The organism is Paenibacillus harenae (assembly GCF_030812415.1).
GTDB classification, from domain to species: Bacteria; Bacillota; Bacilli; order Paenibacillales; family Paenibacillaceae; genus Pristimantibacillus; species Pristimantibacillus harenae_A.
The window spans coordinates 807,400-865,070 of sequence record NZ_JAUSST010000003.1; the positions used below are offsets into that span (position 1 = coordinate 807,400).

General features: G+C 51.1%; 56 protein-coding genes, 2 pseudogenes and 1 other annotated feature (2 of these 59 only partly in view). Of the genes and pseudogenes, 42 read left to right on the plus strand and 16 right to left on the minus strand.

What is annotated here, in order from left to right; all coding sequences use genetic code 11:
• The 13 genes from J2T14_RS13740 to J2T14_RS13800 form a co-directional block, all read left to right on the plus strand.
• Positions 1–631: the final stretch of a GAF domain-containing sensor histidine kinase gene (locus J2T14_RS13740; RefSeq protein WP_307471599.1), read on the plus strand. The gene continues 1,010 nt to the left of window position 1, outside the view; 631 of the gene's 1,641 nt are visible here — the last part of the coding sequence; its start codon lies off the left edge, out of view; it ends in the stop codon at positions 629–631.
• A gap of 41 nt (positions 632–672) precedes the next feature.
• On the plus strand, positions 673–1,383 hold the full coding sequence (locus J2T14_RS13745; protein ID WP_307206750.1) for a response regulator: 711 nt from the start codon (positions 673–675) through the stop codon (positions 1,381–1,383).
• Between the two features lie 181 nt (positions 1,384–1,564).
• Positions 1,565–2,191, plus strand: a complete 627-nt coding sequence (locus J2T14_RS13750; RefSeq protein WP_307206752.1) for an FMN-dependent NADH-azoreductase — start codon at positions 1,565–1,567, stop codon at positions 2,189–2,191.
• A gap of 147 nt (positions 2,192–2,338) precedes the next feature.
• Positions 2,339–2,992: an SGNH/GDSL hydrolase family protein gene (locus tag J2T14_RS13755; protein ID WP_307471601.1), complete on the plus strand. Its 654-nt coding sequence runs from the start codon at positions 2,339–2,341 to the stop codon at positions 2,990–2,992.
• Positions 2,993–3,077: 85 nt separating this feature from the next.
• Positions 3,078–4,130 (plus strand): FtsH protease activity modulator HflK, encoded by a 1,053-nt coding sequence (gene hflK, locus J2T14_RS13760; protein WP_307471603.1) that lies wholly within the window; start codon positions 3,078–3,080, stop codon positions 4,128–4,130.
• The gene (gene hflC / locus J2T14_RS13765; RefSeq protein ID WP_307206758.1) at positions 4,127–4,993 is read left to right on the plus strand and encodes a protease modulator HflC; all 867 of its coding nucleotides are present in this window, start codon (positions 4,127–4,129) and stop codon (positions 4,991–4,993) included. Before hflK ends, hflC begins: the two co-directional genes overlap by 4 nt.
• Before the next feature lie 210 nt (positions 4,994–5,203).
• Complete coding sequence (locus tag J2T14_RS13770; protein ID WP_307471606.1) at positions 5,204–6,946, plus strand: sensor histidine kinase; 1,743 nt, start codon at positions 5,204–5,206, stop codon at positions 6,944–6,946.
• A gap of 41 nt (positions 6,947–6,987) precedes the next feature.
• Positions 6,988–8,544 (plus strand): response regulator, encoded by a 1,557-nt coding sequence (locus tag J2T14_RS13775; protein ID WP_307471608.1) that lies wholly within the window; start codon positions 6,988–6,990, stop codon positions 8,542–8,544.
• A gap of 199 nt (positions 8,545–8,743) precedes the next feature.
• Entirely contained in the window at positions 8,744–9,664 is a 921-nt protein-coding gene (locus J2T14_RS13780) for an ABC transporter permease (RefSeq protein ID WP_307206764.1), read from the plus strand.
• A 14-nt stretch (positions 9,665–9,678) separates the two neighbouring features.
• Positions 9,679–10,617 (plus strand): carbohydrate ABC transporter permease, encoded by a 939-nt coding sequence (locus J2T14_RS13785; RefSeq protein WP_307206766.1) that lies wholly within the window; start codon positions 9,679–9,681, stop codon positions 10,615–10,617.
• Positions 10,618–10,673: 56 nt separating this feature from the next.
• Positions 10,674–12,251 (plus strand): ABC transporter substrate-binding protein, encoded by a 1,578-nt coding sequence (locus J2T14_RS13790; RefSeq protein ID WP_307471610.1) that lies wholly within the window; start codon positions 10,674–10,676, stop codon positions 12,249–12,251.
• A gap of 350 nt (positions 12,252–12,601) precedes the next feature.
• The gene (locus J2T14_RS13795; RefSeq protein ID WP_307471612.1) at positions 12,602–16,060 is read left to right on the plus strand and encodes a glycosyl hydrolase 53 family protein; all 3,459 of its coding nucleotides are present in this window, start codon (positions 12,602–12,604) and stop codon (positions 16,058–16,060) included.
• 102 nt (positions 16,061–16,162) lie between these two features.
• Positions 16,163–16,939: a YheC/YheD family protein gene (locus tag J2T14_RS13800; RefSeq protein ID WP_307471614.1), complete on the plus strand. Its 777-nt coding sequence runs from the start codon at positions 16,163–16,165 to the stop codon at positions 16,937–16,939.
• A gap of 90 nt (positions 16,940–17,029) precedes the next feature.
• Here J2T14_RS13800 and J2T14_RS13805 read toward each other — a convergent pair whose 3' ends face one another.
• Entirely contained in the window at positions 17,030–17,383 is a 354-nt protein-coding gene (locus J2T14_RS13805) for a winged helix-turn-helix transcriptional regulator (RefSeq protein ID WP_307471617.1), read from the minus strand.
• Between the two features lie 155 nt (positions 17,384–17,538).
• On the opposite strand from J2T14_RS13805, the gene J2T14_RS13810 reads away from it, so the two are divergent.
• The 3 genes from J2T14_RS13810 (at position 17,539) to J2T14_RS13820 (ending at position 20,256) form a co-directional block, all read left to right on the plus strand.
• A complete protein-coding gene (locus J2T14_RS13810) occupies positions 17,539–17,907 on the plus strand; it encodes a DoxX family protein (protein WP_307206777.1) in 369 nt (122 codons plus the stop codon).
• Between the two features lie 161 nt (positions 17,908–18,068).
• Complete coding sequence (locus J2T14_RS13815; RefSeq protein ID WP_307471619.1) at positions 18,069–18,593, plus strand: RNA polymerase sigma factor; 525 nt, start codon at positions 18,069–18,071, stop codon at positions 18,591–18,593.
• A complete protein-coding gene (locus tag J2T14_RS13820; protein ID WP_307471621.1) occupies positions 18,586–20,256 on the plus strand; it encodes a hypothetical protein in 1,671 nt (556 codons plus the stop codon). Before J2T14_RS13815 ends, J2T14_RS13820 begins: the two co-directional genes overlap by 8 nt.
• A gap of 240 nt (positions 20,257–20,496) precedes the next feature.
• On the opposite strand, the gene J2T14_RS13825 is transcribed toward J2T14_RS13820, so the two are convergent.
• The gene (locus J2T14_RS13825) at positions 20,497–21,042 is read right to left on the minus strand and encodes a hypothetical protein (protein WP_307206783.1); all 546 of its coding nucleotides are present in this window, start codon (positions 21,040–21,042) and stop codon (positions 20,497–20,499) included.
• A gap of 110 nt (positions 21,043–21,152) precedes the next feature.
• Between J2T14_RS13825 and J2T14_RS13830 the strand changes: the two are divergent.
• Positions 21,153–21,936 (plus strand): annotated as a pseudogene (locus J2T14_RS13830) (ribokinase).
• Between the two features lie 175 nt (positions 21,937–22,111).
• Here J2T14_RS13830 and J2T14_RS13835 read toward each other — a convergent pair.
• The gene (locus J2T14_RS13835) at positions 22,112–23,026 is read right to left on the minus strand and encodes an ROK family protein (RefSeq protein WP_307471624.1); all 915 of its coding nucleotides are present in this window, start codon (positions 23,024–23,026) and stop codon (positions 22,112–22,114) included.
• Positions 23,027–23,254: 228 nt separating this feature from the next.
• On the opposite strand from J2T14_RS13835, the gene J2T14_RS13840 reads away from it, so the two are divergent.
• Together J2T14_RS13840 and J2T14_RS13845 are read left to right on the plus strand one after the other, a co-directional pair.
• Positions 23,255–24,523 (plus strand): MFS transporter, encoded by a 1,269-nt coding sequence (locus tag J2T14_RS13840; RefSeq protein WP_307471626.1) that lies wholly within the window; start codon positions 23,255–23,257, stop codon positions 24,521–24,523.
• An 86-nt stretch (positions 24,524–24,609) separates the two neighbouring features.
• Positions 24,610–25,215: a hypothetical protein gene (locus J2T14_RS13845; protein WP_307471628.1), complete on the plus strand. Its 606-nt coding sequence runs from the start codon at positions 24,610–24,612 to the stop codon at positions 25,213–25,215.
• 170 nt (positions 25,216–25,385) lie between these two features.
• Here J2T14_RS13845 and J2T14_RS13850 read toward each other — a convergent pair whose 3' ends face one another.
• Positions 25,386–25,613 (minus strand): 3-dehydroquinate dehydratase, encoded by a 228-nt coding sequence (locus J2T14_RS13850; protein WP_307206793.1) that lies wholly within the window; start codon positions 25,611–25,613, stop codon positions 25,386–25,388.
• A gap of 119 nt (positions 25,614–25,732) precedes the next feature.
• Entirely contained in the window at positions 25,733–26,635 is a 903-nt protein-coding gene (locus tag J2T14_RS13855) for an AraC family transcriptional regulator (protein WP_307471630.1), read from the minus strand.
• Between the two features lie 179 nt (positions 26,636–26,814).
• Here J2T14_RS13855 and yicI point away from each other — a divergent pair, with 179 nt between their 5' ends.
• The 8 genes from yicI to J2T14_RS13895 all read left to right on the plus strand — a co-directional run bounded on the left by yicI (position 26,815) and on the right by J2T14_RS13895 (position 35,260).
• Entirely contained in the window at positions 26,815–29,139 is a 2,325-nt protein-coding gene (yicI, locus tag J2T14_RS13860) for an alpha-xylosidase (RefSeq protein ID WP_307471632.1), read from the plus strand.
• A 227-nt stretch (positions 29,140–29,366) separates the two neighbouring features.
• Positions 29,367–30,137 carry a sugar phosphate isomerase/epimerase family protein gene (locus tag J2T14_RS13865; protein ID WP_307206799.1) on the plus strand — a complete coding sequence of 257 codons (771 nt, stop codon included), beginning with the start codon at positions 29,367–29,369 and terminating at the stop codon, positions 30,135–30,137.
• 46 nt (positions 30,138–30,183) lie between these two features.
• Positions 30,184–31,203, plus strand: a complete 1,020-nt coding sequence (locus tag J2T14_RS13870; RefSeq protein WP_307471635.1) for a Gfo/Idh/MocA family protein — start codon at positions 30,184–30,186, stop codon at positions 31,201–31,203.
• A 212-nt stretch (positions 31,204–31,415) separates the two neighbouring features.
• Positions 31,416–31,736, plus strand: coding sequence for a PadR family transcriptional regulator (locus tag J2T14_RS13875; protein ID WP_307206803.1), 321 nt, complete (start codon positions 31,416–31,418; stop codon positions 31,734–31,736).
• Positions 31,733–32,290: an HAAS signaling domain-containing protein gene (locus J2T14_RS13880; protein ID WP_307206806.1), complete on the plus strand. Its 558-nt coding sequence runs from the start codon at positions 31,733–31,735 to the stop codon at positions 32,288–32,290. Before J2T14_RS13875 ends, J2T14_RS13880 begins: the two co-directional genes overlap by 4 nt.
• Positions 32,287–33,237, plus strand: coding sequence for a DUF4097 family beta strand repeat-containing protein (locus tag J2T14_RS13885; protein WP_307471638.1), 951 nt, complete (start codon positions 32,287–32,289; stop codon positions 33,235–33,237). Before J2T14_RS13880 ends, J2T14_RS13885 begins: the two co-directional genes overlap by 4 nt.
• Positions 33,238–33,646: 409 nt before the next feature.
• On the plus strand, positions 33,647–34,465 hold the full coding sequence (locus J2T14_RS13890) for a CAP domain-containing protein (RefSeq protein ID WP_307471639.1): 819 nt from the start codon (positions 33,647–33,649) through the stop codon (positions 34,463–34,465).
• 144 nt (positions 34,466–34,609) lie between these two features.
• Positions 34,610–35,260: a 3D domain-containing protein gene (locus J2T14_RS13895; RefSeq protein WP_307471641.1), complete on the plus strand. Its 651-nt coding sequence runs from the start codon at positions 34,610–34,612 to the stop codon at positions 35,258–35,260.
• 63 nt (positions 35,261–35,323) lie between these two features.
• Here the strand turns inward: J2T14_RS13895 and J2T14_RS13900 are convergent, their stop codons facing one another.
• Complete coding sequence (locus J2T14_RS13900) at positions 35,324–36,151, minus strand: polysaccharide deacetylase family protein (protein ID WP_307471643.1); 828 nt, start codon at positions 36,149–36,151, stop codon at positions 35,324–35,326.
• A gap of 181 nt (positions 36,152–36,332) precedes the next feature.
• On the opposite strand from J2T14_RS13900, the gene J2T14_RS13905 reads away from it, so the two are divergent.
• The gene (locus J2T14_RS13905) at positions 36,333–37,151 is read left to right on the plus strand and encodes a hypothetical protein (RefSeq protein WP_307471645.1); all 819 of its coding nucleotides are present in this window, start codon (positions 36,333–36,335) and stop codon (positions 37,149–37,151) included.
• Between the two features lie 74 nt (positions 37,152–37,225).
• Here the strand turns inward: J2T14_RS13905 and J2T14_RS13910 are convergent, their stop codons facing one another.
• Positions 37,226–38,491 (minus strand): methyl-accepting chemotaxis protein, encoded by a 1,266-nt coding sequence (locus tag J2T14_RS13910; protein WP_307471647.1) that lies wholly within the window; start codon positions 38,489–38,491, stop codon positions 37,226–37,228.
• Positions 38,492–38,951: 460 nt separating this feature from the next.
• On the opposite strand from J2T14_RS13910, the gene J2T14_RS13915 reads away from it, so the two are divergent.
• The 6 genes from J2T14_RS13915 (at position 38,952) to J2T14_RS13940 (ending at position 44,075) form a co-directional block, all read left to right on the plus strand.
• Positions 38,952–39,356, plus strand: coding sequence for an O-methyltransferase (locus J2T14_RS13915; protein ID WP_307471649.1), 405 nt, complete (start codon positions 38,952–38,954; stop codon positions 39,354–39,356).
• 133 nt (positions 39,357–39,489) lie between these two features.
• A complete protein-coding gene (locus tag J2T14_RS13920; protein ID WP_307471651.1) occupies positions 39,490–40,161 on the plus strand; it encodes a response regulator transcription factor in 672 nt (223 codons plus the stop codon).
• A gap of 26 nt (positions 40,162–40,187) precedes the next feature.
• Positions 40,188–41,549, plus strand: a complete 1,362-nt coding sequence (locus tag J2T14_RS13925; RefSeq protein WP_307471653.1) for a HAMP domain-containing sensor histidine kinase — start codon at positions 40,188–40,190, stop codon at positions 41,547–41,549.
• 160 nt (positions 41,550–41,709) lie between these two features.
• On the plus strand, positions 41,710–42,633 hold the full coding sequence (locus J2T14_RS13930; protein WP_307471655.1) for an ABC transporter ATP-binding protein: 924 nt from the start codon (positions 41,710–41,712) through the stop codon (positions 42,631–42,633).
• Positions 42,630–43,346 (plus strand): ABC transporter permease, encoded by a 717-nt coding sequence (locus J2T14_RS13935; RefSeq protein ID WP_307471657.1) that lies wholly within the window; start codon positions 42,630–42,632, stop codon positions 43,344–43,346. The genes J2T14_RS13930 and J2T14_RS13935 overlap by 4 nt, the downstream gene beginning before the upstream one ends.
• Positions 43,347–43,349: 3 nt before the next feature.
• Positions 43,350–44,075 (plus strand): ABC transporter permease, encoded by a 726-nt coding sequence (locus J2T14_RS13940; RefSeq protein WP_307471659.1) that lies wholly within the window; start codon positions 43,350–43,352, stop codon positions 44,073–44,075.
• On the opposite strand, the gene J2T14_RS13945 is transcribed toward J2T14_RS13940, so the two are convergent.
• Both J2T14_RS13945 and J2T14_RS13950 read right to left on the minus strand, forming a co-directional pair.
• Positions 44,072–44,938: a TIGR03943 family putative permease subunit gene (locus J2T14_RS13945; protein WP_307471661.1), complete on the minus strand. Its 867-nt coding sequence runs from the start codon at positions 44,936–44,938 to the stop codon at positions 44,072–44,074. The two genes, J2T14_RS13940 and J2T14_RS13945, sit on opposite strands and share 4 nt — an antisense overlap.
• Entirely contained in the window at positions 44,935–45,993 is a 1,059-nt protein-coding gene (locus J2T14_RS13950) for a permease (protein WP_307206831.1), read from the minus strand. The genes J2T14_RS13945 and J2T14_RS13950 overlap by 4 nt, the downstream gene beginning before the upstream one ends.
• Before the next feature lie 165 nt (positions 45,994–46,158).
• Positions 46,159–46,419, plus strand: a binding site (T-box leader).
• A gap of 75 nt (positions 46,420–46,494) precedes the next feature.
• On the opposite strand from J2T14_RS13950, the gene trpS reads away from it, so the two are divergent.
• Positions 46,495–47,484: a tryptophan--tRNA ligase gene (gene trpS / locus J2T14_RS13955; RefSeq protein WP_307471664.1), complete on the plus strand. Its 990-nt coding sequence runs from the start codon at positions 46,495–46,497 to the stop codon at positions 47,482–47,484.
• A gap of 48 nt (positions 47,485–47,532) precedes the next feature.
• Here trpS and J2T14_RS13960 read toward each other — a convergent pair whose 3' ends face one another.
• Positions 47,533–47,712: a hypothetical protein gene (locus J2T14_RS13960; protein WP_307206835.1), complete on the minus strand. Its 180-nt coding sequence runs from the start codon at positions 47,710–47,712 to the stop codon at positions 47,533–47,535.
• Between the two features lie 125 nt (positions 47,713–47,837).
• On the opposite strand from J2T14_RS13960, the gene J2T14_RS13965 reads away from it, so the two are divergent.
• Entirely contained in the window at positions 47,838–48,053 is a 216-nt protein-coding gene (locus J2T14_RS13965; protein ID WP_307471666.1) for an alpha/beta-type small acid-soluble spore protein, read from the plus strand.
• A 131-nt stretch (positions 48,054–48,184) separates the two neighbouring features.
• Here J2T14_RS13965 and J2T14_RS13970 read toward each other — a convergent pair whose 3' ends face one another.
• Complete coding sequence (locus J2T14_RS13970) at positions 48,185–49,171, minus strand: metal-dependent hydrolase (protein ID WP_307206839.1); 987 nt, start codon at positions 49,169–49,171, stop codon at positions 48,185–48,187.
• Positions 49,172–49,250: 79 nt separating this feature from the next.
• Between J2T14_RS13970 and J2T14_RS13975 the strand changes: the two genes are divergently transcribed.
• Positions 49,251–49,550, plus strand: a complete 300-nt coding sequence (locus J2T14_RS13975) for a hypothetical protein (RefSeq protein ID WP_307471668.1) — start codon at positions 49,251–49,253, stop codon at positions 49,548–49,550.
• Here J2T14_RS13975 and gerQ read toward each other — a convergent pair.
• Positions 49,547–50,164 (minus strand): spore coat protein GerQ, encoded by a 618-nt coding sequence (gene gerQ, locus J2T14_RS13980; protein ID WP_307471670.1) that lies wholly within the window; start codon positions 50,162–50,164, stop codon positions 49,547–49,549. The genes J2T14_RS13975 and gerQ overlap by 4 nt on opposite strands.
• Before the next feature lie 167 nt (positions 50,165–50,331).
• Positions 50,332–50,754: a cell wall hydrolase gene (locus tag J2T14_RS13985; RefSeq protein WP_307206845.1), complete on the minus strand. Its 423-nt coding sequence runs from the start codon at positions 50,752–50,754 to the stop codon at positions 50,332–50,334.
• Between the two features lie 267 nt (positions 50,755–51,021).
• On the opposite strand from J2T14_RS13985, the gene cyoE reads away from it, so the two are divergent.
• Both cyoE and J2T14_RS13995 read left to right on the plus strand, forming a co-directional pair.
• Positions 51,022–51,888 (plus strand): heme o synthase, encoded by an 867-nt coding sequence (cyoE, locus tag J2T14_RS13990; protein ID WP_307206847.1) that lies wholly within the window; start codon positions 51,022–51,024, stop codon positions 51,886–51,888.
• Positions 51,889–51,911: 23 nt separating this feature from the next.
• Positions 51,912–52,523, plus strand: a complete 612-nt coding sequence (locus J2T14_RS13995; RefSeq protein ID WP_307206849.1) for an SCO family protein — start codon at positions 51,912–51,914, stop codon at positions 52,521–52,523.
• 17 nt (positions 52,524–52,540) lie between these two features.
• On the opposite strand, the pseudogene J2T14_RS14000 reads toward J2T14_RS13995, so the two are convergent.
• From J2T14_RS14000 to J2T14_RS14010, 3 genes and pseudogenes are all read right to left on the minus strand, one after another.
• Positions 52,541–52,911: pseudogene (locus J2T14_RS14000) on the minus strand (toprim domain-containing protein).
• Between the two features lie 153 nt (positions 52,912–53,064).
• On the minus strand, positions 53,065–53,187 hold the full coding sequence (gene yjcZ, locus J2T14_RS14005) for a sporulation protein YjcZ (protein WP_307206850.1): 123 nt from the start codon (positions 53,185–53,187) through the stop codon (positions 53,065–53,067).
• 153 nt (positions 53,188–53,340) lie between these two features.
• Positions 53,341–54,519 (minus strand): MFS transporter, encoded by a 1,179-nt coding sequence (locus tag J2T14_RS14010; RefSeq protein ID WP_307206852.1) that lies wholly within the window; start codon positions 54,517–54,519, stop codon positions 53,341–53,343.
• A gap of 159 nt (positions 54,520–54,678) precedes the next feature.
• Here J2T14_RS14010 and J2T14_RS14015 point away from each other — a divergent pair, with 159 nt between their 5' ends.
• From J2T14_RS14015 to J2T14_RS14025, 3 genes are all read left to right on the plus strand, one after another.
• On the plus strand, positions 54,679–55,128 hold the full coding sequence (locus tag J2T14_RS14015; RefSeq protein ID WP_307206853.1) for a hypothetical protein: 450 nt from the start codon (positions 54,679–54,681) through the stop codon (positions 55,126–55,128).
• Positions 55,129–55,199: 71 nt separating this feature from the next.
• Positions 55,200–56,366 (plus strand): transglutaminase domain-containing protein, encoded by a 1,167-nt coding sequence (locus J2T14_RS14020; RefSeq protein ID WP_307471672.1) that lies wholly within the window; start codon positions 55,200–55,202, stop codon positions 56,364–56,366.
• A gap of 38 nt (positions 56,367–56,404) precedes the next feature.
• On the plus strand, positions 56,405–57,671 hold the 5' portion of the coding sequence (locus J2T14_RS14025) for a peptidoglycan D,D-transpeptidase FtsI family protein (protein ID WP_307471674.1). It continues 824 nt past the right edge of the window; the window shows 1,267 of its 2,091 coding nt (coding positions 1–1,267); its start codon is at positions 56,405–56,407; its stop codon lies beyond the right edge, outside the window.

Sequence of the window (57,671 nt, forward strand, 5' to 3'; positions counted from 1 at the left end):
CGTCTATGAGCAGAGGCGCGAGCTGGCGCGGATGGAGGAAAGAAATCGGATGGCCAGAGATTTGCATGATTCGGTCATTCAGAAGGTGTTCTCCCTGTCGTTCATTGCCAAAGGGGCGGAGACGCTGCTTAAGGATCGGGAGGCGGTCGTTCGCGAGTCGCTGAAGGAAATCCAGCAGTTGTCGCAAGAAACGCTGAAGGAGATGCGGACGCTCATCTGGCAGCTTCATCCGGCGGGCTTGGAGAACGGGCTGCTGAGCGCGTTGAAGCAATACGGACAGAGCATGGACTTAACTGTCTACGAGCAGATCAGGGGGCTTAAGCAGCTGCCACGGGCGATCGAGGAGGCGTTATGGCGCATCGGCCAAGAGGCGCTGAACAATGTCCGCAAGCATGCGGAGACCGATAGCGTATACGTTAAGCTGGTACGTACGGAGAACGAGGCGATGCTTGAGGTCATGGACAAGGGCAAAGGCTTCGCGGTCGAAAATAGGAAAAGCGGGCTGACGCTCGGGATGCTGTCGATGCGCGAGCGCGCAGAGCAGCTTGGCGGGCAATTCAGCTTGAAGAGCGGAGTGGGACAGCCGACGGTCATTACGGTTCAAATCCCGCTCGAGCCGTATGAGACTTAACTTATTTGGTTTAGAATAGTCACCGGGAATGAGGAACGATCGTGAAGATCAAACTATTGTTAGTGGACGATCATCAAATTGTATTGAAAGGCATCTCCTTCTTTCTGACGATGCAGCCCGACTTCGAGATTGTCGGGGAAGCGCAGAACGGTCAGGAGGCCGTGAAGAAGGCCGCCGAGCTCCAGCCGGACGTCATCTTGATGGATCTCAACATGCCGGTCATGGACGGCATCGAAGCGAGCAGCCTCATTACGAGCCAGCATCCCCATATGAAGGTGCTTGTCCTGACAAGCTTCTCCGACCAGAGCCACATTGTGCCTGCGCTCCAATCGGGAGCTGCCGGATATATGTTAAAGGATGTCGAGCCGGAGCAGCTGGCCGAGGCGATCCGCAGCGCGCATAAGGGCAACATTCAGCTGCATCCGGATATAGCGGGGGCGTTATTGACGCAGTTGATGCCGCAGCCCGAGACAACGGCAAAGACTGGAGAGGACACGGCGGTTACGGAAGCGGCGAATAGGCCGGAGCAAAAAGGAAGAGGGGCGATTGAATCGCTTACCCCTCGCGAGAAGGAAGTACTGCTGCTTATTGCCCAAGGGCTTAGCAATAAAGAAATCGCACATGCGCTTATTGTCGCCGAGAAGACGGTCAAGACGCATGTCAGCAATATACTCGGCAAGCTGCATCTTGCCGATCGGACGCAAGCCGCGTTATATGCGGTTCAGCACCAACGAACGAGTCCATCGCAATAATTAGCCATGCAGTAGTCCTAAGACTATAGGCGTAGGACTAGATCTCAGCCTATGAGAGGCTTAGAGGCCGGATTATCGGTCTTATTACCGATGTATTCCTCCATTCGACTATATAAAATATAGATAGTACTAAAAAGTACGAAGCTATTAAAAAATAGAAAATTTAATGGAGGTTAATTACATGAGCACTATACTGTTCGTTAAAGCAAACGACCGTTCGATCGAGCAAGCCGTCAGCGTGAAGTTATACCATGCGTTCCTGGACGCCTATAAGGAAAGCCATCCCGAGGACACGATCATTGAGCTGGATCTGTTCCAAGAAGAGCTTCCGTACATGAACGCCGACATGATCAACGGCAACTATAAGGCTGCCAACGGTTATGACCTTACGCCAGCCGAGAAAGCCGCTTCCGACGTTGCGGCGAAATATATCGATCAATTCCTTGCTGCCGACAAAGTCGTATTCGGCTTCCCGCTTTGGAACTTTACGATCCCTGCGGTGCTTCACACGTACATCGACTACATCGTCCAAGCAGGCAAAACGTTCAAATATACGGAGCAAGGTCCAGTAGGCCTCATTCCCGACAAAAAAGTGGCATTGATCAACGCGCGCGGCGGCATCTATTCGGAAGGCCCTGCTGCGGCTGCCGAAATGTCCTTGAACCTCGTTCGCAACGTTCTAAGTTTCCTAGGCGTAACGAACCTCACGACGATTATCGCCGAAGGCCACAATCAACTGTCCGATCAAGCGGCCTCGATTATCGAGCAAGGCATTAACAAAGCTAAACAAGAAGCGCTTGTATTCTAAATTAGTAATCGTTATGAGAAATGCGAGTCCCGAGTCGAAGCGACGAGGGGCTCGCATTTTTTTGCGATTATGCTCTATTTTGAATAGGGATGCTAGTATATAATGATCTGGGAAAAATACATATGGACGATAAGGAGACGGATGAAAATGGGCAAAAGCAAAGTGATATTGTTCCAAGGCGATTCCATTACGGACGGAGCAAGGGGGAGAAACGACGATCCCAATCATATTCTCGGACATAGCTATGCGTACATCGCGGCTGCCGAGCTGGGCAGGGAGTTCGCGGAGGCGCAGCCCGTATTCTACAACAGAGGCATTAGCGGCAACCGGGTCTCCGACTTGTACGCGCGTTGGAACGAGGATGCGTTCAGCTTGAAGCCGGACGTTATCAGCATTATGATCGGCGTTAACGACGCATGGCGCATCGTTAACGAAGAACCGACGGGCGTTACCGACCGGTTCGAGCGGGCTTACCGTCATTTGCTGGAAGAAACGAAGGAAGTGCTGCCGAACGTGCAGCTTGTATTGTGCGAGCCTTTTATCTTGAAGACGGGCGCTACGGAAGAACGCTGGGATGCCTGGACGGAACTGCTCGGCCGTTACCAAGCGGTCATTCGCGATCTGGCGATCGAGTTCGGCGCTATATTCGTACCGCTTCAGCAGACGTTTAATGATGCCTGCGAGCGCGCGGAAGCGAAATATTGGATCTGGGACGGCGTCCATCCAACAACTGCCGGCCATGATCTTATCGCACGGGAATGGCTGAAGGCTGCCAGAGACGGCGGCATCGCTTTTGATTAGAAAAATGAGTCTTGCGGGCATCTAAATTCGTATTACCCCTCATAAACTTAGCGTGACAGAGGGGAGAGATGTTATTCTGAGTATCATGGACGGAAATCCAAACGTACAACGAAATGACCGCAAGCCGCAGCCATTGAAGCCGGGTACGGCTAAGAAGGCCATTCTTATCGCAGTTGCTGCAATCGTCGTCATTTACCTCGGCTTCTCATCATTTTACACGGTCCAAGAGCAGGAGCGGGCAGCCATCCTAACGTTTGGGAAGTATACAAGCGAGGAAACGGCCGGCCTCCACTTTAAGTGGCCGTATCCGATCCAAGAGGTCATCATGGTTAAAGCCGAATTGACGCAGCGTATTCATATTGGCTATCGCCAGAATGGCGATACGGTCGTACCGGTGGAAGAAGAGGCGCTAATGATTACCGGGGACGAAAATATCGTTTCCGCAGACGCAGTCGTCCAGTGGAAGATCAGCAATATTCACGATTACCTGTATAACATTGACGATCCGGAGCAGTTTCTGCGAAATGCGGCAAGCTCTTCGATCCGCTCCGTAATCGGTTCGGAGAAGCTCGATTATGCGATAACGGACGGCAAGACCGTCATCCAGGATAAAGTGCGCGAGAAGCTGCTGGAGCTGCAGACGAAATACAAAACCGGCATCCAGATCATCGACATTAAATTCCAGGATATCGAGCCGCCGAGCGGACAGGTTGAGGAAGCGTTTCGCGAAGTGACGAACGCTCGCGAGGAGAAGAATACGAAGATCAACAATGCCGTGAAGTACGAGAATGACCGGATTCCCAAGGCCCGCGGCGAAGCGCAGGCGCTCCTCGAGAACGCGGAGGGCGAGAAGAAGTCGCGAGTGTTGAATGCGGAAGGCGACGTGGCCAAGTTCAACGCGATCTACAACGAATACAAGAACAATCCGAACGTCACGCAGAGTCGCTTGATTCTGGAGACGCTCGAGAAAATATTGCCGAATGCACAAATCTTCATAACGAATTCGAACAGCGATACGGTTAACTATTTACCGCTTAACGAATTGCTCAAAGGCGGCAACGGAACGGCCAAACAGACTGAAACGACGAGCCCTGTGACGGTACCGCAGCAAGAGCCGCAAGGAGGTGACGCACAGTGAAACGAAATCAGTGGATCATGATCATCTCGGCGGTCGTGCTGGTTATACTGGCGTCCGGATCCATGTTCATCGTCAAGGAAGGCGAATATAAGGTCGTATTAAAGTTCGGAGAAGCCGTCAGGGCGGTGAGTAACCCGGGGTTGAAGTTCAAGCTGCCATTTATCGAGAACGTCTCCACTCTGCCGAAGTATCAGATGTCGTATGAGAGCAATCCTACTTCAATACTGACGAAGGACAAAAAACCGATCATCGTCGATAATTATACGGTATGGCGCATTACGAACGCCGAGCAGTTTCTTCGTACCGTCCAGTCGGTTAGCGGCGGCGTTCAGCGTATTGACGAGGCTGTATACAATTCCGTTCGCCGTAAGCTGTCGGAGGTCAACTATGATAACATCATTAGCGAAAATACGGAGCGCGGCAACATTAACGACGAGATTACGAAGGACGTAACTGCTGCGCTAACGAGAGACAATTACGGCATCGAGATTATCGATGTCCGGATTAAGCGCACCGACCTGCCGGAGGGGAACAAGCAAAGCGTCTACAATCGGATGATATCCGACCGGCAATCGATCGCGGCCCGTTATCTATCCGAAGGCGACGAGGAATCGCGCAAAATTACGTCGAAAGCCGATCGCACCGCAACGGAGCTCCTGGCGCAAGCGGAGGCCGACGCGAAGAAGATTATTGCCGAAGGCGAAGGGGCGGCAGCCAAAATTTATAACGAAGCTTACGGCAAAGATCCGCAATTTTACAGTTTGTATCGAACGTTGGAGAGCTATGTGACGACTTTGCAAAACGAGCCGGTCATTATGCTGCCGATTGATTCGCCTTATGCCAGGATTTTGCTCGGTGAATAATTAGGAAAAATAAATAATAATATATCATTTTATATGAAATGAATGCCAAGCAAAGGAACCCTCTTTGCTTGGTTTTTCCTTGTTTGCCATTGAAATCGCGATTATATGTGTCATGCTACAAAAAAAAGCGGCTATTTATTTCTTGCGAAAGATCGTATATTATGTGAGCAATATAAGGCGATGTTAAGAAGCAAGGGAGAGGCTGCTAAGATGAAGATGCGCATTAGAACGTTTATGCCCTTCACGTACAAAATGATGATTCCTTACCTCGTACTCGTTTTGTTTACGGATATTATTATCGGTTATTTTTCTTACTCGCTCCTGATCGAATCCCGTACGGAAATGGCGGAGACGAACATACGGACGGCGATGGAGCAGACAAGGAACAACCTGGAATACCAGATGGACGAGATACAGCGCATGTCCGACACGCTGTTCGGAAGCTTGTCTTTCCAGCGCGCTCTTCAGAAGAAAGGCGATCCATGGGAGACGTATCTCACCATGCTCGACGAGATCGTTCCGCAAATTCAGGCCCCGCTTAAGCTGTATGGCAACAAGATACGGCTTATCATCTATACGACGAACGGGTATTTGAACGAGGTGGACGGAGATAACTTGAATCAACAGATTGATGACAGCGATTACTATGTGCTCCCGTACAGCCTAATCGCGGATCGCGAATGGTTTAAGACGCTTAAAGATTCCGAGCTGGACAATCTATGGATGCAGGTCGATACGGACGTTAAGCTGGAAAATATTTCGCATGTGCGCAGACTCGTATCCTTTAACGATTACAAAACCGGAATCGGCTACGTCCGCATCACGACGAGACTAACCGATCTGCTCGGCGACTTCGGGACATTTCCGATTGAAGACGGCATCGTTCTTCGCTTGCTCGACGAGAGCACGAATACGACGATGTATCAACGCGGGGAAACAGACCAGTCGATAAACGATAAATCTTTCCTCATTCTGAGAGAAACCATTCCGGATACAGGCCTTTATATCGAGACGCTTGTCCCTTACAGCTATCTGGAGAAGGATGCGAGCAGGCTGCAATCGGTTATTTTTGCCATATGCTCCATTAGCTTTCTCGTGATGGCTTTGATCGGCTATATGGTCGCGCGTCTCTCGGGGCGCAAGATGAAGCGGATCGTCACGCAGCTTCGTTCGTTCCAGGAAGGCAACTTCCAGAAGCGGATCCGGTTCAGCGGCAATGATGAATTCGTTCATATCGCCGATGCGTTCAACATTATGGCGGGCAACATCCAAGAGCTGATCAAGAGCGTCTACGTCCACGGCATCCAGAAGAAGCAAGCCGAGCTTGAGGCGCTGCAGGCGCAGATCAATCCGCATTTTCTGTACAATACGCTGTCGACGATCAGCAGCCTTGCCAATCTGGGGGAAGCGCAGAAGGTGACGGGGATGGTCAGCGGGCTGGCGAAGTTCTACAGGCTGTCGCTGAATCAAGGGAATGTGTACATTCCGCTTGAGAAGGAGCTGGAGCAGATCGAGGCATATTTGGACATCCAACGGATCAAGTATGCCGATGCGTTCGACGTTTATTTCGATCTTGACCCGGAGCTGTCCGATTGCAAGGTCATTAAGCTCATCCTTCAGCCGTTCGTGGAGAATGTGTTCAAGCACGCCTGGTTCGGCGAGCGCATCTCGATTCGCATTTCGGCGAAGCGGATCGGCGAACGAATGGAGCTCAAGGTCATCGACGACGGAATCGGAATGAAGCCCGAGGTTGCCCGACAGTTGCTGCTCGGACCGAGCCAGTCCGGCGGCGGCTACGGTCTCAAGAACGTCGACGATCGCATCAAACTCCGGTACGGCGATGAATTCGGGATCCAGATCGGCAGCATATACGGCGGCGGCACGACGATTCGAATCGTACTGCCGATCGATACGGAGGAGAAGCAGGAAGCGGATGAAGGCTATATGCCTTGAAACGAATAGACAGGGATTCGGCATGAGGAGGTACGGTAGGCATGAATGTGCTGCTAGTGGATGATGAAGCGGTTGATTTGGAGTGGCTGCGGCGCAGAGTCGCAGGAAGTACGCTTCCGCTTAAGGTGATCGGAACGGCCAACAGCGGCTTCGCCGCGCTTAAGATTATGGAATCGGAGCAGGTTGATATTATATTATCGGATATTCGGATGCCGATTATGTCGGGTATCGATTTCGCCCGCAAGGCGAAGTCGATTAATCCGCAGGTACAGCTCGTATTTATTAGCGGACATGAAGATTTCAGCTATGCCAAGGAAGCGCTGCATCTGAACGCATCCGGTTATTTGCTCAAACCGGTGGACGACGGGGAGCTTTACGACATGCTGGCCTCGTTGTGCAGCAAGGTCGAGCAGGAGCGGGAGCGTCATCGCAGCGTAGCCGAAGCGCTGTCGCTCGTGAATCAGGAGCTGCTGCTGCGATGGCTGAACGACTCCGATCAGGACGAGCCGCAGGAGCATATCAAGCCGTTCGTGGAGCAGCTGCTTCTCATGGGGACTTCCGTTGCCATTATCGAAAGCGACGATGTGGAATGGAAGCTTCCGGACGAAGAACGAAGATCGCAGCTCGCCCAGCTTGCGCAGTTCGTTATGCGTTATGTGCTGGATCATCATATCGGGACGCTCATTGTGGCGCATAATTCCCGAATTGTTTTGCTGTCCGGCATGCATGAGGATCCGCTTGGCGGCCTGCTCGATGAGCTCATCCAAGCGGTTCGGGCCGCTTTCCCGATTACGATTACGATCGGCATCGGCATGCATGCGGCGAATATCGGTCAGCTCCGCGAATCGTACCGACAGGCAGAGGCGGCTCTGAGCGCGAAGTGGCTGCTTGGCAAAAACCGGCTGATCAAGGAGGGCTCGAAGTCGTCGGCCCGCGGCGCGCTCGCTCCGAACGTGGAGGAGAGCGTCAGTCAGATGCTCCAAGCGATTCTGGAATACGATCTGGTGCTCATCGACGACTGTTTGCAGCGGCTGTTCAACGATAACGTATCCATTGCGCAGAAGAACGATATTTACGATCTCATTATTCGGATCACGTCCAAGCTGCATGCAGACTTGCTCCAGCGGAACGAGAATCTGTACGATCTGCTCAAGTGGGAATCGCATCAGCCTGCCGTGTTGTTCCAATTCGAGACGATGGATGACATTTTGTCGTGGCTGCGCAGAAGGTTCTTCGAGCTCTCGGAGCTGCTGTACGTCAAGGGGCAGAAGCAGAAGCGCAAGCTGTTCGAGGAAATCGCGCATTACGTGGACGAGCAGCTTGAGCATCGCGTGACATTGAAGGAAGTCGCGGCTCAATTCGACTTCACGCCCAATTACCTTGGTCATCTGTTCAAGGAGGAAACGGGGACGCTGTTCAGCGACTTTCTTAACGAGCGCAGGATGAACCGGGTATGCACGCTGCTAGCCGATCCGACGCTGAAGATATACGAGATAGCCGAGAGGGTCGGCTACAAAAACATCATTTATTTCAACCGTCAATTCAAGCAATCGACGGGGATGACGCCCGGCGAGTTCCGTAAGAAAAACAAAATATAAGGTTAACAGAGCCGCCGGCGGGGGAAAGATTCCCTTGCCGGCGCTTTTTTTATAGTCGGACGAGTTCTTCCCTATAAACCAATGAAAATACAAAATCGTAGATTTAGTATTAGTTTTAGTTGATTGGCTAAATTATTCGCAGGTGCATTCTCTTTATATAATGGGTACACACAGAGAGTTACACGGAAGGAGAGTACACATGAACCGACGGGGATTTATAGGTTACGTCATCAAACAAAGAACGCTGCTCCTGATGCTCACGCCTGCGGTATTGTTTTTTCTGCTGTTCGCGTATGTGCCGATGGCTGGCATTGTACTTGCCTTCAAGCAGTTCAACTACACGGGCGGCGTATTCGGAAGCCCATGGAACGGATGGGACAACTTCCGATTTTTCTTCGAATCGGGCAATGCGTGGATGGTAACGAGGAACACCGCGCTCTACAATATCGCATTCATCATCGTCAACAACGTTCTTCAAATAGCGGCAGCGATTCTGTTGTTCGAGGCGGTTGGCAAATGGTTTCGCAAAATATCGCAAACGGTTATGTTCCTGCCTTATTTTATATCATGGGTCGTAGTCGGAGCGATTGCTTATAACCTGTTCAATTACGATGTCGGAACGCTTAATTCGATCCTGACGGCGGTCGGTCTGGAACCGGTCGATGTCTACAACACACCTGCTTATTGGCCTTACATTCTCGTGCTCGTATCGGCTTGGAAAACGCTCGGTTACGGCTCGGTCATGTATTTGGCGGCGATCATCGGCATCGACAAGGAAATGTACGAGGCGGCCGAGATCGACGGAGCAAATATTTTCCAGCGGATCTATCGCATCACGATCCCGAATTTGTTCCCGACGATCATCATCCTGGTGCTGCTGGCCATCGGCAATATTTTCAGAGGCGACTTCGGGATGTTCTACAACATGGTGGGCACGAACGGGCTGCTGTTCTCCTACACCGACGTCATCGATACATTCGTATTCCGTACGCTAACGACGAGCAACGAGGTCGGGCTATCGGCTGCGGTCGGCTTCTATCAATCCGTTCTTGGTTTTGCGACGATCTTGCTGGCGAACTATGCGGTACGTAAATATGACAAAGATCACGCTTTGTTCTAAACGGAGGGATTACAATGAGTGCTACCGTTAATCAAATTGAAAAATCCGATAAAGCGCCAAAGAGCGCGGGCAAGATGCAGATGGATCGCTTGGCGCTTAACCTTATCGGCTATACCTTTATTACGCTGCTGGCGGTTATATGTATATTCCCTTTCCTGCTCGTCGTTTCATCATCGCTGACGGAGGAGAGCAAGATCATCGAGGACGGCTTCCAGCTCTTCCCGACCGCTTTCTCGGTGGAAGCGTACAGCTTGCTCTTCAAATATCCGACGCAAATGCTGAAGGCCTATGGCGTAACGATTGCCGTTACGGTACTCGGAACAGCTCTGGGATTGTTCGTAACCGCCATGACCGCTTATGTCCTGCAGCGCAAAGACTTCAAATGGCGCAATCAGTTCTCGTTCTTCTTCTTCTTCACGACGCTGTTCAGCGGCGGCCTCGTGCCGTGGTACTTGATGATCGTCAACTACCTCGATCTGAAGGACAGATTAATCGTTCTTATTCTGCCGATGCTGCTTAACGTATTTTACATCATCGTCATGAAGTCGTTCATGAGCAGCATTCCCGAAGCAATAACCGAATCGGCCAAAATTGACGGCGCAGGCGACTTCCGAATTTTCCTGCAGCTCATTATTCCGTTGTCGAAGCCGGCGCTTGCTACGATCGGTTTGTTCATCGCATTAGCATATTGGAATGATTGGTATAACGCGCTGCTCTTCGTTAGCAGCGAGAACTTGATGCCTCTACAATATTATTTGTACAAAATGCTAGGCAATATGGACGGCATGCGGCGGGCGATGGTAAGCTCAGGTGCGGTCGTCACGATGAATATTCCGACCGAGAGCCTGAAGATGGCGATGACGATTGTCGCTACCGGCCCGATTCTGCTCGCATATCCGTTCATCCAACGTTATTTTGTGCAAGGACTTACGATTGGCGCAGTGAAAGGATGACCTCAGGGCAACCTGGTTATCATATATCAAACTACCTTCTAGGGGGAAAAAGGGTCATGCAGAAGAAAAAATCATTTATGCTATTATTCGCAATCATTATGGTTTTGACGACAGTATTAAGCGCTTGCGGAAGCAAAAATAACGAGAATCCAGGCAACAGTTCCGAAACGACGAACAAGCCCGCGACGGACGCTACCGAGCAACCAGCGGGAGACGGCAAAGCGGATACGTCCGAAGAGGTTAAGATCAAAATGCTGCTCGTTGGCGGCAAACCGATCGATTACGATCTCGTATTCGGCGAATTGAACAAAAAGCTGAAAGAAAAAGCGAATGCAACGGTAGAAGCCGAGTTTCTGGATTGGTCCGACTGGACGCAGAAATACCCACTGAAATTCGCTGCTAACGAAGATTTCGATATCGCCTACACGGCTAACTGGGCGTTCTATAGCGACCAAGCGATCAAAGGCGGCTTCATGGAGCTGACGGACGAGCTGATTAAAGCGAATATGCCTTTGTCGCTTGCGGCAATGCCGGCCGTAGCTTGGGAACAATCCAAAGTGAACGGCATGCAATACATGGTGCCGAACAACAACCCGGAAGTAACCGACAAGGCGGTACTGATCCGCGAAGATTTGCGCAAGAAGCATAACCTTCCGGAAGTGAACAGCCCTGAATCGTTCGCGAACTATGTGAAGACGATTGCAGCGAACGAGAAAGGCATTAACGCTTACAATGCGAAAGCAGCTGATGGCTGGAAATGGCATGAGCTTGACCAAATCCTTCTTGAGCAGCAAAACGAATGGAACCTTGTAGACTACAGCATGCCGCTTGCTTACAAGCTGGACGACGCTACGGGCAAAATCTTCAACGTATACGATACGCCTGAGTTCAAAGCGCTTGTGACTTACTACAAAGATCTTGCCGACAACAACGCTTGGTCCAAAAACGTAGTCAGCAACAAAAACGACGTATGGCAAGACATGAAGGCAGGCAAAACGGCTTCTTACGCTCATACCTTGGGCACGGTAGCGATGAACCTGGCCGAGATGCGCAGAGAGCAACCAGACGTAGAGCTTGCGATTGCCGATCTGACGCCTGACAAGAAAAAAATCGCGGCGATCTCGACGCAAAACGGCTTTGCGATCCATGCCACTTCGAAGAAAGCAGAACGTTCGCTTATGGTTATCGATCTGCTCCAAAACGATAAAGAAATCCACGATCTGTTCATGTACGGAATCGCTGGTACGCACTATGAAGCAGTAGGCGACGACAAGTTTAGCGCTACGGCCGGAACGCCTAACTATACGGGCTTCTCCAACTGGGGGGCGAACTCGCCTATGAACCGCAAAGATGCTGCATACCCGGTCGAAGCGGATGCAATTGCCTCTGCTTGGCAGTCGAAAGTGTACAACTTCGACCTTGAGACGTTCGTATTCAACGACGCTAACGTGAAGAACGAAGTTGCTAACGTAGGCAACGTGATGCTCCGTTATGCCATTCCGCTCGAATACGGCCTGATCAAGGACGTAGAAAAAGGCGTGGCCGATCTGAACGCGCAGCTGAAAGCGGCTGGCATCGATAAGCTGCAAGCTGAGCTGCAAAGCCAGATCGACGCGTTCCTGGCAAGCAAATAGAAAGATTGAGAACGAGGCAGGCGACGAGAGTCGCCTTCTTTTTTTGTTGCTGTTTGTAGTTGTGCACCACTACCGCTCGCCGCATTCGCAGGGGCGCGCCTCGCCGCGATACCGTGATCCGATCCGAATAACAGGAGTTTATCCAGTTATTAATTAAATCCAATCATAGCTCTCGAAATTAACAGGAGAAACTCCAGTTATTTCAAATCGTAGGTGATCTAAAGTCCTTTAAAATGATAAGAAAAAATGGGCAATCGTAGAAATGGTACTAGTTTTAGTTGCTTAAGTCGATGTCCAAACGGCGCGCGCGGGAACTACAATGAGAGCAATAACCGATAAGGGGGATTTCAATGAAAGCAATATGGCGCAAACGGCTTGTACTGGCAATCATTTTTGTGTTAACGCTTACAACAATTGCGGGGGTTGGCCCAGGCATACGAGTATCCGCGCTAGGAGGCGGGAATCTCGTGCAGAACCCGGGCTTCGAGAGCGGCGATTTGGCGAGTTGGGAAGTGACCGGATCGACTGGGGCAGTTACGGTGAAAAACAGTACGGCAGATGCTCATTCCGGCAGCAAATCGATCAGCTATTGGTTGGGCTCCGATTACTCGTTTAAATTATCGCAGACGATTACAGTAGTTGAGGACGGCATGTATGAATTGCGAGCTTGGGTATCGGGAGGTATCGATATCGATAAGCCGATCACGATAAGCCTGTTCGCCGAAGACTTCGGCAGTGAGACGCTTAACCTGACGGCGGTAAATACGGGTTACGGCAGTTGGGTGCAATATAAGCTTGGAAATATTCAAGTTACAAATGGTCAAGTAACGGTTGGCGTTGATGTCACTGCGGCAAACGGTGCTTGGGGCTACTTCGATGACTTTGAGCTAGTAAGAACGGATGTCGAGCCGGAACCGCCTGTGGATCCGGACGATTTCATCAAGGGCGTAGACATCTCGACGTTGCAGGCTCTCGAGGACAAGAATATCAAGTTCTACGAGAATGGGACCGAGACAGACCTGCTCGATATTCTCAAAAATCATGGCGTCAATTATGTGCGGCTGCGGCTGTGGAACAATCCGATCGAAGCGGATGGATACAACGACAAAGCGCATTTGATCGAAATGGCCCAACGGGTCAAGGCGGCCGGTCTCAAGCTGCTTGTCGACTTCCACTACTCGGACTTCTGGGCCGACCCCGGCAAGCAAGTAAAGCCTGAAGAATGGAAGAATAAAACCTTTGTTGAGCTTCAAACAGCCGTGTACGATTACACGGAAGAAGTGTTGAACGAGCTTGCGTCCGTCCATGCATACCCGGATATGGTTCAGGTAGGCAACGAGATCAACAGCGGCATGTTGCTGCCGGACGGAGCCATTGGCGAATACGAACAGTTAGCTCAGCTTTTAAAGGCGGGCATACAGGGGGTTCGCGATACGACACCGGGCGGCCATGAGACGAAGATTATGCTGCATTTGGCTGAAGGTGGCAATAATGGCGCTTTCCGTAATTTCTTCGATAAAGCTGAGGAAAATGAACTTGATTACGATATAATCGGCATGTCGTATTACCCTTACTGGCACGGAACGTTCCAGCAATTAAAGAGCAATATGAACGATATGGCTGCCCGTTACGGCAAACAAATCGTCGTTGCGGAAACCGCTTATCTGTTCACATTGGACAACGCCGATGAACTAGGCAACATTGCATCGAAGGCGCAGACCGACATTGCCGGCTTCGAAGCATCAGTCGCGAATCAGAAGCTCGTTACAGAGATGGTGCTTAATACGGTAGCGAATGTTGATGGAGGCTTGGGGCTTGGGGCTTTCTACTGGGAGCCGGCATGGCTTGCCGGGGTAGGCTGGACGTCAGGCGAAGGCAACGGCTGGGAGAATCAAGCGATGTTCGACTTTGATGGCCATGCGCTTGATTCCTTGGACGCATTTCTCTATACGCCGGGAAGCATGGGCGAGGCGGCGCCGGTTCTCGTGTATCCATCCATGGGTATGACCACCACGAAGGGCTTGCGCCTTGAACTCCCTGCGACGGCGAACGTGCTCTATAATGAAGGAACAATCCAGGAGACGGCTGTCGTATGGGATGAAGTGGCTAATTCCAAATGGAATACGCCAGGTAGATTCACGATTAACGGCACGGTAGAAGGACTCGAACAAAGGGCTAGCATCGAGATTACAGTTCTTACTTATGCGAATAATGTTAAGAACGGCGGTTTCGAGACGGGAGATTTAAGCGAATGGACGATAACAGGCACTTCTGAAGCCGGTAAGATCGAAGAGAATGCAGGCAATTCACATAGCGGCAGTCACGCATTCAACTATTGGTACGGAACGGATTACGCTTATAAGTTGTCGCAAACAGTCTCTGGATTGCAGGATGGCACTTATACGCTGAAGGCATGGGCATCCGGGGGCGCAGGAGAAACGAAGTTCAGGCTCTTCGCCCAGCGAGACGAAGAGCAAGGACCTCTTGCCGTCGATATCGTCAATGAGGGCTATAACGTTTGGAAGCCATATGCCATCGAAGGCATTGTCGTGAAGAATGGCAAACTGACGATTGGATTTGACGTTGAAGCTCCTGCCGCGACATGGGGATATCTGGACGATATCGAGCTTATAATGACGGCGAAGGCGCCGTCTAATGCAGGCAACGGTTCATCCGGAGCGGATGGTGATTCTGACATCCCTGCAATTAAAATTTCCCGCGATAAGCTGCAGAAGGATGAACAGGGAGACTTCTTGGTACAGCTGCCTGCCAACATCACGTCGGTGGAAATTCCATCAAGCCTGTACTCTGAGCTGGAGCAAGGAAAACTAAAGCTGACCAACGGAACGATGGCGATCGAGATTCCGGCGGCACTATTGACGGAGCTGCGAAATAAGCTCGGCGCTGACGCGGCGGCCGGCACTGAAAGCAGCATTACGATTGCGCTTCAACCGATCGACAGCAGCAAGCTTAACGGATTGTTGTGGCAAAGCAATACGACAATTCCGAATACAGAGGTTAAGCTGCAAGGCGGCGCGTATGACTTCAAGCTGTCGATTCGCAGCGAAGCGGGAGAAGAAGCAACGCTTACGCAGTTCAGCCAACCCATTGTCTTAAGGTTCGCTGCCGCTTCGCCTGCACCTTATACCGGCATCTACTATGTTGGCGATGATGGCAAGCTGACTTATGTGGACGGCATTTGGGCGAATGGCGAGTGGACCGCGGAGATTGAACATTTTAGCACATATGCGCTTCTAGAAGTCGTTAGACGATTCACCGATGTGCCAGCCAAGCACTGGGCATATGATTCGATCACGGAGCTTGCTTCCAAGGACATCGTTCAAGGCGTGACTCCAACGACGTTCGAACCTGGGCGCGCCATAACCCGTGCCGAATTTACTTCGATGCTGGTCGGTGCATTGAAGCCGAGCGGAAGCGGGGCGGCACATAGCTTCGGGGATGTTCCGGCATCCGCTTGGTATGCGCCTTCCGTGAATGCGGCTTTCGAGGCAGGCATTGTCGCAGGCCGCAGCGTAGCAACGTTTGATCCAAGCGCCATTATTTCGCGAGAAGAGATGGCTGTTATGCTCATGAAGGCTTATGAACTTCAAGTAGGAAAGAGCGCAACCTCCGACACGGTTTTGCCATTTGCTGATCTGGAGCAAATAAGCGGCTGGGCGCTGAATGCGGTACGGTCGGCTTATGGGCTGGAATTGTTGAAAGGTAGAAGCGATACGCGTTTTGATGCTCAAGCATCGTTAACGCGCGCCGAGTCGGCTGCTGCCGTATCTCGGGTGCTTGGCAAATAACTGCTAGGTACAGTGGCGGATTCAATGTTTTTTTGATGCCTATATGCGTTCGCACAAGTGTACCGGGGATTTGTCACATATGGTAGCATGAGGTGAATTTCCATGTTCGTTAAAAGGTACAAGAGTCGCAATATCAGCGGAAAGCTTAAAGTGAGCAAGCTGTTGAGAGCCGATCCGAAGCTGAGATCGATGATCCCGCACACGGAATCGTTCCATTTAAATAATCTGAGCTCGATGGTGAAGCGGTTTAAGAAGGTGTATATTAAGCCTAATACGGGATCGCAAGGGATAGGCATCTTCAACCTGACGAAGAAGGACGGCGGGCTGACGTTGAAAGAAATCGTCAACCGAAAGCAGCTTGTCCATCATTATCGTACGGTTAAGGATGCGTATCATCGGATCAAGTCGAAATCTTCGGGCAAAATGGTTATCCAAAAAGCGATTAAACTCGATAAAGTGAACGGCAAGCCTTACGATATTCGAGCCATGGTGCAGCGCATGCCTGGCGGGTCGTGGACGTTCAGCGGTTTTCTCGTGAAGGTAGGAGCGAAAGGCAAGATCGTTACGAATTACTATCAGGGCGGCGTTATTTATACGCTGCGGAAGCTCGGACGCAAGCAAGGTCTGTCGGCATCCCGGTCAGCCGCGCGGAAAAGGGAGTTGACTTCCAAGGCATTAAAGATTGCAAAGAGCTTAAGCAAGCATCGCGCCGGCATGCACGAGATGGGCATCGACTTCGCCTACGATAAGCGGCAGCATCTGTGGGTGTTGGAGGTCAATTCCAATCATCCGCAATTCCGCCCGCTTAAGAAGCTCGATCCGAAGGCGTATGCCAAGATGAAGCGGTTCGCGCGAAGCTATGGACGGAAGGACGATTAAGCAAAAAAGGAATGTTCGCAGAGCCAACGCACATGCCGAACATTCCTTTTTGTATGCAAATATTGCATGAGATGAATATAGTCGAGTGTTCTAACAGCCGGAGTTTTTCTCCGTACATTCGCCCTCGGGCGGTTTCTCGATCCATTGATTCGCCCAGCTTGCAATATCAACGAACAGCGGAGTGAGCGCTCGCCCCTTTTCGGTAAGGGAATATTCGATGCGTACCGGAGTCTCCGGATAAACGTCGCGCTTTACGAGTCCTTCTAGCTCGAGCTCCTTGAGACGGTCCGAAAGCACCTTGCCGCTTAAGTTCGGCAATGATTGGTCGATATGAGTAAAGCGCTGGGGTCCGGGCAGCATCTGATAAATAATGAAAGCGACCCAGCGTTTGCTTAGCAATTCTATCGCTTTTTCGAACTGAAAGCACATCGGTCCATGCTCCATACGAATCACCTCTTCTCTTGTACATTATAAACGGTCCAAGCTGGAGAAACAATGTGAGCAAACGTACGCGACGCACTTGACGAAACCTGATGAATAATATAAACTAAATTACATAAAGTAACCAAGTTAATTCAAGTAATGAGGAGAATGCTATTATGAATATTGCATTATGGGTAGCACAGATTTTGCTTGGCTTCATGTTTGTGATGGCTGGCTCAATGAAGACGTTTAATCACAAGAAGGTGAAGGAAACGATGTCATGGGCGAAGAACGGTTCAACAGGCTACATTTTATTCGTTGGCCTATCCGAGCTTCTCGGCGGTCTAGGCCTTCTGCTGCCAGGGGCGCTTGACATTGCACCCGTCCTTACGGGCATCGCGGCAATCGGCATCGCCATCATTATGGTGCTTGCTATCGCATTCCATGCGAAGCAAAAGGAAACGCAAGCGATCGGCATGAACGTCGTACTATTGCTACTCGCCTTATTCATTGCCGTTGGCCGACTCGGCATTGAGCCGTTTTAATCTAACGTAACGACTAGGCCCGCTCTAACCGATAAACCGTCTAGCAGGATCTTGTATCCTCGTTGGGCGGTTTTTTTGTGCCGGCGATTAGAAAAAAACGAACCGGAACGAGGGTTTGATTGTCATAGATGCAACAACACACACGGAGGTGAACGACTTAAATGAGAACGGACGCGGAGCTGTTCGAGACGTACAAACGGCTCGTCTACCGGATATGCTTCGGCATGATGCAAAATAAGGCCGATGCGGAGGATCTGTGCCAAGAGACATTCGTAAAGGCGCTGCGCGAGGACCGAAGCGATGTAATGCATGAGAAATCATGGATCATTCGAATCGCAATCAACCTGTGCAACAATCAATTGAAGCGTAATTCCAAGGGACGGTATAAGGAATTGGTTGCTTATGTTATGTCACGGACGGTACATACCGAGGGCGTGGAACAACGATTCGAGCGGAAGGAGCGGGCGATGGAGATCGATGATTACTATGCTGCGCTGCCGGTGAAGATTAGATCGGTTATGACCCTTAAATACGTAAGCGAACTAAGTGTGCAAGAAATTGCCCATACGCTTGGCATTCCTGTTGGAACGGTAAAGTCGCGGTTAAATAAAGGACTGAATGTGCTGAGGAAACGTTTGGATAAGGAAAATCGAGTCGCGGTGAAGGGAGAGGAATGCCTTGATTAATTCGATGGAGGATCAAATCAGGTTTATGCTGAGACAAGAGCGCCAGGAACTGAACGATGATCCTGATTATGATGCGATGTGGCGAAGAATCGAGAGTAAGCTGTCGAGTTCGATCGCTTCGGATGACGTTATGACAAGTGCACGGGTGAAGAAACCTCTAGCTGTCAAAATCATTCCTATAGCGTGCGCAGCTGTTCTATTGGCTGCCGCTCCAGCTATGGCAGGCGTCACGATTGACTGGGGAGCATTGTGGAGAGGGGAGAGCATTAGCGATGCCATCTCCCATGGATTAGGGGAGGAGCTTCAAGAGACCGTAGTGAGCGGCAATATTCCTTTCACGATTACAGGTGTGGCAGCCGACGATTACTTTATGAACGTATTGTTTCAGCTCGATCTCCCACCGCTAGCAGACAATGATTACATCGTCTTCGAGAGTGTTCAGTTAACAAATAAAGAAGGGCGAGAATTTGGAGTTGAATCGCAGCTTCGAGCGGACGCTTCAGCAACTGACTCGTTAATCGGAGTGTTTCAAGCAGAGAACAAGCTGGGCGGCAACAAAGAGCATTACGATTTGAAAGTTAACAATCTGAAGCTATACAAATATAGAAGCTTCCCGCTTGGCGTGAATCCGCTGGATGCTCTTCACCAGCCATTTGCATTGCCTTATGCCTTAGGAACCGAATCAGGTCTCGAAGTCACTAACGTAATTAGAAGCAAAGGAAAGCTTGTGATCACATACGAGATCGATCCAGTGAGTCATGGGGAATGGCAGCCGGCTGCGTTATCGATCTTGACGGGCAGCGGGGATTCCGTTGGAGAGGAGTTCGGCGTTGTACTTCGAACAGTGCCGAACGGTCGCGTCGTGAAGCAAAGTACATTCGTTCTGTCGGATGCGGAGCTTGCAGATGCAGAGCTGGCCGTTACGACGGCGGAAGTCGTTAGCGAAGTGAAGGCGGAATGGCGCTTCTCCTTCAACGTTGATCGCAATGACTCATTAGAAGCGATCTACGTTAACCGATTGAATGAAGCAGTCACAACAAATGATGCGCTGATGAGATTTAAGGAGCTCGTTGTGACGCCGATCGATATCCGACTGCCGTTCGATGAAGATCCGGCTAAAAGTGCAGGCGGAGCACCGTACCCAAGAATTGAATATGAGAAGCAATCGCTTATCATCGATGGTCTTGAGGTTGAAGGCTGGCTAGGTACGCCGGATTTGAATAATCGTTACTTCAGCTTCCAGCCCCCTGAGTGGTATGACGATTGGTCGCAAGTTCCCATAACGCTTAAGCTTTCCGAGAGGCTGGTAACGGATCTCAATGACAAGACGAGTCTGATCGCTCTTCGAGCGCCGTCTTCCGAAAGGCAACGGGCTGAAACCCGGATTGGTTCGTTTAAGCTCCATATCGATTATTATATGGATGGTGACGACTTGATCACGGAGACATCGTCTGAAGATCGAAGATTTAGAAGCGTAACACCTTATTTATACGATGAAGGCAAAAAGATCGTGCCGCAGTTCAATCCGGCACCGCCAAGCGGCAACGGGACGGGCATACAGGTTGATCGGTACACGTCCGCTCCTAAAGGTGATTTGGAGCTAAGGATATTATTGTACGAGTGGTCCGATCCTGATGCTTCCACGGAGCTAAATCTTCAATAACATAGCGGATAAAAAAAGTAACTGGAATTTCTACCGTTAATTGTCCGGACTTAAGCGAATGGCCGAAATAGCTCCAGTTTCTGGCGCTATTTCGGCCGAATTTACAACGAGATTGAAATAAGGGCAGCATTAACGGGAGTTTTTCCGGTTAGTTGATGAAAATGCTTCTACTAAGAAATAGTAGCAGGAGTTTTTACATGTAAATGAGGTCAAGGGACCGGCGGAGACTTCTGGAACTGGCTATTGCGCCTTCGTTTTCTCCTTGCGCGGGGATACCGTGTAGTTAAAGCTGATTATAAAATCGACAGCGAGCACGATCGACCAAGTACGGAGCGTTCCGAGCAGTGCCTCCGTCCGGTCGGCGTCATCGACAAACAAGATCATGCCGTAGAGGATTGCGGAGCCGATCGCCCAAGCGAGCAAATGATGGAGCCAAGCGTTACGTTCGTATGCGGCATGCTCTCTACCGTATTTTGGCTTGCCGACCGGAGCGGGGCCTCCAGCGAATCGATGCGCGAACCTTTCATCGGCCCAACGGATCATCCGATGCCCGAAGGCGATCGATACGCCGATATAGATAGCTGCAACGCCGTGCATCACTGTCGCTACTGCGCCGTCTCTCAAATCGGTTACGGCAGCAATAACAAGCGCCAAATCGATTAATGGCGTGCATATGAGCAGAAAGGCGCCGACCTTGGGCAGCTTGAAAACGTATCTGAACAGCAGGCCTGCAAGCACGAACACCCAGAAACCGATCTCGCAGCCGATAATAAATGCGGTTATCATGTAATAGATGACTCCTTTTGATAAAATAGTATCAAGCGGTTATCACTCATACGTATGTGGAAGGGACTGGGTTTCCGATGAAGCATATCCTTGTTGCAGGGAGCATCAATATGGACGTCGTTAACCAGGTGGAGCATTTTCCCCAGCCTGGCGAAACGATTGCAAGTAAGGGCAATGATTTCATTCCGGGGGGCAAAGGCGCGAATCAAGCTGTCGCTGTTGCGCGTGCGGGCGGAAACTGCACGATGGTCGGCGCCGTTGGCGACGATCCGTATGCGGATTCGCTTATTGCATCGCTTCAAACCAAGGGTGTCGACACGAAATTGATTTTGCGCAAGGATGGCGTCTCGGGCATTGGCGTTTATTACCGTCAAAAGCGAAGGCGAGAATCATATTGTGCTGTCCAAAGGGGCAAACGGCAAGTTGGCCGAAGCCGATGTTGCCGAGGCGATAAATGATTGGTCCGCGGTAGAGATCGTATTGCTGCAAAACGAGATTCCGTGGGAAACGACCGAATCCGTCATCCGAGGCGCAAACGCGGGCGGAGCGCGCGCCTTATTCAATCCGGCGCCCGCGATACGCATTCCGGACGAGCTGTTCACGAATATCGATACGCTTATTGTCAATGAAACGGAAGCTCGAGTTATTACCGGTATTCCCGTATCTGATCCGATTTCCGCGGAGAACGCCGCGAATTGGATCATCGGCAAAGGGGCGGCAAATGTTATCGTAACGCTTGGCGAGAAGGGGAGCCTGCTCCTTGGCCGACAATGCCCGGTTAACCACGTTCCCGCATTCCGCGTGAAGGCTGTCGATACGACAGCGGCAGGGGATACGTTCATCGGCGCATACGCCGCAGCTAAGCCGAGGGAATGGAGGCAGCGCAAGCGTTGATTTTTGCCGGAGCGGCCGCTGCGCTCGCGGTGACGAAAGCAGGCCCGCAATCATCTATTCCTTCAAGGGAAGAGATTGAGTCGTTCCTTCAGAACGGATAGTCTATCGCAGGCAAAAAATAAGAAGGCGAATCGGAGGAGTCGTACGGACTCCAGCAGATTCGCCTTCTTGCTTATTAATATGGCTGCTGAACTAGCGCAGCGGCGCCGATGAGGCCGGCGTCCTGTTGAAGTTGGGCAGCAACGATGACCGTCTCTCTGCCGGACGGATTGAGAGCATGCTTCGCAACATACGATCGGACGGCATCGAATAATGGCGTGCCGACTTGCGAGACGCCGCCTCCGATAACGATTTTGTTCGGATCGAGCATATTGATCAGCGATACGCAGCCCATGCCGATATAGGCAAAGACGCGATTCACAAGCTCTGACATCTGAGTGTCTCCTTGCGATGCAAGCTCGAAGGCTTCCTTCGAGGAGACAGGGCGGCCGAGCAGCTCCGTCGCTTGGCGCGTAATGGCTGTGCCGGAGGCGATCCATTCCCAGCAGCCAGGCAGGCCGCATGTGCACGTGCCGGCGGCAGGATCGACAATCATATGGCCGACGTCGCCCGCATTGCCGGTTGCGCCGGTGAGCAGCTTGCCATGCAAGTAGATGCCTGCGCCAATACCGGTGCTGATCGTTACAAAAACGAAGTGATCGGTATCTTGCGCTGCGCCAAGCCACTTCTCTGCCAGCGCCGCTGCGGTTGCGTCGTTCTCCATCTTGATTGGGAGGGGGAGATGCGACTTCAGCTCGTCAACGACGGAGAAGCCCCACCAGCTCTTCAAGTTAGGCGGACAAGTGAGCGTGCCGTTCTTCGTATCAAGCGGACCGGGCGCTCCAACGCCGATGCCGGATACGCCGTCTAGTGCTATGTTGTGCTGCTCGCCGAGCAGCTTGACTTCGTCTGCAATACGCGCGATCATCACGCTTGGCTCGACGGATAAGTCGGTCTGGAGCGAGCTCTTGGCCAGCACCCGTCCTTGCTCATCAACGAAGCCTAAAGCGATCTTCGTTCCCCCGATATCTATTCCGATTGCGATGCTCATGAAATTCCCTCCGTATAAAGGTGTATGCGATTTCAAAGAAAGTCTATCATACTCTAGCAGGATAAGCCATTCTATTACCGATAACTTCACCTGTACATTTGGCTAACGGTGTAGTAATATCCAATCAAATGATGTGCTAGAGAGAGGATCCCTTGCGGCGCAGGGGATCCTCTCTCTATGCCCGCAATTCTATCCTACTAACTAACTAGAGAAGAAGGAATATGCCACATGGAACCCGCAGCTAACAGCAACCGCCGTATCGTCCGCTTAGGCATGCCGATGAGCAATAGAGTATGGCGCAATGCCCGGATCGATTTTGGGGCGACGAGTTTTTTCAGCTTATTCAATGTTGTCATTAATCAATTTTATGTCGCATTTGCCATCCAGCAAGGCGCAAGTAATTTGCAAGTCGGACTGTTGACCGCTGCGCCGGCGGTTGGGCTGCTCTTCTCGCCATTGTGGGCGACATGGATTGAGAGGGCGAATAATCCGAAGCCGTTCGTCGTGATCCCCAATGCGATCGGCAGATTGTTGTTATTGCTGCCAGCCTTTTTCGCTTATCCTTCGGTATATGTAATTGTCGCCATTCTGTTTCAATTGTTGATGGGCATTCAAGCTCCGGCATATGCCGCGCTCTTGTCGCGAATGTATCCGGCCGATCTGAGAGGCAGACTGATGGGGTATGTGCGTGTGGTAATGGGCATTATTATGATTCCGCTGGCCTACTTGGTTGGAAGCTGGTCCGAGGCCTTCGGTCCATCGGGACCGCTTATCGCGGCATCGATTGCCGGTTTTCTGTCAATCGGAATATTCAATACGCTTAAGCTTCGGAAGCAGGGAGCGGGAGAGGTTTCGAAGTCCAAGCTGCAGAGCGAGCCGGGAGTGAAGGCAAGCCGCTTTTCGCTGCGTGAGCAATGGGAGCTCGTTAAGGGAAATCGCATGCTGGCTGTCTTTCTTTGCGCCACTACGCTCTCGGGTTTCGGTAATATGCTTGCGAGCCCGCTGTACCAAATCATTCAAGTCGATGTACTGGAGATGTCGAATATTCAGATCGGTTATGCCCGCGTCGCTTACTTCACGGCGCTGCTGCTGACGTTCTGGATTGCGGGCTGGATGATCGACCGCATCGATATTAAATATACGCTTGTGATCGGTATCGGAGCGTATGCCGTCGTGCCGCTGCTGTATGGCGTCTGGGAAGCTTACCCGTCCGTTCTTATTGGAAACTTCATTCAAGGCATTGGTGAAGCGATATGGGATATCGGCATTCTTTCCTTCGTGCTCAAGCTCGCCCCAGGCAAAGAAGCGAAAGTATTCGGCATCCATCTCATGCTGTTCGGCTTCCGGGGAACGATTGGGCCGCTTTTGAGTACGACGCTCTCGAACAACTTATCGATGTCGTCTTTGCTGATCGCCGCCTCAATCTGCGGGTGGATCGGAACGCTGCTATTCTTATGGGGCAACCGTGATCGGAAAAGAAGTCTGCCGCTGCGTTAAGACAAGCGCTTGCTTGTTCATCTTTGGTTCATATTGCAGTGCTACAATGCCGTCACATGAGTAGGCAGAAGGAGTGGAACAACAATATGAACATGAGTTGGAAATGGGCAGTAGGAGCGTTGTCGCTAGCGGTAGTTCTTATAGGCTGCGGGGCGAAGGAAGAAGCCGCAACACAGCAGCAAAATCAGGCGCAAACGCAAGGCGGAACGCAGCAAAGCAGCGGGGGAGGCGGCGGCGGGCCTCAAATGGGGATGCAAGCCGACCTGATGGGCAAAGTAAAATCGATTGACGGCCAGACGATTACGGTTTACAAATCGAACATGACATTCGGAGGAGACCGCGGCCAAGGCGACGGCACGGGTCAAACCCCGGAAGACGGTCAGCCTGCAGAAGGCGGCGAAATGCCGCAGCCGCCAGCCGATGGCGGGCCTGTGAATATGGACGATATGTTCAGCGACGAGACGACGACGATTCAATTAACGGACTATACGAAGATCTTATCGGTTACGTTCGAGAACAACGAGATCGTCGAGAAGACTGTAACGCTTGCCGATCTGAAGGTGGACGACATTTTGTCGATCAACCTGAAGGACGACACATTGGAAGCGGAATCGATCACGATCAGAACAGGCGGCTTCGGCGGCGGAGGCGGGAGACAACGTCCGAACGAGCAGCAACAACAATCGTTATAGGGGACATACGAACGCCGTCGATGAAAGAGCCTTTCTCATCGACGGTTATTTGTTATAACTTGAAAGTTAATGAATCAACTTCAAAGTAGATCGAACACGACAAAAAAAGACAAGCATCGGACCGCTCGGTCCGGATGCCTGCCTTCGGGAATACGTAGTAAGCTGCTTCATTAATATAAAGAAATGGTTAGCGTATCCCGTTCAGATAACGAATGAAGAGTCGCTTCGCTGCCGACGATTTCAACGCTAATCAATGACTTGATACATGTCTTTAGGGCGTTCTTGCCGGTTGTAAGCTTGCGGTTCAATACGGCGGACAGTTTTTCAATGGCTTGTTTATTTGTATCGGTTAAATAGACTGGGATCGTTTTATTTTGAAATAAAAGCATCGTTTTCATTGCGTGGACCTCCATCCTGATCTGCAATTTTTCATAAGTGTAACGCATAATTATTAAATAATTCTTAAAAAAGAATGAGCAATAGGTTACAATCTTGTAACTTTTGCAAAATTGCTGCATTACGTGTCGCTTCCCGTCCGTTCTTTGCGGAACTGGGAAGGTGTACACTTCATCGTTTTGCGAAATACTTTAACGAAGTAGCTGATATGTTCGAAGCCGACATCGAACGCAATCGCCGATATTTTGCGCTCCGGCTCCAGCAGCAGTTCCGTCGCTTGCCGTATTCGATAAGCATTCAAGTATTCAATCGGCGTCTGTCTCGTCATCGTCTTGAAGAAGCGGCAGAACTGGCCTTCGCTCATTGGAATCTGATCGGCGAGCTCCGCGATCCGAATCGGACGATGAAAATGGTGCTGCATGTAAAGGATAACCGTCTTCAAGCGGTCAATCTTGGTCGAGTCGGCATTGCTCGTCTCGCTCCGATTAACGAAGCGCTGCCCGGAGCATATTTCATGAAGCATGAAATAAAGCCTTCCTTTAATGGCGATTTCGTACCCGCTTTGCTGCTTATCGTATGCCTCCATCATGCCTTGCAGATGAGAGAGCAGGGAGCGCTCCCATTCGGTTGCCGCCGTAATATGCCTAGGGAAGGTACGCTTCTTCTCGAGCAGCGGAGTCACATATTTCTCCTGAACGGCATCGAAGCTGCCGCTCGCAAGCATATGGGTGTCGAATACGATTGCGCAATATTTGCAGGTGGAGTCATTAAGCGCATGACCCGCATGAATGTCTCCGCCATCGATGAACACCGCTTCCCCGGCTCGGACCGGAAAATAATCGGTGTCGACCTGGAACAGCACCTCACCTTCAAGCACGCAAAAAAATTCAGCCTCCGCATGCCAGTGACAATCGAGAATCGGAGCTCCGGGCTCGTCCCGTTCGACCCAATAAGCGGCTAGAGGGAACATATTATTGCCGTGAAGCCGGTCTTCCTTCAAGGAATGACGCGTTGTTTGGTCCATTCGGCTCTCCTTTGCGTTGCTTATGTGCTTCTGGCCACCGTAAATCATGTGGATTCATCAAAATAGTGCTATAGATGAGCATTATTCTGTTAGTTGTATCTTAATGTTATCAGTATAATGCAACTATACAAGAATGCAATACCATACTAAGAGATCCATGTAGAAAGGTTGGTTCGATCATGAAATTTACTGACGGCAACTGGCTTATTCGGGAAGGCTATGACGTGCTTGGCGCGGTCCAAGTCCATGACTTTGAACAACAGGACGGCAAACTGATCGCTTACGCATCGCCGCGTCCGATTTTAACGCGTTCCAATATGCTTGATACGATGCTGCTTACCGTGCAGTTTCATTCTCCGCTTCCTGGCGTAATCGGCGTTAAGCTCATCCATCATGCGGGAGTCGTAGATCGCGGACCGGCATTCGAGCTATCCGCGCAAAGCGGCAGCCATGCGGTGATCGAGGAGAACGAGAACGAGGCCGTATTGACGAGCGGCAGCTTGAGCGTCCGCATCCGCAAAGGCCCGGAGTGGGCAGTCGATTTCTACCGCGGCTCGGAACGCATTACGGGCAGCACGCAAAAATCGATGGCTTATATCACGGAGAAAAACAACGGCGCATTCATGCGCGAAGAGCTTGATCTTGGCGTAGGCGAATGGGTATACGGCCTGGGCGAGCGCTTCACGCCGTTCGTCAGAAACGGTCAAGTCGTCGATCTGTGGAACAAAGACGGCGGGACGAGCTCGGAACAATCGTACAAAAACATTCCTTTCTATATTACGAACAAAGGCTACGGCGTATTCGTGAATCATCCGGAGCTTGTATCGTTCGAGGTAGCTTCGGAGAAAGTAAAAAAGGTTCAATTCAGCGTCGCGGGCGAATCGCTTGAGTATTTTGTCATCGACGGTCCTAGCATGAAGGAAGTACTCGGCAAGTATACGGATCTGACAGGCAAGCCTTCGTTGCCGCCGGCCTGGACGTTCGGCCTGTGGCTGACGACGTCGTTCACTACGAACTACGACGAAGCGACGGTTAATTCCTTCGTTGACGGCATGGCAGAACGCGATTTGCCGCTTCATGTGTTCCACTTCGACTGCTTCTGGATGCGCGAGTTCCATTGGACCGACTTCAAGTGGGATGAGCGTCAATTCCCGGATCCGGTCGGCATGCTTGCGCGCTTGAAGGAGAAGGGCCTTAAAATTTGCGTATGGATCAACCCGTACATCGCGCAGCGCTCCCGTCTGTTCGAGGAAGGCAAACAAAACGGCTATTTGGTTAAGAAGCCTAATGGCGACGTATGGCAATGGGATCTATGGCAGCCAGGCATGGCGCTTGTCGACTTCACGAATCCGGCTGCTTGCGAATGGTATGCGGGTTATCTCCGCGACCTCGTCGATATGGGCGTTGACAGCTTCAAGACCGACTTCGGCGAGCGTATCCCGACGGACGTCGCGTACCATGACGGCTCTGATCCCGTTAAAATGCATAACTTCTATACGTACCTCTACAATAAAGTCGTGTTCGAGGTGCTCGAAGAGAAGCTTGGCAAGAACGAAGCGGCGCTGTTCGCGCGTTCCGCAACGGCTGGCGGACAGAAGTTCCCGGTTCACTGGGGCGGCGACTGCTATGCGGATTACGAGTCGATGGCGGAAAGCCTCCGCGGCGGCTTGTCGCTAGGCATGTCCGGCTTCGGCTTCTGGAGCCATGACATCGGCGGCTTCGAGAGCACGGCTCCTGCGCATGTGTTCAAGCGCTGGCTGGCATTCGGCTTGCTATCAAGCCATAGCCGTCTGCATGGCAGCAAATCGTACCGCGTGCCTTGGGCGTATGACACGGAAGCCGTTGATGTTACGCGCCACTTCACGAAGCTGAAGAGCCGCATCATGCCATACCTGTTCAATACCGCCGTACAAGCGACCGAGCAAGGCGTTCCTTCGATGCGCGCCATGGTTCTTGAATTCCCTGAAGACCCGACAAGCGAACAGCTTGACCGCCAGTACATGCTTGGCGATTCGCTGCTCGTTGCGCCGATCTTCAATGAAGCGGGCAAAGTGACGTATTACTTGCCAGAGGGCAAGTGGACGCATATGCTGTCCGGCGACATCGTGGAAGGCGGCAAATGGTTCAAAGAAACGTACGACTTCTTCAGCTTGCCATTGTTTGTCCGTCCGAACTCGATCATTGCTCTTGGCGCGAACGACCTTCGCCCGGACTACGATTACGCGGACGACGTACAGCTTGAATTGCATAATCTGGCGGATGGCCGTACAGCTGAAACGATTGTACGCGATCTTAAAGGATTGCCTGAGCTTACGATTTCCGCTTCAAGAAGCGGCAATACCATCTCATTCAAACTGAAGTCTAGCGGCAAGCCGTTCTCGCTTTCGCTCAAGGGTCTTGGCACGATTGCTTCTGTTAATGGCGTATCGGCCGAAGTGGAAGGGGCAGTCGCTCGCTTCTCTGCTGGAGCCGCGGAAGCATCGTTTACAATCACGATCCAATAATTCTATTGCTGCCGCCTAAGTGCGGCATGATCCCCCTAGCATTAGTCTGCGACAGCGGATGCTGCTTGGGGGGTCTTTTATTATTGGACATGCATTTACCAAAATCGCATATAAAAATGCTAATAAGATAGCTGTTTTTATGAAGGGACAATATATATAATGGAAAACGTAAAGCAATACGCACAAACATGAACACAAAATGAAAATATAAAAGGAGTGCTACTCGTATGACACGACTCAATATCGGTTTACAGCTTTATACGCTGCGCGATGTACTGGCTGAAGATTTTGAAGGCACGCTTCGCAAGGTAGCCGCGCTTGGTTATGAAGGCGTCGAGTTTGCAGGCTACGGCGGCATGGAAGCGGAGGCGCTGCGCGACTTGCTTCAAGAAATCAACCTGAAAGCAATCGGGTCGCATATCGGTTTGCACCTGCTTGAAGGAAACCTGGATGCGGAAATTGCCTATTTGAAAACGATTGGGGCGAAGTACGCGATCTGCCCTTGGCTGCCTGTCGAAGCTCGCGATACGGAAGCATGGCGCAGCCATCTCGTCAAATTCGAAGAGTATGGGAAGCGGTTCCAAGCAGAAGGCATCGATTTTGCTTATCATAACCATGATTTCGAATTCGAAGTGGAGATTGACGGCCAAATCGTATTCGACGCTCTGTACGAGCGTATCGATCCGAAGTTCTTGAAAGTGGAGATGGATATCGGCTGGGTACAATATTCCGGCGTAGATCCGCTTGCTTATATTGCGAAATACGCAGGACGCTTGCCGCTGCTTCACCTGAAAGACTACCGCGGCGGCGAGAAAGGCCAGCAAATCGATACGGTTGAGCTTGGCCGCGGCGACTTGCCGCTTGTGCCGATCATTGAAGCTGCCGAGAAAGCCAGCGTGGAATGGCTGATCGTAGAGCAGGATAGATGCGCTAACCCGCCGCTTGAATCGGTCTCCGAAAGCATGGAATGGATTAAAACCAACTATTTGAACAAATAGGCGATATCTCGTCAAATTAACTTATATGATAGGCAGGGGAAACTTAATGTCCAAAATTCGTGTAGCAGTCATTGGTTGTGGTTCCATCTCGAAATACCGTCATATCCCGGAATATGCGTCTAACCCGAACGTAGAGCTTGTTGCATTCGTTGATCCGATCATCGAGCGCGCACAGCACTATGCAGATCTGCATGGCGCCAAAGCTTTCGCCGATTATGAAACGATGCTTGCTGAAGTAAAACCCGACGCGGTAAGCGTGAATACGCCAAACGCGCTTCATGCTCCGATGTCCATTAAGGGTGCTAACGCCGGCGTTCACGTTCTTGTCGAGAAGCCGATGGCAGTGACAGACGAAGAAGCGGCTGCAATGATCGAAGCTGCCAAGAAAAACAACGTACATCTTATGGTTGGCCAAAACCAACGTTTCATGCCTCCTCATGTGAAGGCGAAGCAAATTCTTGAATCCGGCATCCTAGGCAAAGTGCTTACGTTCCGTACTTCCTTCGGACATCCGGGTCCGGACAACTGGAGCATCGACGGCGCAAGCAGCTGGTTCTTCCGCAAGCCGGAAGCGATCATGGGCGCAATGGGCGACCTTGGCGTGCACAAGTCCGACCTGATCCGTTGGATGCTGAACGATGAAGTTTCCGAGATCGCAGCTTTCGTAGGTACGCAGCACAAAGACACGGACGTAGATGACAACGCGGCATGCTTGCTTCGCATGAAGAGCGGAACAATGGGAACGCTCGTTGCAAGCTGGACTTACTACAAAGGCGAAGACAACAGTACGATCCTATGGTGCGAAAACGGCGTTATGAAGATCGGAACGCATCCTGACGATCAAGTTATCGTGGAGCTGCGCAACGGTACCGTCGAGAAGCACAAAGTAGGCGCAATCTCGACGAACGACAAGCAAGAATCGAGCGGCGTTATCGATGCATTCATCGACAGCATCGTGAACAACACGACTCCTGCCGTAACGGGCGAAGACGGCCGCGCGTCGCTCAAAGTTATTTTGTGCGCATTCGAATCGCAAGCTACAGGCAAATTCGTTAGCGTTAACTAATCGCTTCAAATAGCAATTACCACCGTCATTGGGCATCGGCCTCGTGACGGTGGTAATATTTTTCAATCACTATCTTGCATTGTAGAATACTACATGGTATTGTATAGTTACTGACCAAAGCAGAAAATGATATATACTTGCGATCTACTATTCTACATTGATGAATACCAAGCTATATTCAGTACATGCGTCGAGCAATTGGAGGATACGGAATGAACATTCAGTTTAAGAAAGGCGTACTCGAGATATGCGTCCTGGTTTTAACGACTAGAGGCGACCGCTACGGCTACGAGCTTGCCGTCATGATCTCGGAGAAATTCGAACTCGCCGTCGGCAGCGTCTATCCTCTGCTTAACCGGCTAACGCAAGAAGGTTACTTTTCCACATACTTGAAGGAATCGACCGAAGGACCGCCGCGCAAATATTATCATCTGACGCCCGAGGGCTGGGGTCATATGCGGATGCTAATTGCGGAATGGAATTCGTTCACGAAAGCAGTCAACGAAATCGTAGAGGATGGATTGAGGCCATGATGACGAAACAGTCTTATATGAACGAGCTGGATAGACTGCTCAGGAATGTGTCGGAAGAGCAGCGGAAGGAATGGCTGTACGATTATTATTTACACTTCGAGCAGGCGGCGCAGAACGGTCGTAGCGAGGAAGAAGCCGCTCTTGAGCTTGGCGATCCAAGGCAGATCGCCGGCGAGCTGCTGCTCGGTTACCGGGTGGAACAGGCCGAGTCGAGCAAAAACTATAGAGGACTGTCGCGTGCCGTGTTCGCAACGGTTAGCCTCGGATTGTTCAATTTGATCTTCATCATCGGGCCTTATGTCGCGTTGGCGGCCGTACTTCTTTCCTTATGGGCTGTTGCGGCAGCCATTGCCGTGGCGGGCTTAGCAACCATAGTGGATAGCTTCTGGGTGGAGACTTTCACGAAACCGCAGGCATTGTCGCTTGCGCTTATATGCTGGGCGTTATCCATCCTGCTAGCGATCGGACTGAAGTTCTTAACAAGTAAGTTCTATGCGATGACTTTGAAATATTTGAAATTCAACACGCGTGTCGTTAGGGGGAATTCGAAATGAAGAAGCTAGCGGCGTTAGCTGTCATTATGTTGATTGCAGGAACTATCGGCGTCTTTATGACCTTTAATATACAAGATCTGAAAACGTTCGGAACGGAACCCGTTATGATCGAGAAAACGATTGATCCTTCTGCAGTCCATAACGTAAAAGTCAATTCGGATAGCCTTGATATCGAGTTCAAACGTAGCGCATCGAACGATATCAAAGTTAGTCTGGATGGCCGGGCAAGCAAAAAATATGTGGATCGGTTCGTACTGGCGACGGGAGTTGTAGGCGACACGGCAACGATTCAAGCAAGTTATAAGGATACTTTTATTGTCGGATTCAATATTGTGGATGTCGACATGATCGTGGAGCTGCCGGATCGGCTATGGGATCGTATCGAGGTGGATTCGAAGCACAGCGATATCGAAGTCGAGCATTTGGCGGCGAAGGATGCCGTTATTACGTCAGGAAGCGGCGATATACAAACGGAAGAGCTTCAGGCGGAAATAGCAAAGCTGAGGACGGATCACGGTGATATAGATCTTGAGAATGTATCCGGCGACAGCGTGGAACTGACGAGCAGCAGCGGCAATATTAAGCTTGAAAGCTACACGATTGGGCAATTGAATATTCATTCCGACCATGGGAATATTACGATCGAGGATGGAGTTGGCATTGTCCAAGGAAGTACGAAGAGCGGCAATATTCGATTTAACGCGAAGGAAGTCAACGATAACCTATCGTTGGTAACAAGTCATGGCAACATCCGTATCGAAGCGGAGAGACAGCCGGAATCTGCGGAGATTGTATTGAAGCACGAGCATGGCAACCGGGATGTTGATTGGGAAGGAATCGAGACTTCGGTCGATAGAGGGCATGCATTTAGCGGCAAGCTCGGGGGTGGCAAAGTTAAGATCGAAGCCGAGTCCGAGACGGGCAATATCAAGCTAGGAATCGACTAAATAGGGACGAAAAGAAGCATGCATGCGGTCAATCCGTATGTATGCTTTTTGTTCTGTTTTAGTGTTTATTCACGTAAAAACGGGCTAAAATCGCAAATTAGCATATTCTCATAAAGCAGTGATAGTACGGATTTGACCGTTATTTTAAGAGAAATGGAAGTTTTTGTGTCATGAAACGCTAAAAACCCCATGTTAAGATAAGTGGCGTCAGGGATGAACGATGCGATACAAAACACAGGAAAACAAAGCGGATGCTTACGAAGCGAGTTTTGCTTCATTGCATTACGCAAAACAAAGCGGATGCTTACGAAGCGAGTTTTGCTTCATTGCATTACGCAAAACTAAGCGGATGCTTACGAAGCGAGTTTTGCTTCATTGCATTACGCAAAACTTTTAGGAGGATGAAATCATGAAGATGCAACCAATACGTGTAGGTGTCGCCAGCATTATCGCAGCAACGATGATCGGTGCGGGTGTTTCGGCTCAAACGGCAGGTGCCGCACCTGTAGTGAAGACGAACTCCAATGTTCAAACATATGCACTGAATAAAGACGCGATTAACCAAATCGCGAACAAATATGGAATTGACCTTAGCAATATCGATCTGGGCAAGATTCTGTTCAGCGGATGTACAATTACGCTTCCATCGACTGGCGGCAATACGGGAACGGTAACAAACCCAGCGCCAGCACCAACAGCGAAACCGGTCGTAACGCCAGCGCCAACAACGAAGCCGGTCGTAACGCCAGCGCCAACAGCGAAGCCGGTCGTAACGCCTGCTCCTACGGCGAAACCAACGACAAAACCGACAACAACACCGGCTCCGACAGCAAAGCCGACAACAGCGCCAAGCACAGGCCTCAGCGCGTTCCAATCGCAAGTCGTTGATCTTGTTAACCAAGAGCGTGCCAAAGCAGGCCTTTCCGCTCTGAAAAGCGACACTTTGCTGACGAAGGTAGCTACCGAGAAAGCTCGCGATATGGACGTAAACAACTACTTCAGCCATACATCGCCGACATACGGCTCGCCATTCGATATGATGCGCCAATTCGGAGTGACTTATTCCTATGCGGGTGAGAACATCGCATCCGGCCAACGTACTCCGCAAGAGGTTATGACAGCATGGATGAATAGTTCAGGCCACCGTGCCAACATTTTGAACGGCAGCTTTACGAAGATCGGCGTTGGTTACGTGAACGGCGAATGGGTTCAAATGTTCATCGGCTAATGAATGAAGTGCAGTAATGAATGCCCGTTATTGACGACAGGGGCGCATCCGCCTCTGTCGTTTTTATTTACACGAAATGAGAGCACATACTTCGAGCATGACAATAATACTTAGCGCATCGCATTGCGTAAGGAGGATTTCGTCTTGAACAAAACACTGATTGCTGCAGCCGTCGTCGGAATATCCGTCCTATTTGCATCCAGCTCCGTTAATGCCGCGGCCAAGACACATATAGCTGGCGATAGCACGACCTTCTGGAAGCTATCCAAGAAATACGAAGTATCCATTGATTCTTTGATGAAAGCTAATCCGAACGTTAAACCGTCGAACATCTACAAAGGTCTTAGACTGACGATTCCAGCTGCGGACAAGAAAGCTGCATCGGCGAAAACAGCTGCTATGCTGTCCGCAAATGATACCGCCAAAGCGGCATCTGCTCCTAAGGTAACGGCGCTAAGCGGCAAATCCTTTACGTATTCCAAGTCGCTTCTTGTGAAAGCCACGGCCTATACGGCTGCAGCTTCCGAGAACGGCGGATGGGCTGGTCTCGATTACTTCGGCAACAGTCTGAAGGTAGGAACGGTTGCGGTCGATCCGAAGATGATTCCACTCGGAACGAAGCTATACGTAACCGGTTATGATTACAACGGTCTGCCGCAGGGCGGCATGATCGCAACGGCAACCGATGTCGGCGGCTCGATCAAAGGCAATCGAATCGATATTTTCGTATCAGACAGCCAAAGCAAAGCATTGAAATTCGGCATTCAGCAAGTGAAGATTTATATATTGGAATAGAACCGATTGTTGAAAGCAATGAAAGAAGGCAAACCCTTGGAGCGAAATAGGGTTTGCCTTCTTTCATTGTATAGGCCGATCTGCCGACTTGCCGAGCAGCTCCGGCAGGGTGACAAGCTCGTAGCCTTTGCTCTGCAATAAACCGATAAGCTGCGGCAATGCTTTGATTGTGCCCGAGAGATCTTGTCCCTCGCCGCCGCCTGCATGCTGCAATATGATCGAGCCGGGCTGAAGCGTCTTCTTGATGTTGCGTATGACGACGGTACTCGTGCTGTTCTTCCAATCGACGGAATCGACATCCCAATTCACGATCGTATACCCAGCCAGCTTGCTCCATCTTACCTGCTGCGGCAAGAGCTCGCCGTATGGAGGGCGGAAAAAGCGCGGGGAATAGCCGACTATGTTCTTAATGATGGCGTCGGTACGCCATATTTGCTTGCGGTATCCGCTTAGGGATAGCTTGGACATGACCGCGTGATCGTAAGAATGATTGCCGATCGTATGGCCTTCACGCTGAATGCGCTGCACAAGCCGAGGATGCTTCTGCGCGCGATTGCCAACAATGAAAAACGTTGCGCACACGTCATGTTGGGCCAAAATATCCAGGATGGCCGGCGTATATCTCGGGTCGGGCGCATCATCGAAAGTAAGAGCCACTCTTTTTTCGTTGCGCGGCCCGTTCAGCACATAAGCGCCGGGATATTTTTTCTGCAGCTTAACCCACGACATATCGTCCTTGCGTTGCTGCACCGGGTTCTGCTTGGGCTTGCCGAATGCATAGGTGCTTGATGCGGAAGACGACGATTGAAATTCTACGGCGATAGGAAGCAATAAACATAGGATGAGAAGGACAGCCGATTTCATTGCCATATGGAGTCGTTGTGTACGCATTAAGCTTCAGTCCCCGATCATGTATTGAGAAACAAGCAATGCGGCTAGTTTTCCCGCCCTTTTATTTTTCATTCGCGTTGTCAATCAGAGAAAGAGAGGATATAATGAAAACGATTATCATGTGCAATCAATCGTAATATAGCGCTAATCGGCGCTTATTTATAGGTGAGGGATGGATCTGATGATGGATGAGGCGATTGTTGCTTTATTGGATGAAGAATTTAACTTGGCTGTTCACGATAAACCGAGCATCCTGTTCAGTTGCGATGCAACTGAATTGTTGAACGAATATAAAATGAAGCAAGTTCTTGAACGATATACGCCGCTGGTGAAAGGCAAAGACATATCAGTAGGCGAAATTTATATGGCGGGCTGGTTTAGAGGCCCGATGCTTGGCATGCTGTATATGCTGTCGGCTTGGAACAGAACGCTTGACCTGTCCCTTGAAAATATTCAGTTCCAAGTGCACGAAGCCGTCTATCAGGATCGCAAATATGTAAGCTGCGGATTGAAGCTGAAGAATGCTGATTGGATCAGCGGTCCCGAAGATGAGGAAGAGCAGGAGACATGGATTACACAGTCGCTTGGCGATTACTTTGCTCATACGGTGAGACCGATATACGAGACGATCGAAAGGGCTGGGACGCTCAAGAGCTCGATGCTTTGGGGACAATTGCCGACCTCGCTGGCTTATGGCTACGACCGTTTGATGGACTCCGACGAATGCGAGTCTGTTAAACGCAAGGCGGAAGGCAACTTTAAGCTGGCCAAGGAGCTGGATCCGGCTTTGTTCGGAAGAAGCAAAAATCCGTTAGCCGTTCCGTTCCGCATGACGGAATCGCTTCAGGATCCTAACAAACAGGTACGAATGAAGTCCTCCTGCTGTTTGTACTACTTGGTCGACGGCGGCTACTATTGCTTTACTTGCCCGCGCATGAAGGAAAGCGAGCGGGACAGCCGGCGCGAAGCTTATCGATTGGAGAAGCAAGAGCAGGTATAGTTTCATTAATAAAGCCCCGCAGTGGATCGCGTCTTATCGCGGACACTACGGGGCTTTCGATTGTGAATAACGGTTTATTTCACTTTGAATACTTGAATCGTCCGCTGAAGCTGCGTAGCCATCGTGAGCATGCGCTCGGTTTCGTTAACGACCGCTTGTACGGAAGTAATCTGCTCGTTCATCGAGGCGGATACTTGCTCAGTGCCTGCTGCGGACTGCTCCGTAATCGCCGAAATGTTCTGAATGGCATCGGATATTTTGCGAGCGCCCTCAAGCATCGAATCGCTTTCCTGCGCGAAGGCATAGATTTGTTCGGTAATGAATTGAACGCTTTGAACGATGTCCACGAATACGAGTTCCGATTCGCGAATCCGCTCGGTCTGCATATGTACAACCTCTTCGTTGGCCTTCATATTGCTTATCGTCTGCTTAATGCCTTCATCAATGCTCTTCACAAGCGTGAATACTTGCTTCGTCGAAGAAGTCGATTCCTCCGCGAGTTTGCGCACCTCTTGCGCGACGATCGCGAAGCCTCTGCCATGCTCTCCCGCTCTCGCGGCCTCGATAGAGGCGTTAAGCGACAGCAGGTTCGTCTGCTCGGCCAGGTCGGAGATCGTCTTCGTGATGGCCGATATGCCTTGCGCCTTGCGGGCAAGCTCCTCGATCGTCATCGATACTTTGGCCGTTGCCTCTACGTTGCGGCGCATGCCTTCGGACTGCACTTCAAGCGCTTGACGCCCTTTCTCGACAAGTTGGAGCGTATGCTCGGAACGGTTGTTCATTTCCTTCGTAGCGTTCGCGTACGACGATACTCTCATCTCGATCTCCGTAATCGATTCGCTCATATCCGCGACATCCTCGGATATTTCATTCGCCCCGGTAGCCAGCTCATTGGCGGAAGCAGCAACTTGCTCCATCGCAATCTTGATATTGGAGTTCTTGTCGAAGATGCTTCGGCTTGTATCTGACACATGGCGGGTAATATTGGACGTCTCGGTCAAAATGTCCTTGAGCTTGTCGATCATCCCGTTGAATGCATGTCCAAGCTCGCCTAAAGCTGCCGATGAACTCATGTCGATCTTCTGCGTAAAGTCGCCTTTGGAAATGCGGAATGCCGTGTTCGACATTTCGTCAAAAGAATGATTGATCGCCTTTTCAATAAAAGAAATGAGCGGGTACGCGACAATGGCAATAACAATGGTAGCGATAATGCCTCCAATTACCGATCCGCCGGAAAATTGCAAAATAAGCAACATCGCAATAGCAAAGATCAATAAGTTGAAGTAAACCGTAATCAAAAGTTTCTTTCGTACAGACAACGAATAGTACCATTGGCTCATAATGTAAGCGCTCCTTTTTTAAGATTATCCATATTATAGCACCGGTCTCGAAATAGGTCTATAATTGTCGATTCCGAAATTCATCTCTTTTTTTCGAGTGAAAATAGCGCAAAAGGTTGTTCGGAAAATACTAATCGTGTTTTCGGTGATTGAAAATTTAGAAAATGATACCATTTAAAGAGTATTAGATAAGTATTTAATCCTGCAATGAAGTTCTTCGTAGGTTTAATGCACTAACTTCGAATCATAAACTTAATATATCTTTTATGGAAATAATAAGTTTATACTGGTGATAAAAAGCTTAATCAGAGCGTTGTGAAGACGATATTTAGTCGAAAACGATCGTAAATAGTAATATTTTCTCAAACTTTGTATTGTAAATGGGTCATATTGCATATATAATATGCCTTGTGAACTATACATAAAAATATGACAATAATTAATAAGGAGGAATGTTTGTATGGAATTGGATTCTATGCCGCTTGCCCGTCAAGTTGATTTTGTATTTCGTAAGCTAGAGGGGGAGCTCACGAATGCAACAGCAGGAACAGTATTGATTCATATTCGAAATAACGCAATTGGCAAGTTCGGTCTTCGGCATCACCCCATCGAGAGCAGGAACGGCAAGTTCGAAAGCGAAGGAAAAGGGCTCACGCAATCGCAGGTGCAGGACTTCCGCAAGATGGCGATCGAGGCGCTCAAGTTCCGAAGAGATTGGACGCATGGCGAGATTATGTATGATTTTTCGGTTCGGCCCAGCGCCGGTTCCTGGTCTGCAAGCATTCTATACGAATCTAACTATAATATGGCGAATTGGAATACCCGCTTCGTGCCTAAGCATCATGATCTAAGGGAATGGCAATAATAAAGCGCAGGGCTGTCTGCTTATATGCAGGCGGCCCTTTATATTTAAACGAAATTTAACTTCACATTCGGGGAAGCCTTGGACTATGATAGGTTTGATCATGTCATGCTCGGAATCGAGGTTTTTAATCGTTATGAAACAGGTACTGTATATAGAAGACGACAAGGAAATCGGGGCCTGGGTCAAGGAGGATTTGGAGCGTCGCGGCTATACGGTGGATTGGCTGCTTGCCGGGGATACCGCTATGGATCGTGTCATTGGGGCCGACATTGTTCTGTTGGACGTCATGTTGCCGGGCCTTGACGGCTTCACGATCGGGCAGCGGCTGAAGAAGGAAGCGCCGCAAGTGCCGATTCTCATGTTATCCGCCCGAACGGCGGTAGACGATAAGCTGCAAGGGCTGCGCTTCGCGGACGATTACTTGACGAAGCCGTTCCATCCCGATGAGCTGGCTGCGAGATTGGACGTACTGCTGCGGAGATACGGGCAGCCGTTGGAGCTGGAGATCGCATGCGGTCATTTGATTATCAAGCCGCAGCAGCAGGCGGTATACGATGGACGAACCGGGGGCGAAATATCGCTGACGCCAAAGCAGCTTCAAATCCTGTTCTATTTTCTCGATAATCCAAACCGCATTCTGACGAAGGAGCAAATTTATGAAGCGGTATGGGGGGATCCGTATATGGACGGAGACAAGACGGTCATGGTCCATATCCGTTATCTTCGCGAGAAGATTGAGGACGATCCAAGCAATCCGCTTATTATCGAGACGATTCGTGGAATCGGATACCGGGTGAAGCGATGAATCCGTCCAACTATCGGCCGAGGGGGATGACCTTGAAGCGTTCGCTGCTGTCGAGGTACATGCTGATCGTATTAAGCGCGATCATGATTCTTCCGATATCGCTGCCTGTCGTATCGGTCGTCGCCTTTTTGCAAGGCGGAGGCAAGGTGGCGGATACGGAGGATTCGAAGCTGTACCGCGATGGCAACCGATTAGAGTCGATGTGGCACATGGAGGCGGCTAAGCTGGGCAACCGATCGCCTCAGCAAATCGATGCCGCTCTAGAACGAAAGAAAACCGAATACCCGAAGGCCGAGCTGTTCTGGGTCGACGGCAGCGGGCATACCAGGCTTCAGCTTCCTGAGACTGGGCAGTTACCCGATCAATGGAGCGCATCGTATACGGTTCAATATATGAAGCAAGGCGTAAGCGCCGACGACTTCACGATCGTGGCGTTCATCGGCGGTAGCCAGTCGGAAGGCTTTATGGTTTTCAAAATACCTAGGGTGCTTATGCAATCCGGAGCAGCTGAAGCTTCCAAATCGATAGGGCCTATATTTGTCATCGTCGTTTTGATCGTGCTTGCGATCTTTTTATTCATTTCGCTTCTTTTCTTCTACGGCATTCGTAAGCGACTCGTTCGTTTGCAGGCGGCGATGGCAATTCCGGCAGGCAACGGCATACCGGCTCCTGTCGCCACGAACCAACCGGATGAAATCGGTCAGCTTGAACTCGCGTTTAACGAGATGGTGGGCAAGCTGGAGGCAAGCCGCGAACGCGAGGCGAATGAGGATGGGCTGAGACGCGATTTGATCGCTAGACTGTCGCATGATCTAAGGACGCCGCTTACGGCCATTAGAGCGCATGCGTTCGGGCTGAAGCAGGAGAGGTTGACCGAGGAAGGACGGCAATCGCTGCAATTGATCGACCGCAAGATTGAGTATGTAAGCCAATTAATCGAGAATTTGCTTTCCTTTACGCTGCTGGAGTCGGGCAAATATCCGTATCGGTCGGAGCGTATCGATATCGTCCGTTTGGCGAGAGCGTCGATAGCCGGCTGGTATCCCGCATTCGAGCAGCAGGGCTATGAGATCGACATCAACTTGCCGGAAGCGCAGATCTATTGGTTTGTCGATCCGGAATGGATGGAGCGTGTTCTCGACAACTATTTCCAGAACGTTCTACGGCATGCGAAGTCGGGGGGCTACGTTGCGCTGCGAATAAGCGGAGAGCATGGCGGCCGATTGACGATCGCCGATCGCGGGCCGGGGATGGCGGAGACGTCGGATGAGCGAGGCGCGGGCATCGGACTTGCGATCGCTTCGTTGATGCTGGAGGAGATGGGGCTGTTCAGCGAGATTGTAAGCGGCAGCGAAGGAACGTTTATTCATATCGGAACGAAATCATAGGAAGGCGGAAGTCGCATAGTCATATGCGGCTTTTTTTCTTCCGCCACTAATCAACGGAAATAGGATCAATGCGTCCGTGGACGTTTTAAGCGAAACTTAACCTTGCCGCTCCTCTTGTCTTAACCTTGCGTCGTTAAGATGAATGCAGAGGTGATAAGCAATGACAACGAATAAGGAAACGATATTGGAAACGAGCGGGCTTACGAAAAAATTAGGCGGAAAGCCCGTCGTGAAGGACGTTAATCTAAGAATCGGGCGCGGGGATATATACGGCTTTCTTGGTCCGAACGGAGCCGGGAAGACGACGACGATCCGCATGCTGCTCGGTCTTGCGAAGCCGACAAGGGGATCGATCCGCATATTCGGCAAAGACATTAGCAAGGATCGGCTGGCGATTCTGCGCAGCGTCGGTTCGCTTGTTGAATATCCTTCGTATTACGGGCATCTGAATGCGATCGAAAATTTGGAGGCGGTGAGACGGCTTCTGACCGTACCCAAAAATCGGATCGACGAGGTGCTGTCGGTCGTCCGTTTGACGAAAGATGCGAAACGTCCCGTCAAAGGATATTCGCTCGGGATGAAGCAGCGGCTTGGCATCGCGACGGCATTGCTCGGCAACCCCGAGCTGCTCGTGCTCGACGAGCCGACGAACGGCCTCGATCCGGCCGGCATATTGGAAATCCGGGAGCTTATTAAGAGCTTGCCGAAATCGCATGGCGTCACCATACTTATTTCCAGTCACCTGCTGTCCGAGATCGAGCAGATGGCAACGCGCGTAGGCATCATTGCAAAGGGCAGCTTGATCTACGAGGATCGGATCGAGAAGCTTCGCGAGCGCTCGCAAGGGCATATCCACCTTGGCGTAAGCGAACCCGAAGAGGCGTGGAAGCTGCTCAGCGCAAGCGGCGTCAAAGCTTCGCTGGTTGAAGGCAAACTTACCGTCGCTGAGAAGAATAATGCGGCAATCGCCGCTATCGTAGCGAGGCTCGTTGGCGAGCGCCATCAAGTATACCGCGTGGAGGAAGAGAAGGTATCGCTGGAGAGCATATTCCTCGATATGACGGGCGTGGAGGGTAGCTTATGATGCTGCGAATCATGTCTGTCGAGTTCTTGAAGCTAAGGAGGAAGCTCGTTTGGCTGCTTGTTCTATTAGGGCCGCTTGGCGTCGTGGCCTTGCAAGCGGTCAACTTCGGGCTTCGGTACGATTATTTGACCAAGCAGTATGCCGACGACCTATGGGGCGGTTTGATCGACAACGTCTCTATGCTAATGTTGCCTACTTTGTTTATCGGCCTAACGATTCTTGCCTCCATGACGGCAGGCATTGATCATCAGATGAATACGTGGAAGCAGACGCTGGCGCTTCCAGTTAACAGAGCTAGTATATTCGCCGGCAAGTTTGCGGTGACCGCCATATTGCTGCTGTGCTCCAGCACGCTTCTGGTACCGTTCACCCTTCTGCTAGGCTTCTTGCTCGACTTTGGCTTCGAGGAATTGCCGCTTGCTGACTTGGCGATGACGGTGTATTACCCGTTCCTAGCCATTATGCCTTTCATCGCTCTGCAAGTATGGCTGTCGGTTGCCATGCACAATCAGGCGCTGCCGCTAACCGTGGGCATCATCGGTATGATTGCGGGTATGTTCGCCTCCCAGTTTCCGGACTGGATGCCGTGGAAATGGCCTTCTCTCATCAATGATCGGGATATGCCGCTGTATTCGGTAGGAGCAGGCTTGACGCTTGGACTCATCGTCATGCTCCTTGGCATGTGTCAGTTCGTTAGAAAGGATGTGCGGTAGACGATGATTGGTATGATACGTTCGGAATGGATCAAGCTTAGGCGATCGGTCGTCTGGCTGCTTGCGGCCGTCAGCCCGCTATTCGTCGCTGTCATTGGCATGGTGGAGCTGGAGAAGGAAGCGGATTTCCCTTGGGTAGCGGTGCTGTCGATTGCGTCTGCGCTGCATGCGATGCTGTTCCTGCCTTTACTTGTCGGTATATTCTCCGCGCTCGTATGCAGGTATGAGCATGCCTCCGGCGGCTGGAAGCAAATGCTGTCACTTCCGGTCTCGAGAATGCAAGTATACGCCGTCAAGCTTGGCATGGTCATGCTGCTGATTGCCGTAACGCAGCTGCTGTTGCTGCTGTTCGTATTGCTGCTTGGCTTCATGAAGGGATTCGGGGGTGACATTCCATGGTCGTTGCTGATGAAATCGATGCTTGGGGGTTGGGTCGCTTGTCTGCCGCTCGCAGCGCTGCAGCTATTCGTGTCGATTGCCTTTCATAGCTTTGCGACGCCGCTGGCAGTCAATGTCATTCTAACGCTGCCGAATATGCTGATCGTGAACTCGTCCCAATACGGCCCCTATTACCCGTGGGCACAGCCGATGCTGGCCATGATGCCGCGCGAGGACTATGGGTTCGGTGCGTTCAACTTGTCAATGGAGACGCTGTTTATCGTCGTATTGGGCAGCTTCTGCGTGTTCGGGCTAGCGGGCTTGATCTATTTTCAGAAGAAATCCGTTTAGTACGCGAATTCCAGATCCGGATAAACGTAAGGCGATTCCGGTGCTTCGATTCGTTCAATCTTGGTTGCTTCGAGCGTGATGATCTCGTTATCCATGTAGCTGGTGGTCTTAAGCGTACCCTTGACGGACACCCATTCATCGGACCCATACTCGTTAGCGTTGGGCCATTCGATCATAAGTCCGTAAGGCAAGGCGTCGGCCGAGCAGCAATTCATCGCGAAGCGGCTGACCGCGAATCGTTCCTTGCCCATCTCGTCTTCCCGGTAGACGAAGCCTGAGAGGACGACCTCTTTGCCCACGAAAGCTTCCCGGTACAAATCAAGCGTCGTTAACGTCTCGATAAACTGCTTCTCGGGCACTTCTATCGTGGGCAGGGAATATAAAATTTTGCCATATTGGGCATGATCGATCGTATATTCGTCGGCAGGGAACAGCGCATCTAGCGTCTTTTCTTCCGATATAGGCGCGGGGGAAACTTCCGGCTTTCGTTCGAACGAAGGACTTCCCGATAAGCTCACGCCCTTCTTGGCCGCAAGGGCGCTGCCGAGGGTCCCGGTCGGCGCAAGGAATCCGAGCGCGAGCGGGAGGATGAACAAGCCATAGATAAGCGTGTTCTTGGCAATCGAGGGAGAGGGCTCGTGGTCATGCTCGCAGTTGCAGTCTGCCTCATGCTTTCCCATGCGTCTCTGCAGAGCGGCATAAACCTGATAGATCGCCGCGGCATATAAGCCGATAGCAGATAGCTTCACATAGGGCTCCATGCGGGGAGCGATATAAAGCGTCATTTCTCCCGTCTTGAACAAATAAACGATAAATAAGGCAAAGCCGGTCAATATCGCCGCGCGCAATAGATGATGGATCATAGGAATACCTCCGTTAACCAGGCCCCTAAGAATGTAAGCGAGGCCGTTAATACGATGAGAGCCAATACGATTCTGAAGCGGAACGTCGAAAGCAGCATCAGCGTGTTCTTCAAATCGATCATCGGACCGAATACGAGAAAGGCAAGCAGTGGACCAAAATCGAATATGCCGCTGAATGAGGAAGCGATGAAGGCGTCGGATGTCGAGCATATCGATAAAATGAAGGCGAAGCCCATCATGAACAGGTAAGAGAATACCGGCTGCTCCGCGAATACGGCAAGCGTGCTACGATCAACTGCCGTCTGGATAATGCCGGTAAGCAGCGCGCCGAAAATCAAATATTTGCCCATCTCGAAAAATTCATCGGATGCATGCGCCATCGTCGATTTGATCCTGGCACGGAAACCCTTGCCGCTCGCGCCATGCTCATGGCTGTGGTGATGATGGTGATCAGCATGATCTTGATCATGTCCGTGATTGTTCGCGGCAGTAACGCCGGCATGCGCGGCCATTCCCTTAAGCGGGCTGCGCTTCATGAATTTGTAGAGAAGCAATCCGACAATGACGGATACGGCGAAAGCTAGTCCCATTCGGGCGAAAGCCATCTCCGGCGTCGTTCGGAACGCAGCGTACGTAGAGGTGTATACGATCGGGTTCACGATTGGTCCGGCGAGTAAGTAGACGATTCCGATATATGCGGGCATTCCTTTGCGGATCAGTCGTCTGACGACCGGGATCATGCCGCATTCGCACAAAGGGAATAGAAGGCCGAGCAACGCGCCGAACAGTACGCCGGCGACAGGATTTTTCGGCGTTATGCGCTGGATGAGCTCGTCCGTTACGAATACTTGCAGCAGCGCCGAGAAGAGGACGCCAAGCAGGATGAAGGGAAAAGCCTCTAGTATGATGCTGATGAACAATATTTTGAACGACTGAAAGTTGGCCTCCGTAAAAATGGCTGTCGGCAGTTCGCGATTGGTGACGATCAAGGCGAGCATGATTAGGCAGCCAACGCCTAGGACCGGCGTTCCGAAACGAAATAACCATTTAAGCATGCGCTGCGTCCCTCACTTTAATAATAAACAGTAATTATTACGATTACTAGACTTAATATAGCATATGCTTCCTTTTTTGACTATAGGACAACTTTATTCGCTGCCGACATCCTGTCTGGCGGCGCTTGTCTTCTTGACATTGATGTCAGCACGAGTATAATCAGTTTAAATGCGATGATGGGAACAAGTAAGCTTGAGGCGTATTGCGCGCAGAGAGCCGGTGGTAGCTGCGAACCGGTGCAATCCTCGAAGCCGAATGGAACCCGGAGCCGATGTGCGGAACCGGTAGCTGCAGCTCTGCCGAATATGTTCATCCGGGTAGCTCCCCGTTACGGAGCCATAAGGTTTGCGCGGCATTCACCCCTGCATTAGGGTGACGGGCCGAGCAGACGAATTAGGGTGGCACCACGATCTCTCGTCCCTTGCGGCGAGGGCTTTTTTGCGTTTATTCAAAAGTGCGGATTCGACAAAAACGATAGCCATAAGAAAGGCGGAGTTGAAATGAAAAAGGTTCTTTCGGGTATACAGCCAAGCGGACAGCTTACGCTCGGAAACTATATCGGGGCGTTGCAAAACTTTGTAAAGCTCCAGCATACGGAGGAATGTTTCTTTATGATCGTGGACCTGCATGCGATCAGCGTACCGCAGGATCCGGCAAATCTAAGAGAGCAGACCGAAGCGGTAGCGGCGTTATTCATCGCGTCGGGCATCGATCCGTCTAAAGCGACCGTCTTCGTCCAATCCCACGTACGCGAGCATGCGGAGCTCGGATGGTTGTTTACGACGCTTGCCAACATGGGCGAGCTTGAGCGGATGACGCAATTCAAGGACAAATCGTCCGGCAAGGAATCCGTTGGAGCGGGGTTGTTCGTCTATCCGACGTTGATGGCGGCCGATATATTGTTGTATAATGCGGATCTTGTGCCGGTCGGCGACGATCAGAAGCAGCATCTCGAATTGACGAGAGACTTGGCGCATCGCTTTAATACGCGCTTCGGCTCGTACTTCACGGTACCGGAGCCGTATATTCCAAAGGTAGGCGCCCGCATTATGTCGCTGGACGACGCGAGCAAGAAGATGAGCAAGAGCAACCCGAATCCGGGCAGCTTCATCGCTCTGCTCGATCCTCCCGACGTCATCCGCAAAAAAATTAGCAGAGCGACAACCGATTCAGGTCGCGAAGTGAAGTACGATCCGGCGAATAAGCCGGAGATAAGCAATCTGATGGGCATCTACTCGCATTGCGCGAACATCAGCATTCCGGAGATCGAGGCTCGTTACGAGGGGCAAGGTTACGGACCGTTCAAGAAGGATCTGGCTGAGCATGTCGTTTCCGTGCTTGAACCGCTGCAGAACAAGTATCACGACATTCGAAATTCAGGCGAGATTCATAACATATTGAAGCAAGGCGCCGAGCGTGCGACTGCAGTCGCTTCCCGTACGCTAGCGGATGCTAAGGACCTCATGGGTTTCTTGCGTCCTCGGAGCTAGCTTGCTAACGCTGTTATAAGACAGTAACAAGGCTGACGCCCTGCAGCGTCAGCCTTGTTGCTGCTTGCGGCGCAAGCGTGCCTTGACGATAAAACCGGCGGCGGTGGTGAACAACCATAACAGGCCGAACAATAGGACCAGCCAGCCGCTATGGCTGATGGATATAGCCATTGCGCTCATCCAGATAACGGATAGGATAGCGAAAAATAAGGATAGCTGCTTGGACATGACGATTATCTCTCCTTCAAAAACTTTGATCATATTTTTTCGAACAGAGAATAGTTTCTCTTCCCGTGCACATAATAAGTTTGCACCACACATTCAAGCGCAGGAGACGAAAGGAGAAATACCTCATGGCAGGAAGCAGAAGCAATACACTGATCGTTCCACAAGCAAGTCAAGCTCTTAATCAAATGAAGCTGGAAGCTGCACAAGAACTCGGTGTAACACTCCCGTCAGATGGCTATTACGGTAACATTTCATCTCGTGAAGCGGGCTCCCTTGGTGGCTACATCACGAAAAAGCTCGTCCAAATTGCTGAACAACAGCTTTCTGGCGGCTTCCGTTAAGCGCTTCTCATACATGAAGGACAAATGGAGTTCAAGGGCAGCCTTGAGCTCCTTTTTATTTTGCGATTTATTCAATCGAAAAAAACAAAAGCCCCTTCTATTATGCAGCAAGGGGCTGTACACAATCAATATTAATACGTATCCATACGCAACCGCTTCATAAGCCGTTCGTCGCTGAGCCAGCCGACATACGAGCCGATCGTCTCGTACTTCCGATTCATGAGCAGGACGCCCACGAACGGATATTGCTTGCGGTGCCGATAGCGAACGTCCGACCACCTGACCTCATAGCCCCAGCTATGCTCTCGAACATCCGCGCAAGCGAAGCTTGTGAAGTACAAAAAGGATCGAATGGCAGGCTCGTTCTTGGACAGCTCGACGGCTGGATGCTCCGAGCATTTAACCCGGTCAAGCCATCGCAGTTCGCCATTTCGCATCGCCCCGATGACGAAGCCGCCGTCCTTCGCCTGCTTGACTACGTTCCAGATCGAGAGCGATATGGTTGGTATCGCCATATACGAATCGCCTTTCGTATGCTCCTTGTCCAGCTTCGCGATCCTGGCAATCGTACCGCGCTGAGCGAAAGTCCGCCATACGAAATAGACGGCGGTGAACAAGTACAACAGAGGGAACAGCAGAGCGGGATTTACGAGTTCGGCAGCCCAGAGTAAAATAGCTATAATGTGGGTTGTAAAGATGACCGGGTCGAAGATATGAATAATGTTCCACGAAATCCACTTATCGGTAAAGGGTCGCATCGCCTGCGTACCGTAGGTGTTGAACAAATCGGTGAAAATGTGAATGATTACCGCCAGCAACACCCAGCCGCCGATATGCAGCCATGGCAGCGAGCCCCGATAAAGCAATTGAAGGACGGCCGTAATGAGAATGGTCCAAATTGCGATGGCCGGCAAGGAATGAGAGGCGCCCCGATGGTTCTTAATGTAGACGGCATTTCCCTTGAATCGCAGCAATCCGTCAAGATCGGGAGCCTGGGAACCGGCAATGGTACCAAGCAAAACGGCAGTCTGAATTGACGGGTTAGCGGCAACGACGGGATCTACGGCGGCAAGTCCGGCTAGTCCGATTCCCATAACGAGATGTGTTCCTGTATCCATAAGAAGCCCCCTGATGTATATTGCGGATCAATTCGTTCAGTAATAGTATGGTCTAATCGACAAAGGAGTATGATGCCCTGTGTACATCTGTTTCGCCGAATATCGCATTAAAGACGAGCACCGCAAGCAATATTTGGATTATACGCAAGCTTTGCTTAAGGACGAAGAACGCATTCAATTATATGAAGGAACAGATCAGCCGAATTTGTTCGTCGAGGTATGGACGGCTTCCACAGCCGAACTAGCCGAGCAAATGAAAGAAGAACGCTGCAGTGAGCGTTCTTCTTGGTATCGAATCGTAGGTTGGGTTGAAGGAGGCGCCGGCAAGCTCCACGTATGGACTTTCAAGCCGGCGCATGCACCCCTAATTGCTGGTTAACGTCCGAGCGGAGTGGCTGAGCTGACAACGGTGCCTTGGAACGGATACTCGTAAGCGATAGGCTCGTCGAATGTCACATAGTCTAGGTTAAGCGTCAGCAGCAAGAAGCGCATACCCGTCGTCGGATCGCTAATAATAATATGATCTCTTCCAGCCGCTTCGATAATGCCTTTGAATATCTTCGCGTTCCACTGGCTGTTGTTCTCGTAAGTCATGTAGAAGGTAGCCGCTTTGCCGCGGTTGAGGCGCAGGATGTTCTCGACATACGACTCTTCTACGAACGGAGAAACGATGTTGCCGCCGGAAGGCGTTACGATGGATCCGCTTGGCACGCCGGTGGGCGGCATTTGCGATTGTCCCGTCATCGGTTGGTTACCCATCCCATGCATCGGCATGGCTTGGTTGCCCATTGCTTGAAGAGGCATGGCTTGATTGCCCATCGCCTGAAGAGGCATGGTTTGGTTGCCCATTGCTTGAAGAGGAAAAGCTTGATTACCTTGTTGAGCCGGCAGCGTCATCGGCATTTGCGTGCCGTAACCGCCGTAGCCGCCATAGCCGTAACTGCCTGTATTCACCGGGCTTACAGCTGTTTTGTACCCATAACCATTGGACATTTCGAGATCTCCTCGCTTTCGTGTGCTTAATTATATTTTTCCACATAAGAATGCCTAAGTACTTTACTGCGGCAAAGCGGAAAGTAAATCATTCTTATTGGCGATAAAAACGTTTATGCTTACGAAGCGAGTTTGCTTCGCAAACTTGCAGTTCGCTCGAGTTTTTCTCAATAAACGGATGGACAATCGCTGCGCGTCGGCACGAAGAAGCAATGCGCTTTAAATCGGCCGCTGTTGCTTTGGTCGTACCACGTGTTCGGGCAAGCGCCCGTGGGACGGAAGAACCAAAGCGCGTTCGACGCTGGATGCTGTCTTTCCCCGTTGATTATTCGGTTGGCTAACCGAATATCTTTGTCTCTTGCAGCCTGATAGAAATACCCTTTTTGCGTTGCCTCGAATCCGCCGGGTCTTTGAAACACCATTTGCGGAATCGAACGAATGTTTCTGAAATCCAAGCAATTGCCGCGCACGCGGTTAACGCCGACGTTGCCGACCATAAGCATGCCGAGCTCGCCTTCGCCCTCCGCTTCCGCACGCATGAGCCGGGCTAACATTTTCGTTTCCTCGGCATTCGTTTTAATAACGGCCATAGGCTTGATTGTCCACTTCCCTTCGCATCCTGTCAAAACGGTTTAATACGCGAAAATCGTATAGGCATCGAACTACATACCCATTGTATTGAGAGCTGGGCGAATTGGTTACAAAAAGAATTGTCACAATTTGAGTGGCGAATTCATGAACAAAGCCGTCGAACATTGTCATCGAGAGTGTTTTTCGGTATGATTAAAAACGATTCATCAATGATTGATAGGCGCGAAGGTCCGCGTCTTGTCGCATAACTCGGGAGGCTTTGCTTTGTGCTGAAGGACTTGATTGCTTTAACGAAACCGCGGCTGCTTCGGCTTAATATTTTTGCTGCACTAGGCGGGTTTATCGTTGGTTCCAAATGGGACTTCGATATGGAAATGTTCCTGCTGCTCATATTCATGCTTATCGGATCGACGCTGACGATTGCTTCAGCGACCGTCATCAACAATTATTGGGATCGCGAGCTCGATCTGAAGATGGAACGCACGAAAGACCGCGCGCTTCCTACCGGAAGAATGAAGCCGGGAACCGTGCTCTCATACGGCATTATCCTAGGCGTCGTTGGACTGGCTGTTCTATTTGGACTCGTTAGCCCGCTAACGGGCTGGCTCGGACTGCTTGGCTGGTTCGTATACATCGTCATCTATACGATGTGGCTCAAAAGGAGCTCGACCTGGAGCACCTCCATTGGAGGCATATCCGGAGCGATGCCCCCGGTTATCGGGTATTGCGCGGTAACAGGCGAGGTCGATGCCGGTGCTTGGATATTGTTCGCATTCCTATTTCTATGGCAGCCGGCACATTTCTGGTCGCTTGCCATTAGAAGGGTAGAAGAATATCGAGAGGCGGGTTTCCCGCTGCTTCCGGTCGTGAAGGGGATTAAACGGACGAAGCTTCAAATGATTCCTTATGTACTGCTCCTAATACCGACTTGCGTGCTGCTCTATACTTACGGCTACGCCGGCATTTACTTTTTGATTATTTCCATCCTCTGCGGCGTTGTATGGCTCGTGCATACGCTGCGCGGCACAGCGGCGAAGGACACAGAGAAATGGGCGAAGACGAATTTTCTTATTTCGGTTAATTATTTAATGGTTGTATTTATCGCGATGATTGCGAATACGACCTGGTCATAATAGAAGATGAAGGTGATAGGCACATGGTTTTTTTGAAGAAGCATAGTTTCAAGATCGCTGTACTCGCGTTATGCGCGGCAATGGGCATTTATTTATTACTTACGTATGTCATTAAGCCGGAAGCTCCGCTGCCGGTTGAGATGGCGGCTCCTGCTTTCGAATTGACCGATGTGGATAACGGGGACAAAGTATCGCTGGAGTCGACGAAAGGCAAAGCGCGAATCGTTTACTTCTACTTCGCGAATTGCCCGGACGTATGTCCGCCGACGACCTTCATGCTGTCGGAGGTCCAGGAGAAGCTGGATAAGGCAGGCACGCTCGGCACGAAGGCCGAACTTATATCGATCACGTTCGACCCGGTAAGGGATACGCCGGAAGTCATTAAAGCTTTCGCCGAGAGAAACTTCGTACAGCCGGAGGGCTGGAAGTTCCTGCGCGGCGATGACGAGGAGCAGACGATCAAGCTCGCCAGAGACTTCGGCGTTAGCGTCGCAAAGTCCCCGGACGGCACGTTCGCCCATATGAACGTCATTACGATCGTCGATCAAGACGGGCAAATTCGCAAGTGGATTAACGGCAGCGACGAGAAAGTTACCTCGGACACGATCGTAGACGATCTGAACAAACTGCTGTAGAAGATAAGGCAGTGTCGTTAGAATTCATCCTTGTTCCACATCAAAGCGGGATCCGGCGCAGGGTATGCAATATGCGCTTCGAGGCCCGCTTTTTCCAATTGCTCGATCAAATAATCCTCGGGCGTATGCTCGACGCCGGGATAGCCCTTGCGCGTATAGATATGCTCGGCATCCGGGAACAGATCGCGCAGCATGCCGCGAATGCGCTTGCCCGATGCGTCATTGTCGGTAAATATGTATACTTGTTTATCGCCTGCTTGCTTGCGCAGCTTCTCAAGCGCGCAGAACCCGGCGTCCCGAACGTGCAGTAAATGGGGACGTTGCCGGACAGCACGCGCCGCAACCGGCTCTTGTCGTTTTTTCCTTCTACAATGATGGCAACATCCATCGCGTTCACCTCGTTATCGGCAGTTACTTTCGGATGAAGAGCTGGGCCGGGCGCAAGGCTTGCCCCCCTCTATTCTAAGTGACCTCCGTACGAAAATAAAGGCGGCCCGCTCAGCGCGGGGCCGCCTCTTCGCGTGCCGGGGTTGAAGCTGATTTACCACCAGCAAGCACACGCTATAATAACGAGCAAGATAAACAAGACTAGAATAGTTGCGATGTTGTTGCCGCCGCGATGTCCATAGCCTCTTTCAGCCGATTCAACCTGTCCTCCAGACATCTTATGATTCACCCCTCTTTCATAGATCGAGGTCAATGAAGCTTTCAACCTGCATGGTTGCCTATTGATAGGCGCCGATCATGCCGGTCTGGTCATTTGACACACTGTATTGTATGTGCGGAGGGAACAAACGCCGTGTGCGAATACCCACTTTTACGAAAAATAGGTCCGCGACGCCAGAAATCTCGAGTTGTAGAACGGCAGGACGGCTACGGCAAGCATTAGCGCGACGAACGCGATGAAATAGGGCGAGAGCTGTTCGCGCAGCTGGCCCGCGGCCATCGGACCGATGAATGCGCCGATGGAGAAGGCGATCGACAGAATGGAGAAGGTGCGGCCATACCTCGCACCGCCGCTTAGCTCGATCAAGAGCGTCGAAAGCGCCGGCAATATAATGCCCTTGGCCATGCCGATCAGCAGCAGCATGACTGTGAAAGGGGCCGAAACGTTCGCTGCCAGGCAGAAGTAGATGACGGCGAGCAGGAATGCGCCCCATAACGTTCGCTGAAACGCGGAGATCCGGTTGAGGAACAGCATGCTGAGCGTGATGAGCGCGCCGATGCTGACGACGGAGAACAGCAGGCCGGTCGTCATGATCGAAGCCTGCGACTTCGCCATGAGCGGAAGCTCGAACGACAATATGCCTTGCGAGCAGCTGGTCGCAATAGGCAGCAGGAAGACAAGCCAAGGAATCGGCGTACTCTCGCCCAGCGGAGGCTGCGCCGACTTCGGCTTATTGCCTTCTTCCTCCGTGCTCGTCTTGGCCGGCAGGGGGGAAGCGTTCATCCGCTTGTCGCTGATGAAGAAGACGGCGCACACGGCTGTAACAATCAAGATCCAGCCAAGCAGCGTGAATGCGGTCGTGAAGCCGATCTTCGCGACAAGATAAGCGCCGGCAGCCGGCGAGACGACCGATGCGAGCGTATGGACGAGGCCGTTGCCTGCCATTAGCTTGCCTTGCTCCGTAATATTGTTCGAAAGGCGCGCAAGCAGCGCCAGGCAGGCAGGAGACAGGAAAGCGAGCACGAAGCCGCTAATGGAGCGAAGCACGAGGAGCTGCCAAGGATCTGTCACCTGCGATTGGAAGAGGAGAATAATACCGGCGGCGAGCAGGCTGAACACGATAAACAAGCGGCTTCCGAACCGATCCACGCCATAACCGGCAATGAGATTTCCAGGCAGGTGGGTAATCGAATACATTCCCATCATGAGCCCGATGAAAGAGGGAGCCGCGCCAAGCGAGATGGCGAACGGCGTCAATATCGGGTATTGCGCATGCAAGTCGAAAAAAGCGACAAACAAAAATAAATAGAGCCAAATGGCTGTCTTCACACCGTTATCCTCCTTGCCCATTTGCATTATAACTACTTGTACGTAAACAATGGACAGGATATGTCTGGTTAAAGTGGAAGGAAGCGTTTACGGTATATAAGACGTAGGGTATAATGTTTTGTAATAGCTTTTGGTACGAGGTATAATGGAGGGGATCGTATGGATTTTTTGGATTTTTCGGCGTATGACGTAGACACATGGACATCTTTTTTGAAAGACAATTGGCTCGTTCTCGTCCTTGCGCTTGTCGCGCTGCTGATCATCGTGCGCATTGTAAGAACGGTCGTGAAATGGGCGATCGTCGCGGTTATCGTCGTAGGCGTCGTTCTCTATAGCGGTTATACGATGGACGATCTGAAAGTAATCAGCACGAAGGTCGTGGATAGCGCGAAGCAAGAGATCATGGGTGCCATGACGGGCGATGCGAAGGATGCTGAGTTTATTAGCAACGAGGACGGCTCGTATACGATCAAGACCAAGAACCTGGAGCTTAACGGCAAACCAGGCGACAACGAGGTTACGGTATCCTTCCGGGGCGCTCCCAAAATAACGATCGAGGTCGATAGCACGATACAAGCCTTTATCGATCAAGCCAAGAACAACGGCTAATTCATCCCCTTTGACCAGCTTGGGAACGGATGGCAAGGCAATACCGGCATCGCTGTAAGAAAGGAGAGATTATGTTCGATTGGATGATGCGGTTCGATGAGCTGGAGCCCGTTGCGATCATTGCTCTTCTGCTATTGCTTGTTTCATTATTGCAAGGGATAAGGAGGGGCGCGTCGGGTTCTGCGAAGCGTCTTTTCTTTTTTGTATGGGAAGGCATTGTCGTTATTGCGGGACTGATCATCGCCGGACAGCTCGCGGGATGGGCTTCCCCTGCTGTCGCCGAGTGGCTGACCCGGGTCGTTGAAGTGCCGGCTAATGAGCTCGGAAACGTGCAGCAAGCGTGGTTCACGCTGCTGACAAGCTTAAGGGATTTTGCGCTGCTCAGGTACGGGGTGCTGTTCCTGCTCTTCTATCTGATCTTCAGAGCGATTGCCGGCTTCGCTGAGCCGCTGTTCAGCTATGCATGGAGCAACCTCGTGCAGTCGAAGCAGAGCAGCGCTCTGGACGAGCTTCCCGGACGCCGCTATGCAAGCAGGGCAACGGGTGCGCTTATTGGCGCCGTACATGGCGCCGGAAGAGCTTTTCTCTTCATTGCAACATTATTCATCTATGTTTCGTTATTGCCTAATGGTTGGTACGCGGATAAGATTTCGGAATCTCCCCTGTACCGGGAGGCCGCGTCCATGCTGGCTCCGGTCGCGGGCGATATGCTGGAAGGACAAGGCCCGGTGCTTGCCGAGGCGGTAGAGGCGCAATTCCGCCAAATATTGCAGCGTAAATACGAGATCATCGATTATGCCGTACCGGATGATATTGCGGAAGCTGCATTATTCGTTACGAAGGACGCCGGCTCGGATGAGCAGAAGGCGCGCCTCCTGTACGAGTGGCTCGGTACGCGCATCGAGTACGACTGGGACAAAGCCGACAACTACGTTGAGCGCGGCGTATGGAAAGAACAGACGCCTGCGGACACGTTCGCTACTCGCAAAGGCGTATGCATTGATACGGCAAGACTATATGCCGTGATGGCACGTACCGCAGGACTTGATGTACGCGTCGTGACGGGTCTTGGCGCCGATGGCAGCGGCGGCTTCGGGCCGCATGCCTGGAATGAAGTGAACATTGGCGATGGCGAAGACAAATGGATTCCGCTAGATGCGACATGGGCTTCCTCGGGCGATTGGTTTAACTCGCCAGGCTTCGAGCAGACGCATATTAGGGAAGCTGCAGCGATATAATGGAATGTCGTATTTTTTTATGATTATGAGGTGAAAGCATGCAGGACGATCCGCAAAAGCGGGAGATATTGAACAGGCGCAATTTTTCATTCCGGCTTAATTTGTTTTTCTTCATTACATTCGTTTTATTCAGCGTCCTAATCGTTAAGCTTGCCATATTGCAGTTCGTAGAAGGTCCGACGCTTAGTGCCGAAGGAGCCGCGAAAGGAACGCGCAACGTCGCGATGCCGCCTATACGGGGCAATATATACGATTCTACCGGACATGCGATCGCTTATTCGACATCTACGCAATCGCTCTATTACAGCATACAACCGGAGTTGAAACGTGCGGACGCTATTGAGAAGGCGAAAGAGATGGCGGTCGAGCTGGACAAAGTGTTTACCAAATACGGCGATCCGGAGTCGGCGATGACGGTAGACGATATTATCCGCCAAATGGATTTGGAATTTAAACGAAATGTCATTTCGACGCCTAGGCGTATCAAGTCCAATCTGACGAATAAGGAAATCGCTTATTTTATGGAAAATAAGACCTCCTTCAAAGGTATCGACATTATGGAGGAGAGCATCCGCAACTACGATAAGAGCTCGATCGCCGTTCAATTGGTAGGCTACTTGAAGAAGTACAGCGGCGTGCGCCTCGACAGCGAGTTCTATAATGAGAAGATGAAGATAACCGATCCGACTCTTAAATATTTGGAAGAGGAAGACGTCGGCTTCGGAGGCATCGAGCTTATGTATCAGGATGTCTTGCGCGGGACGAACGGTCTGAAGTCGTACCCGGTCAATAATCGGGAAATTATTATCGGGCCGATGGAAATCACGAATCCGCAGAAAGGCTCGGACCTTTATCTGACGATTAACAAAAACGTTCAGTTGAAGACGGAGCAAGCGATCACCGATCACATCAAAAAAATATCGACCTCCTCCAACTCCTATGAGCGTGCCGAATATGCCAAAACAGGTTACGCGGTGGCGATGGAAGTCGATACCGGCAAAGTCGTCGCGATGGCGAGCATGCCGGATTACGATCCGAATATTTGGTCGGGCGGAAGAATCAGCAACGAAGATTACGAAAATATCGGGAACAGGCTGCAGAACGGTACGATCTCGACCGTATATGCCGACTACAAGACGGAGAAGGAAAGAAACGACCATCCATCGTCGATTCTGCCTCCGGGCTCGACCATGAAGCCGTTAACCGTGCTGATTGGACTTAATGAGGGCTTATTCACGCCGTCGACCCGTTATACGGATACCGGGGTATTTTCTTTCGGCCGCGAAGGCTACGAGCGTTTCATTA

Coding starts and splice junctions, on each gene's coding strand:
- J2T14_RS13965 (WP_307471666.1), top strand. CDS start 47,838: ATGGCAGGAAGCAGAAGCAATACACTGATCGTTCCACAAGCAAGTCAA.
- hflK (WP_307471603.1), top strand. CDS start 3,078: ATGGACGGAAATCCAAACGTACAACGAAATGACCGCAAGCCGCAGCCA.
- J2T14_RS13885 (WP_307471638.1), top strand. CDS start 32,287: ATGAAGAAGCTAGCGGCGTTAGCTGTCATTATGTTGATTGCAGGAACT.
- gerQ (WP_307471670.1), bottom strand. CDS start 50,164: ATGTCCAATGGTTATGGGTACAAAACAGCTGTAAGCCCGGTGAATACA.
- J2T14_RS13970 (WP_307206839.1), bottom strand. CDS start 49,171: ATGGATACAGGAACACATCTCGTTATGGGAATCGGACTAGCCGGACTT.
- J2T14_RS13960 (WP_307206835.1), bottom strand. CDS start 47,712: ATGTCCAAGCAGCTATCCTTATTTTTCGCTATCCTATCCGTTATCTGG.
- J2T14_RS13835 (WP_307471624.1), bottom strand. CDS start 23,026: ATGAGCATCGCAATCGGAATAGATATCGGGGGAACGAAGATCGCTTTA.
- J2T14_RS13825 (WP_307206783.1), bottom strand. CDS start 21,042: ATGATAACCGCATTTATTATCGGCTGCGAGATCGGTTTCTGGGTGTTC.
- J2T14_RS13905 (WP_307471645.1), top strand. CDS start 36,333: ATGATGGATGAGGCGATTGTTGCTTTATTGGATGAAGAATTTAACTTG.
- trpS (WP_307471664.1), top strand. CDS start 46,495: ATGAAAAAGGTTCTTTCGGGTATACAGCCAAGCGGACAGCTTACGCTC.
- J2T14_RS13805 (WP_307471617.1), bottom strand. CDS start 17,383: ATGGAGCATGGACCGATGTGCTTTCAGTTCGAAAAAGCGATAGAATTG.
- J2T14_RS13920 (WP_307471651.1), top strand. CDS start 39,490: ATGAAACAGGTACTGTATATAGAAGACGACAAGGAAATCGGGGCCTGG.
- J2T14_RS13875 (WP_307206803.1), top strand. CDS start 31,416: ATGAACATTCAGTTTAAGAAAGGCGTACTCGAGATATGCGTCCTGGTT.
- J2T14_RS13950 (WP_307206831.1), bottom strand. CDS start 45,993: ATGCTTAAATGGTTATTTCGTTTCGGAACGCCGGTCCTAGGCGTTGGC.
- J2T14_RS13890 (WP_307471639.1), top strand. CDS start 33,647: ATGAAGATGCAACCAATACGTGTAGGTGTCGCCAGCATTATCGCAGCA.
- J2T14_RS13985 (WP_307206845.1), bottom strand. CDS start 50,754: ATGGCCGTTATTAAAACGAATGCCGAGGAAACGAAAATGTTAGCCCGG.
- J2T14_RS13930 (WP_307471655.1), top strand. CDS start 41,710: ATGACAACGAATAAGGAAACGATATTGGAAACGAGCGGGCTTACGAAA.
- J2T14_RS13915 (WP_307471649.1), top strand. CDS start 38,952: ATGGAATTGGATTCTATGCCGCTTGCCCGTCAAGTTGATTTTGTATTT.
- J2T14_RS13785 (WP_307206766.1), top strand. CDS start 9,679: ATGAGTGCTACCGTTAATCAAATTGAAAAATCCGATAAAGCGCCAAAG.
- yicI (WP_307471632.1), top strand. CDS start 26,815: ATGAAATTTACTGACGGCAACTGGCTTATTCGGGAAGGCTATGACGTG.
- J2T14_RS13755 (WP_307471601.1), top strand. CDS start 2,339: ATGGGCAAAAGCAAAGTGATATTGTTCCAAGGCGATTCCATTACGGAC.
- J2T14_RS13945 (WP_307471661.1), bottom strand. CDS start 44,938: ATGATCCATCATCTATTGCGCGCGGCGATATTGACCGGCTTTGCCTTA.
- J2T14_RS13840 (WP_307471626.1), top strand. CDS start 23,255: ATGGAACCCGCAGCTAACAGCAACCGCCGTATCGTCCGCTTAGGCATG.
- J2T14_RS13750 (WP_307206752.1), top strand. CDS start 1,565: ATGAGCACTATACTGTTCGTTAAAGCAAACGACCGTTCGATCGAGCAA.
- J2T14_RS13935 (WP_307471657.1), top strand. CDS start 42,630: ATGATGCTGCGAATCATGTCTGTCGAGTTCTTGAAGCTAAGGAGGAAG.
- J2T14_RS13910 (WP_307471647.1), bottom strand. CDS start 38,491: ATGAGCCAATGGTACTATTCGTTGTCTGTACGAAAGAAACTTTTGATT.
- yjcZ (WP_307206850.1), bottom strand. CDS start 53,187: ATGTCTGGAGGACAGGTTGAATCGGCTGAAAGAGGCTATGGACATCGC.
- J2T14_RS13940 (WP_307471659.1), top strand. CDS start 43,350: ATGATTGGTATGATACGTTCGGAATGGATCAAGCTTAGGCGATCGGTC.
- J2T14_RS13995 (WP_307206849.1), top strand. CDS start 51,912: ATGGTTTTTTTGAAGAAGCATAGTTTCAAGATCGCTGTACTCGCGTTA.
- J2T14_RS13855 (WP_307471630.1), bottom strand. CDS start 26,635: ATGGACCAAACAACGCGTCATTCCTTGAAGGAAGACCGGCTTCACGGC.
- J2T14_RS13865 (WP_307206799.1), top strand. CDS start 29,367: ATGACACGACTCAATATCGGTTTACAGCTTTATACGCTGCGCGATGTA.
- J2T14_RS13775 (WP_307471608.1), top strand. CDS start 6,988: ATGAATGTGCTGCTAGTGGATGATGAAGCGGTTGATTTGGAGTGGCTG.
- J2T14_RS13815 (WP_307471619.1), top strand. CDS start 18,069: ATGAGAACGGACGCGGAGCTGTTCGAGACGTACAAACGGCTCGTCTAC.
- J2T14_RS13850 (WP_307206793.1), bottom strand. CDS start 25,613: ATGAAAACGATGCTTTTATTTCAAAATAAAACGATCCCAGTCTATTTA.
- J2T14_RS14020 (WP_307471672.1), top strand. CDS start 55,200: ATGTTCGATTGGATGATGCGGTTCGATGAGCTGGAGCCCGTTGCGATC.
- J2T14_RS13780 (WP_307206764.1), top strand. CDS start 8,744: ATGAACCGACGGGGATTTATAGGTTACGTCATCAAACAAAGAACGCTG.
- J2T14_RS13900 (WP_307471643.1), bottom strand. CDS start 36,151: ATGCGTACACAACGACTCCATATGGCAATGAAATCGGCTGTCCTTCTC.
- J2T14_RS13870 (WP_307471635.1), top strand. CDS start 30,184: ATGTCCAAAATTCGTGTAGCAGTCATTGGTTGTGGTTCCATCTCGAAA.
- J2T14_RS13880 (WP_307206806.1), top strand. CDS start 31,733: ATGATGACGAAACAGTCTTATATGAACGAGCTGGATAGACTGCTCAGG.
- J2T14_RS13795 (WP_307471612.1), top strand. CDS start 12,602: ATGAAAGCAATATGGCGCAAACGGCTTGTACTGGCAATCATTTTTGTG.
- J2T14_RS13810 (WP_307206777.1), top strand. CDS start 17,539: ATGAATATTGCATTATGGGTAGCACAGATTTTGCTTGGCTTCATGTTT.
- J2T14_RS14015 (WP_307206853.1), top strand. CDS start 54,679: ATGGATTTTTTGGATTTTTCGGCGTATGACGTAGACACATGGACATCT.
- J2T14_RS13770 (WP_307471606.1), top strand. CDS start 5,204: ATGAAGATGCGCATTAGAACGTTTATGCCCTTCACGTACAAAATGATG.
- J2T14_RS13790 (WP_307471610.1), top strand. CDS start 10,674: ATGCAGAAGAAAAAATCATTTATGCTATTATTCGCAATCATTATGGTT.
- J2T14_RS13800 (WP_307471614.1), top strand. CDS start 16,163: ATGTTCGTTAAAAGGTACAAGAGTCGCAATATCAGCGGAAAGCTTAAA.
- J2T14_RS13845 (WP_307471628.1), top strand. CDS start 24,610: ATGAACATGAGTTGGAAATGGGCAGTAGGAGCGTTGTCGCTAGCGGTA.
- J2T14_RS13925 (WP_307471653.1), top strand. CDS start 40,188: ATGACCTTGAAGCGTTCGCTGCTGTCGAGGTACATGCTGATCGTATTA.